Annotated in this window: 60 protein-coding genes and 1 pseudogene (1 of these 61 running past the window's edge); 10 read left to right on the forward strand and 51 right to left on the reverse strand. The window is 64.4% G+C overall.

Annotation, left to right across the window (positions count from 1 at the left end):
- Nucleotides 1–48: 48 nt before the first annotated feature.
- A pseudogene (locus tag QU595_RS24665) lies at nt 49–399 on the reverse strand (IS630 family transposase); the annotation flags it as partial.
- 1,012 nt (nt 400–1,411) lie between these two features.
- On the opposite strand from QU595_RS24665, the gene QU595_RS24670 reads away from it, so the two are divergent.
- Nucleotides 1,412–1,768 carry a hypothetical protein gene (locus QU595_RS24670; RefSeq protein WP_315926920.1) on the forward strand — a complete coding sequence of 119 codons (357 nt, stop codon included), beginning with the start codon at nt 1,412–1,414 and terminating at the stop codon, nt 1,766–1,768.
- A 169-nt stretch (nt 1,769–1,937) separates the two neighbouring features.
- Here QU595_RS24670 and QU595_RS24675 read toward each other — a convergent pair whose 3' ends face one another.
- The 10 genes from QU595_RS24675 to hutI form a co-directional block, all read right to left on the reverse strand.
- Nucleotides 1,938–2,714 (reverse strand): amino acid ABC transporter ATP-binding protein, encoded by a 777-nt coding sequence (locus QU595_RS24675; protein WP_315926922.1) that lies wholly within the window; start codon nt 2,712–2,714, stop codon nt 1,938–1,940.
- 1 nt (nt 2,715) lies between these two features.
- The gene (locus QU595_RS24680; protein WP_315926924.1) at nt 2,716–3,378 is read right to left on the reverse strand and encodes an amino acid ABC transporter permease; all 663 of its coding nucleotides are present in this window, start codon (nt 3,376–3,378) and stop codon (nt 2,716–2,718) included.
- Nucleotides 3,378–4,025, reverse strand: coding sequence for an amino acid ABC transporter permease (locus tag QU595_RS24685; RefSeq protein WP_315926926.1), 648 nt, complete (start codon nt 4,023–4,025; stop codon nt 3,378–3,380). Before QU595_RS24685 ends, QU595_RS24680 begins: the two co-directional genes overlap by 1 nt.
- A gap of 57 nt (nt 4,026–4,082) precedes the next feature.
- On the reverse strand, nt 4,083–4,901 hold the full coding sequence (locus QU595_RS24690; RefSeq protein WP_315926928.1) for a transporter substrate-binding domain-containing protein: 819 nt from the start codon (nt 4,899–4,901) through the stop codon (nt 4,083–4,085).
- A gap of 102 nt (nt 4,902–5,003) precedes the next feature.
- Nucleotides 5,004–6,671, reverse strand: coding sequence for a urocanate hydratase (gene hutU / locus QU595_RS24695; protein ID WP_315926930.1), 1,668 nt, complete (start codon nt 6,669–6,671; stop codon nt 5,004–5,006).
- Between the two features lie 15 nt (nt 6,672–6,686).
- A complete protein-coding gene (locus QU595_RS24700; RefSeq protein ID WP_315926932.1) occupies nt 6,687–7,850 on the reverse strand; it encodes an acyl-CoA dehydrogenase family protein in 1,164 nt (387 codons plus the stop codon).
- Nucleotides 7,847–9,013, reverse strand: coding sequence for a CoA transferase (locus QU595_RS24705; RefSeq protein ID WP_315926934.1), 1,167 nt, complete (start codon nt 9,011–9,013; stop codon nt 7,847–7,849). The genes QU595_RS24700 and QU595_RS24705 overlap by 4 nt, the downstream gene beginning before the upstream one ends.
- The gene (gene hutG / locus QU595_RS24710; protein ID WP_315926936.1) at nt 9,010–9,801 is read right to left on the reverse strand and encodes an N-formylglutamate deformylase; all 792 of its coding nucleotides are present in this window, start codon (nt 9,799–9,801) and stop codon (nt 9,010–9,012) included. Before hutG ends, QU595_RS24705 begins: the two co-directional genes overlap by 4 nt.
- The gene (gene hutH, locus QU595_RS24715; protein ID WP_315926938.1) at nt 9,798–11,339 is read right to left on the reverse strand and encodes a histidine ammonia-lyase; all 1,542 of its coding nucleotides are present in this window, start codon (nt 11,337–11,339) and stop codon (nt 9,798–9,800) included. Before hutH ends, hutG begins: the two co-directional genes overlap by 4 nt.
- On the reverse strand, nt 11,332–12,534 hold the full coding sequence (gene hutI, locus QU595_RS24720; RefSeq protein WP_410000564.1) for an imidazolonepropionase: 1,203 nt from the start codon (nt 12,532–12,534) through the stop codon (nt 11,332–11,334). Before hutI ends, hutH begins: the two co-directional genes overlap by 8 nt.
- Nucleotides 12,535–12,675: 141 nt before the next feature.
- On the opposite strand from hutI, the gene QU595_RS24725 reads away from it, so the two are divergent.
- The 3 genes from QU595_RS24725 to QU595_RS24735 all read left to right on the forward strand — a co-directional run bounded on the left by QU595_RS24725 (nt 12,676) and on the right by QU595_RS24735 (nt 15,485).
- Nucleotides 12,676–14,040 carry a formimidoylglutamate deiminase gene (locus QU595_RS24725; protein WP_315926940.1) on the forward strand — a complete coding sequence of 455 codons (1,365 nt, stop codon included), beginning with the start codon at nt 12,676–12,678 and terminating at the stop codon, nt 14,038–14,040.
- Nucleotides 14,037–14,795 (forward strand): GntR family transcriptional regulator, encoded by a 759-nt coding sequence (locus tag QU595_RS24730; RefSeq protein WP_315926942.1) that lies wholly within the window; start codon nt 14,037–14,039, stop codon nt 14,793–14,795. The genes QU595_RS24725 and QU595_RS24730 overlap by 4 nt, the downstream gene beginning before the upstream one ends.
- A 144-nt stretch (nt 14,796–14,939) precedes the next feature.
- On the forward strand, nt 14,940–15,485 hold the full coding sequence (locus tag QU595_RS24735) for a HutD family protein (protein ID WP_315926944.1): 546 nt from the start codon (nt 14,940–14,942) through the stop codon (nt 15,483–15,485).
- A 27-nt stretch (nt 15,486–15,512) separates the two neighbouring features.
- Here QU595_RS24735 and QU595_RS24740 read toward each other — a convergent pair whose 3' ends face one another.
- Together QU595_RS24740 and QU595_RS24745 are read right to left on the reverse strand one after the other, a co-directional pair.
- Nucleotides 15,513–16,199 carry an OmpW family protein gene (locus QU595_RS24740; protein ID WP_315927309.1) on the reverse strand — a complete coding sequence of 229 codons (687 nt, stop codon included), beginning with the start codon at nt 16,197–16,199 and terminating at the stop codon, nt 15,513–15,515.
- A gap of 323 nt (nt 16,200–16,522) precedes the next feature.
- Complete coding sequence (locus QU595_RS24745; protein ID WP_315926946.1) at nt 16,523–17,440, reverse strand: hypothetical protein; 918 nt, start codon at nt 17,438–17,440, stop codon at nt 16,523–16,525.
- 301 nt (nt 17,441–17,741) lie between these two features.
- Here QU595_RS24745 and QU595_RS24750 point away from each other — a divergent pair, with 301 nt between their 5' ends.
- On the forward strand, nt 17,742–18,737 hold the full coding sequence (locus QU595_RS24750; RefSeq protein WP_315926948.1) for an ATP-dependent DNA ligase: 996 nt from the start codon (nt 17,742–17,744) through the stop codon (nt 18,735–18,737).
- A 72-nt stretch (nt 18,738–18,809) separates the two neighbouring features.
- A complete protein-coding gene (locus tag QU595_RS24755; protein WP_315926950.1) occupies nt 18,810–19,451 on the forward strand; it encodes an alpha-ketoglutarate-dependent dioxygenase AlkB in 642 nt (213 codons plus the stop codon).
- Nucleotides 19,452–19,788: 337 nt separating this feature from the next.
- On the opposite strand, the gene QU595_RS24760 is transcribed toward QU595_RS24755, so the two are convergent.
- The 24 genes from QU595_RS24760 to QU595_RS24875 all read right to left on the reverse strand — a co-directional run bounded on the left by QU595_RS24760 (nt 19,789) and on the right by QU595_RS24875 (nt 39,291).
- Nucleotides 19,789–20,316: a DUF4142 domain-containing protein gene (locus QU595_RS24760; RefSeq protein ID WP_315926952.1), complete on the reverse strand. Its 528-nt coding sequence runs from the start codon at nt 20,314–20,316 to the stop codon at nt 19,789–19,791.
- Nucleotides 20,317–20,352: 36 nt separating this feature from the next.
- Complete coding sequence (locus QU595_RS24765) at nt 20,353–21,681, reverse strand: cation:proton antiporter (protein ID WP_315926954.1); 1,329 nt, start codon at nt 21,679–21,681, stop codon at nt 20,353–20,355.
- Nucleotides 21,682–21,711: 30 nt separating this feature from the next.
- Nucleotides 21,712–23,472, reverse strand: coding sequence for a complex I subunit 5 family protein (locus tag QU595_RS24770; protein ID WP_315926956.1), 1,761 nt, complete (start codon nt 23,470–23,472; stop codon nt 21,712–21,714).
- On the reverse strand, nt 23,469–23,819 hold the full coding sequence (locus QU595_RS24775; RefSeq protein WP_315926958.1) for a sodium:proton antiporter: 351 nt from the start codon (nt 23,817–23,819) through the stop codon (nt 23,469–23,471). Before QU595_RS24775 ends, QU595_RS24770 begins: the two co-directional genes overlap by 4 nt.
- Nucleotides 23,816–24,583: an MnhB domain-containing protein gene (locus tag QU595_RS24780; RefSeq protein ID WP_315926960.1), complete on the reverse strand. Its 768-nt coding sequence runs from the start codon at nt 24,581–24,583 to the stop codon at nt 23,816–23,818. The genes QU595_RS24775 and QU595_RS24780 overlap by 4 nt, the downstream gene beginning before the upstream one ends.
- The gene (locus tag QU595_RS24785; protein ID WP_315926962.1) at nt 24,580–24,825 is read right to left on the reverse strand and encodes a hydrogenase subunit MbhD domain-containing protein; all 246 of its coding nucleotides are present in this window, start codon (nt 24,823–24,825) and stop codon (nt 24,580–24,582) included. The genes QU595_RS24780 and QU595_RS24785 overlap by 4 nt, the downstream gene beginning before the upstream one ends.
- Nucleotides 24,822–25,106, reverse strand: coding sequence for a monovalent cation/H(+) antiporter subunit G (locus QU595_RS24790; protein ID WP_315926964.1), 285 nt, complete (start codon nt 25,104–25,106; stop codon nt 24,822–24,824). Before QU595_RS24790 ends, QU595_RS24785 begins: the two co-directional genes overlap by 4 nt.
- A complete protein-coding gene (locus QU595_RS24795; RefSeq protein ID WP_315926966.1) occupies nt 25,103–25,366 on the reverse strand; it encodes a monovalent cation/H+ antiporter complex subunit F in 264 nt (87 codons plus the stop codon). Before QU595_RS24795 ends, QU595_RS24790 begins: the two co-directional genes overlap by 4 nt.
- Nucleotides 25,354–25,824, reverse strand: a complete 471-nt coding sequence (locus tag QU595_RS24800) for a hypothetical protein (protein ID WP_315926968.1) — start codon at nt 25,822–25,824, stop codon at nt 25,354–25,356. The genes QU595_RS24795 and QU595_RS24800 overlap by 13 nt, the downstream gene beginning before the upstream one ends.
- A gap of 145 nt (nt 25,825–25,969) precedes the next feature.
- Nucleotides 25,970–26,311, reverse strand: coding sequence for a hypothetical protein (locus tag QU595_RS24805; RefSeq protein WP_315926970.1), 342 nt, complete (start codon nt 26,309–26,311; stop codon nt 25,970–25,972).
- Between the two features lie 47 nt (nt 26,312–26,358).
- The gene (locus QU595_RS24810; protein ID WP_315926972.1) at nt 26,359–26,559 is read right to left on the reverse strand and encodes a hypothetical protein; all 201 of its coding nucleotides are present in this window, start codon (nt 26,557–26,559) and stop codon (nt 26,359–26,361) included.
- A 319-nt stretch (nt 26,560–26,878) separates the two neighbouring features.
- On the reverse strand, nt 26,879–27,130 hold the full coding sequence (locus QU595_RS24815; protein ID WP_315926974.1) for a hypothetical protein: 252 nt from the start codon (nt 27,128–27,130) through the stop codon (nt 26,879–26,881).
- Nucleotides 27,127–27,777: a cytochrome c oxidase subunit 3 gene (locus QU595_RS24820; protein WP_315926976.1), complete on the reverse strand. Its 651-nt coding sequence runs from the start codon at nt 27,775–27,777 to the stop codon at nt 27,127–27,129. Before QU595_RS24820 ends, QU595_RS24815 begins: the two co-directional genes overlap by 4 nt.
- On the reverse strand, nt 27,774–29,417 hold the full coding sequence (gene ctaD / locus QU595_RS24825) for a cytochrome c oxidase subunit I (RefSeq protein WP_315926978.1): 1,644 nt from the start codon (nt 29,415–29,417) through the stop codon (nt 27,774–27,776). The genes QU595_RS24820 and ctaD overlap by 4 nt, the downstream gene beginning before the upstream one ends.
- The gene (coxB, locus tag QU595_RS24830) at nt 29,414–30,388 is read right to left on the reverse strand and encodes a cytochrome c oxidase subunit II (RefSeq protein ID WP_315926980.1); all 975 of its coding nucleotides are present in this window, start codon (nt 30,386–30,388) and stop codon (nt 29,414–29,416) included. The genes ctaD and coxB overlap by 4 nt, the downstream gene beginning before the upstream one ends.
- Nucleotides 30,385–31,140 carry an SCO family protein gene (locus QU595_RS24835; protein WP_315926982.1) on the reverse strand — a complete coding sequence of 252 codons (756 nt, stop codon included), beginning with the start codon at nt 31,138–31,140 and terminating at the stop codon, nt 30,385–30,387. The genes coxB and QU595_RS24835 overlap by 4 nt, the downstream gene beginning before the upstream one ends.
- Nucleotides 31,137–31,592: a hypothetical protein gene (locus QU595_RS24840; protein ID WP_315926984.1), complete on the reverse strand. Its 456-nt coding sequence runs from the start codon at nt 31,590–31,592 to the stop codon at nt 31,137–31,139. Before QU595_RS24840 ends, QU595_RS24835 begins: the two co-directional genes overlap by 4 nt.
- Nucleotides 31,585–32,703, reverse strand: coding sequence for a hypothetical protein (locus QU595_RS24845; protein ID WP_315926986.1), 1,119 nt, complete (start codon nt 32,701–32,703; stop codon nt 31,585–31,587). Before QU595_RS24845 ends, QU595_RS24840 begins: the two co-directional genes overlap by 8 nt.
- Nucleotides 32,700–33,236 (reverse strand): cytochrome c, encoded by a 537-nt coding sequence (locus QU595_RS24850; protein WP_315926988.1) that lies wholly within the window; start codon nt 33,234–33,236, stop codon nt 32,700–32,702. Before QU595_RS24850 ends, QU595_RS24845 begins: the two co-directional genes overlap by 4 nt.
- Nucleotides 33,233–33,760 (reverse strand): DUF3341 domain-containing protein, encoded by a 528-nt coding sequence (locus QU595_RS24855; RefSeq protein WP_315926990.1) that lies wholly within the window; start codon nt 33,758–33,760, stop codon nt 33,233–33,235. Before QU595_RS24855 ends, QU595_RS24850 begins: the two co-directional genes overlap by 4 nt.
- Nucleotides 33,757–35,127 carry an NrfD/PsrC family molybdoenzyme membrane anchor subunit gene (gene nrfD, locus QU595_RS24860; RefSeq protein WP_315926992.1) on the reverse strand — a complete coding sequence of 457 codons (1,371 nt, stop codon included), beginning with the start codon at nt 35,125–35,127 and terminating at the stop codon, nt 33,757–33,759. The genes QU595_RS24855 and nrfD overlap by 4 nt, the downstream gene beginning before the upstream one ends.
- The gene (locus QU595_RS24865; protein WP_315926994.1) at nt 35,120–37,960 is read right to left on the reverse strand and encodes a 4Fe-4S dicluster domain-containing protein; all 2,841 of its coding nucleotides are present in this window, start codon (nt 37,958–37,960) and stop codon (nt 35,120–35,122) included. The genes nrfD and QU595_RS24865 overlap by 8 nt, the downstream gene beginning before the upstream one ends.
- Nucleotides 37,944–38,600, reverse strand: a complete 657-nt coding sequence (locus QU595_RS24870; RefSeq protein WP_315926996.1) for a cytochrome c3 family protein — start codon at nt 38,598–38,600, stop codon at nt 37,944–37,946. Before QU595_RS24870 ends, QU595_RS24865 begins: the two co-directional genes overlap by 17 nt.
- A gap of 184 nt (nt 38,601–38,784) precedes the next feature.
- Nucleotides 38,785–39,291, reverse strand: coding sequence for a ferritin-like domain-containing protein (locus QU595_RS24875; protein ID WP_315926998.1), 507 nt, complete (start codon nt 39,289–39,291; stop codon nt 38,785–38,787).
- On the opposite strand from QU595_RS24875, the gene QU595_RS24880 reads away from it, so the two are divergent.
- Nucleotides 39,290–39,421, forward strand: a complete 132-nt coding sequence (locus QU595_RS24880; protein ID WP_315927000.1) for a hypothetical protein — start codon at nt 39,290–39,292, stop codon at nt 39,419–39,421. The genes QU595_RS24875 and QU595_RS24880 overlap by 2 nt on opposite strands.
- Before the next feature lie 31 nt (nt 39,422–39,452).
- On the opposite strand, the gene QU595_RS24885 is transcribed toward QU595_RS24880, so the two are convergent.
- The 6 genes from QU595_RS24885 to QU595_RS24910 form a co-directional block, all read right to left on the reverse strand.
- On the reverse strand, nt 39,453–39,629 hold the full coding sequence (locus QU595_RS24885) for a peptide ABC transporter permease (protein ID WP_315927002.1): 177 nt from the start codon (nt 39,627–39,629) through the stop codon (nt 39,453–39,455).
- A 137-nt stretch (nt 39,630–39,766) separates the two neighbouring features.
- On the reverse strand, nt 39,767–41,260 hold the full coding sequence (locus tag QU595_RS24890) for a PAS domain S-box protein (RefSeq protein ID WP_315927004.1): 1,494 nt from the start codon (nt 41,258–41,260) through the stop codon (nt 39,767–39,769).
- 103 nt (nt 41,261–41,363) lie between these two features.
- On the reverse strand, nt 41,364–42,428 hold the full coding sequence (locus QU595_RS24895; RefSeq protein ID WP_315927006.1) for a DNA topoisomerase IB: 1,065 nt from the start codon (nt 42,426–42,428) through the stop codon (nt 41,364–41,366).
- 19 nt (nt 42,429–42,447) lie between these two features.
- On the reverse strand, nt 42,448–42,774 hold the full coding sequence (locus QU595_RS24900) for a hypothetical protein (protein WP_315927008.1): 327 nt from the start codon (nt 42,772–42,774) through the stop codon (nt 42,448–42,450).
- A 285-nt stretch (nt 42,775–43,059) separates the two neighbouring features.
- On the reverse strand, nt 43,060–43,365 hold the full coding sequence (locus QU595_RS24905) for a DUF1236 domain-containing protein (RefSeq protein WP_315927010.1): 306 nt from the start codon (nt 43,363–43,365) through the stop codon (nt 43,060–43,062).
- Nucleotides 43,366–43,467: 102 nt separating this feature from the next.
- Entirely contained in the window at nt 43,468–44,439 is a 972-nt protein-coding gene (locus tag QU595_RS24910; RefSeq protein ID WP_410000566.1) for an SDR family oxidoreductase, read from the reverse strand.
- Nucleotides 44,440–44,580: 141 nt separating this feature from the next.
- On the opposite strand from QU595_RS24910, the gene QU595_RS24915 reads away from it, so the two are divergent.
- From QU595_RS24915 to QU595_RS24925, 3 genes are all read left to right on the forward strand, one after another.
- Entirely contained in the window at nt 44,581–44,955 is a 375-nt protein-coding gene (locus QU595_RS24915; RefSeq protein ID WP_315927014.1) for a DUF427 domain-containing protein, read from the forward strand.
- Between the two features lie 35 nt (nt 44,956–44,990).
- Nucleotides 44,991–45,176: a hypothetical protein gene (locus QU595_RS24920; protein WP_315927015.1), complete on the forward strand. Its 186-nt coding sequence runs from the start codon at nt 44,991–44,993 to the stop codon at nt 45,174–45,176.
- Nucleotides 45,177–45,353: 177 nt separating this feature from the next.
- The gene (locus QU595_RS24925) at nt 45,354–45,545 is read left to right on the forward strand and encodes a hypothetical protein (protein WP_315927017.1); all 192 of its coding nucleotides are present in this window, start codon (nt 45,354–45,356) and stop codon (nt 45,543–45,545) included.
- 451 nt (nt 45,546–45,996) lie between these two features.
- On the opposite strand, the gene QU595_RS24930 is transcribed toward QU595_RS24925, so the two are convergent.
- From QU595_RS24930 to QU595_RS24965, 8 genes are all read right to left on the reverse strand, one after another.
- Nucleotides 45,997–46,179 (reverse strand): KGG domain-containing protein, encoded by a 183-nt coding sequence (locus QU595_RS24930; RefSeq protein WP_315927019.1) that lies wholly within the window; start codon nt 46,177–46,179, stop codon nt 45,997–45,999.
- A 181-nt stretch (nt 46,180–46,360) separates the two neighbouring features.
- Nucleotides 46,361–48,118 carry a thiamine pyrophosphate-dependent enzyme gene (locus QU595_RS24935; RefSeq protein WP_315927021.1) on the reverse strand — a complete coding sequence of 586 codons (1,758 nt, stop codon included), beginning with the start codon at nt 48,116–48,118 and terminating at the stop codon, nt 46,361–46,363.
- Nucleotides 48,119–48,451: 333 nt separating this feature from the next.
- Entirely contained in the window at nt 48,452–49,858 is a 1,407-nt protein-coding gene (locus QU595_RS24940) for a Coenzyme F420 hydrogenase/dehydrogenase, beta subunit C-terminal domain (RefSeq protein WP_315927023.1), read from the reverse strand.
- Nucleotides 49,858–50,931: a polysaccharide pyruvyl transferase family protein gene (locus tag QU595_RS24945; protein ID WP_315927025.1), complete on the reverse strand. Its 1,074-nt coding sequence runs from the start codon at nt 50,929–50,931 to the stop codon at nt 49,858–49,860. The genes QU595_RS24940 and QU595_RS24945 overlap by 1 nt, the downstream gene beginning before the upstream one ends.
- A 25-nt stretch (nt 50,932–50,956) precedes the next feature.
- Nucleotides 50,957–51,880, reverse strand: coding sequence for a glycosyl hydrolase (locus QU595_RS24950; RefSeq protein WP_315927027.1), 924 nt, complete (start codon nt 51,878–51,880; stop codon nt 50,957–50,959).
- The gene (locus QU595_RS24955) at nt 51,877–52,626 is read right to left on the reverse strand and encodes a TIGR04290 family methyltransferase (RefSeq protein WP_315927029.1); all 750 of its coding nucleotides are present in this window, start codon (nt 52,624–52,626) and stop codon (nt 51,877–51,879) included. The genes QU595_RS24950 and QU595_RS24955 overlap by 4 nt, the downstream gene beginning before the upstream one ends.
- A gap of 72 nt (nt 52,627–52,698) precedes the next feature.
- Nucleotides 52,699–53,295 (reverse strand): histidine phosphatase family protein, encoded by a 597-nt coding sequence (locus QU595_RS24960; RefSeq protein WP_315927030.1) that lies wholly within the window; start codon nt 53,293–53,295, stop codon nt 52,699–52,701.
- Nucleotides 53,292–54,326: the 3' portion of an inositol-3-phosphate synthase gene (locus tag QU595_RS24965; protein ID WP_315927032.1), read on the reverse strand. 75 nt of this gene lie beyond the right edge of the window; only the last 1,035 of its 1,110 coding nucleotides appear in the window; its start codon lies off the right edge, out of view; the stop codon is at nt 53,292–53,294. The genes QU595_RS24960 and QU595_RS24965 overlap by 4 nt, the downstream gene beginning before the upstream one ends.

The following is a 54,326-nucleotide window of genomic DNA, read 5'->3' on the forward strand; positions in this document are numbered from 1 at the left end:
GCAGACCTCTCACGCCGCCTTCAAAACCCTCTTGCAGACGGGGCGGGCCATACGTTTTTTGAACCGCAGACCTTCGCAGCGCAGGAACCGCCACACCGCGTCATGCGACACCTTCACCCCGCGAGCGGCCAACTCATCCTTCAGACCATACAGCGTCAGATGCGGTGTTTCACGCAGACGGCCCTCGATGAAAGCACGATGCGGCTCCAGCACCCTCTTGCGATGTCCACCCATCTTGCCGGGCGCAACCGAGCCAGTCGCCCGATGACGCTGCAACAACTTCACCGCCGCCGAAACCGAAATGCCGAACCGTTTGGCGGCCGACCGGCGACTCTCACCACTCAATACCGCTGCCACAACCCGTTCGCGAAGATCGTCCGAAAGAGGTCGCGCCATCAGATGCTGGCCTCCATTCCAGCCAGCATCTTGAATCACAAATCCGACAAATCGGGAATCCCATCCGATTCCGTCAAATCTTGAACCGCTCTAGCCGACAACGCTGAACGCAACCGATGTTCGGCACGATTCCGGATTTCCAGTGGGCTGGTCGCGCCAAAGCCTGGCGGCGCCGTGCCATGCGGTTTCTCATACGAGCTGATGCAGACGCAGATGCTCGCACCGGCTCTGCGACGGGCTGTCCTGCTAAGAGATTCGGTTTGGGCGGAGAATCCGTCCGATGCGGCGATCCTGGGTGGGTTGAAGCGGTCGGAGTCTGCATCCCCGCTATTTTCCGCCTAAGTCACGGCCTAGAGATGAAACGGAGGAACTCACTCGACTTTCAGCGCGGCGAGGGCAGGTGTCGGAGGCCCTGCGCCGACCTTGATGTCCCGCGCCGTCTGTTCTGCCACGGACTGTTGTCGGCGACACTTATTGTAGGGTCGATCTGTTCGTGCGTCCGTGGTCCAGTCTCTCTCTCTCTCTCTCTCTCTCTCTCTCTCTGCGCCGAGCCTCTCAATCTTAGCGCGCGACGCCAACGAAAGCGACGAGCAGCATCGTGATCGCGCTGGCCGCAGCTGTCTGCTTCCGGCGTCTCCAGCACAGTCGCAGGGCTCGGGCCGGATCGGGTCGTTCCAAAACGGGGCAGGGTATACCGCTTGCAGATGTTGCCTCCGGTAGCGATGTGCCGTTTTTTTCCGCCGAGCACCTGGCCGTACCGCGCACAGTTCAACGCTGGTGCCGACGATCGCCGGTCTATCGAGCGGAACGGATCTGAACCTTGCATCTGGTGCTGCTTTTCTGACGCCTGGACAATGATGTGGCGCCTGGCCGGCCGAGGTCGGGCGGGCTGCCAAGGTGCTGTTTCTGCTCAAGTGCGGACAGGTTTTCCGGTCCACATCATAGCCGCGTCGGCTACCGGCGGAGCGTGTTGCTCCACCAAAAAACGGCAGACGCATTCGGCCGATTACGGCCCTTGTGTATCGGCAAGGCCGTTCTGCCGTTGCTGCTTGCTCTTTCAGAACCGATGTTTTCCCCGCAGCAGGGGAGGGGGTATGCCGCGCGCCGTCAACTCGAACCCATGGCGTATGATATCGGGCAGATCGTCGCTGGGATCATCCGTGCGCCGCGTTCTGCTGCCGTTTTTCAAACCAGTTGGCGGAAGCGCCACGAAAGTCCCAGTGCCGAGCAAAACATGGAGGATGCCCGTCTGTGCCTTGACGAACGCGGGGTCTCGCCGGCAATCTCGGCGACCTGCCGGGCCGGACCGCTGCTTTCTCCGCCGGCGCTCGCAAAAAAACGATTATTCCACTGTATCGGCTATTTCTCATAATCCGACAGCATGTGCGGTTTCAGGGGTCCTGAAACATAATTAGCGCACCCGAAGGTCTACCGAATGCGTCCTGTCCTCGAAGAGGCGAACGGAAATGAGCGCTCGCTAAGCCGGAGAATGTTCTCCGGCGGCAGGGCAGGGGAGGCTGGCGCCTGCGTCCTTATGGCGATCAGAAGCTGTTGCGTTCGTGATAGGTCCGCAAAAAGGCCTGGATGCGGGCGTCTTCCGGATGGTGCAGGATCCTGGAAGGCGCGTCCACTCCGACCAGAACGCCCCTTTCCATGAAGGCCACCTGGTCCGCGACATGCGCGGCGAAGCCCATTTCATGAGTGACCACCACCATGGTCATGCCTTCGGCGGCGAGGGTCTTCATCACGCTCAGCACCTCGCCGACCAGTTCTGGATCCAGCGCCGAGGTCGGTTCGTCGAAGAGCATCAGACGCGGCTCCATGGCGATGGCACGCGCAATGGCAACGCGCTGCTGCTGGCCGCCCGACAGGCGCGAGGGATGATTGGCCATCTTGTCGCTGAGCCCGACCTTCTTCAACGCCTCGGCGGCGCGGGCCTCGGCCTCGGCTTTCGGCATGCCGCGCACGCGCATCAGCCCTTCGGCCACGTTCTGCAAGGCGGTCATGTGCGGCCAGAGGTTGAACTGCTGGAACACCATGCCGATGGACCGGCGCATCTCGCGCAGCTTGCGGCCCGGCATTTTGCGGCCACCGGGGCTGACATAGCCGATCAGTTTTCCGTCGATGGTGATCTCGCCGGAATCGTATTCTTCCAGGAAGTTGATGCAGCGCAGCAGCGTGGACTTGCCCGAGCCCGATGGTCCGATCAGGCAGGTCACCTTGCCGGGCAGGATCGACAGATCCACGTCCTTCAGGGCCTGGAAAGGGCCGTAATATTTGTTGACCTTGCGGATCTCGACGGATGACGCGGCAAGCATCCTACGTCCTTTCGACCAGGTGTTTCGTGATGCGCGCTTCCAGCCGGCGGCCGATACGCGAAATGGTTTCGACCAGCGCCCAGAAAAACAGCGCCAGCACCAGGTTTGCCTCGAGGTAGCGGAACGTCTCGGTGGACATGCGCTGCACCGAATACATCAGCTCCGGCACGGTGATGATCGACAGGATCACCGTCTCCTTGGTCAGAATGATGGAGAAATTGACCAGCGCCGGCAGCGCGGAGACGAGGCCGAGAGGCAGAAGAATCCGGCGTACGATGGCGAATTCCGACATGCCGATGGCGCGAGCCGCCTCGAGCTGGCCCACCGGCACCGCGAGGAATCCCGATCGGAAGATCTCGGCGAAATAGGGGCTGCCATAGATGGTGAGGCCGACGAGCCCCGCAGGCAGCGCTTCCAGCCGCAGGCCGAGCAGCGGGCCGCCGTAATAGAGGACGAAGAGCTGCACGAGGAAGGGCGTGCCCCGGATGATCTCGATATACGCCTGGATCAGCCAGCCGAGGGGTCGAGGCCCGTAGCGCTGCGCCAGCGCGATGAACAGCCCCAGCACCATGCCGAAAATCGTTCCCAGCACCCAGCACAGGATCGTGAGCCCGAAGCCGCTCAGCAGGATCGGCCAATATTGCTGGAGGATAGACAGGCTCATCAGACGCTCATCCTGTGCTCGAGATAGCGCCCCAGTGCGGCGAGGCAGAGATTGATGAGCAGGTAGATGCAGGCGGCCGCGAGGTAGACCTCCAGCGGGCGGAAGGTGGTGGCGGCCTGCGCCTGGCTGGCGCGCGTGACCTCCAATATGCCTACCACCGACACCAGCGACGAGGCCTTGACCAGCAGGATCATCTCATTGACCAGCGCCGGCAGCGAGATCTTGACCGCCTGGGGCAGGATGATCCGGGTCCAGATGTCGCACGGCCCCATGCCGATGGCGGTCGCCGCTTCGGTCTGCCCCCGGGGCAGGGCCATGATGGCGCCGCGCCAGATTTCGGAAACATAGGCGCTGGAGCAGATGCCGACGGTGACCACGGCGGCGACCATCGCCGGTACGTTGATGCCGATGACGGGCAAAAGGTAATAGCAAAGCAGAAGCTGCACGAGCAGCGGAACGCCGCGCAGGAAGCTGACCCAGAGCGCCGCGACGCGGCGCAGCCAGGCCGCGCGGGACAGGGCGGCAGCGCACACTAGCGCGCCGATCACCAGCCCGAGCCCGATGCCGAGGACGGAGATCAGCAGCGTGAAGCGCGCTGCCCAGAAGAGCGGTTCGAAGCTGCCCAGAAAGATCGAGATCGAAAACATCGCTGCTGCGCCTGGCGGGGAAACGCGGGCGGGATCACTCCCGCCCACGGCGTCTCATCACTTGGTCGGGACTTCGCGGGGCAGCTCGGTGTAGCTGCCCAGCCACTTCTCCTGGATGGCCTTGATCCGGCCGTCATCCGTCATCTTGAGCAGCGCGTCGTTGACCACCTTGACGAAGCTTTCGCTGTCCTTGTCCTTGCGCGCCACCCAAGCGAAATAGGTCGGCTGGCCGAAGGTGGCCTTATCGAACATCGCGAAGGTCTCCGGCCGGGTCTTGACCAGATAGGCGAGGTTCGGCAGTGAGCCGGCGACCGCGTCCAGACGGCCGGCCGCGAGGTCCGCATAGGCCTCGTCGGTGGTGCCGTATTCCTTGACGTTCACGCCGCCCAGCTTGTCGCCGAAGGCCTGCAACTGCTTGAACTGCGCGGTGCCCTGCTGGACGCCGACGGTCTTGCCCTTGATGTCTTCGGGCTTTTTCATCTCGGTGTTGGACGCGGCACGCACCAGCGCGACGGTGGCGTCGGCGATCGGGAGGCTGAAGGCGTAGCGTTCGAGGCGCTCGGGCGTGATGGTCACGGGGGCGATCACGATGTCGAACTTCTTGACCTCGAGGCCGGGCAGCTCGGCGGTCCAGGGAATGTCCTGGTAGACCGGCTCGACGCCGATCTCCTTGGCGACGCCGTCGAAGAGATCCTTCGTCATGCCTTCATAGGTGCCGTTGTTGAGCATGTCGAACGGCGCGTAATGCATGTCGGTGGCCGTCTCGATCTTGCCCTTGGCCTTGATGTCGGAAAGCTGGTCGGCCATGGCCGGAACGGTCAGGCCGAGCACGGCCAGGCCGAACAGCGCCGATTTCAGAGTTCTGGAAAAAGTCATCTGGTGGTTTCTCCCTGGTGCCTGTTTAGCGACGATCGCTGGACAGGATTAGCTATTGAGCATTTTCATGCGCGCCGCCAGAGGCCGGCGGCGCGAAGATTGTCAAAGAATTGCAGGCAGGTTCAGCCCGTGTTCGCGGGCGCAATCGACCGCGATCTGGTAGCCGGCATCGGCATGGCGCATGACGCCGGTGGCCGGGTCGTTCCACAGCACGCGAGCCAGACGCGCATCGGCATCCTCGGAGCCGTCGCAGCAGATCACCATGCCGGAATGCTGCGAAAAGCCCATGCCGACCCCGCCGCCATGGTGCAGCGACACCCACGTCGCGCCCGAGGCGGTGTTGAGCAGCGCGTTGAGCAGCGGCCAGTCGGAGACCGCGTCCGAACCGTCCTTCATCGCTTCTGTCTCGCGGTTGGGCGAGGCGACCGAACCCGAATCCAGATGGTCGCGGCCGATGACGATCGGCGCCTTCAGTTCACCCTTGCGCACCATTTCGTTGAAGGCGAGGCCGAGACGGTGACGGTCGCCGAGACCGACCCAGCAGATGCGCGCCGGCAGGCCCTGGAAGGAAATGCGCTCGCGCGCCATGTCCAGCCAATTGTGCAGGTGCTTGTTGTCGGGCAGCAGCTCCTTCACCTTGGCGTCGGTCTTGTAGATGTCCTCCGGATCGCCCGACAGCGCCGCCCAGCGGAACGGGCCGACGCCGCGGCAGAACAGCGGGCGGATATAGGCCGGCACGAAGCCCGGGAAGGCGAAGGCGTTTTCCAGGCCCTCCTCGAGCGCCACCTGGCGGATGTTGTTGCCGTAGTCGAGCGTCGGCACGCCCATGTTCCAGAAGTCCACCATGGCGGCGACATGCTGCTTCATGGAGGCGCGGGCCGCCTTTTCCACGGCCTTGGGGTCGCTCTCCTGCTTGGCGCGCCATTCGGCGACAGACCAGCCGAGCGGCAGATAGCCGTGCACCGGATCGTGTGCGGACGTCTGGTCGGTGACGATGTCGGGGCGGACGCCGCGCCGGACCAGTTCGGGGAACACCTCGGCGGCATTGCCGATCAGCGCCACCGACTTCGCCTCGCCGGCCTTGGTCCAGCGATCGATCAGCGCCAGCGCCTCGTCGAGCGAATGCGTCTTTTCATCGACATAGCGGGTGCGCAGGCGGAAATCGGCGCGGGTCTCGTCGCATTCCACCGCCAGGCAGCAGGCGCCGGCCATCACCGCAGCGAGCGGCTGGGCGCCGCCCATGCCGCCGAGGCCGCCGGTCAATATCCATTTGCCCTTGAGGCTGCCGCCATAATGCTGGCGACCGGCCTCGACAAAGGTCTCGTAGGTGCCCTGAACGATGCCTTGCGAGCCGATATAGATCCAGGAGCCCGCGGTCATCTGGCCGTACATGGCCAGGCCCTTCTTATCGAGTTCGTTGAAATGATCCCATGTCGCCCAGTGCGGCACGAGGTTCGAGTTGGCGATCAGCACGCGCGGCGCGTCCTTGTGGGTCTTGAAGACGCCGACCGGCTTGCCCGACTGCACCAGCAGGGTCTCGTCGGCCTCCAGCTTCTTCAGGCTGTCGACGATCAGGTCGAAATCCTTCCAGGTGCGGGCGGCGCGGCCGATGCCGCCATAGACCACCAGTTCGTGCGGGTTCTCGGCGACGTCGGGATGCAGATTGTTCATCAGCATCCGCATGGGCGCCTCGGTCAGCCAGCTTTTGGCTGTGATCTCGGAACCCGTCGGTGGGAAGACGTCGCGTGTGTTGTGTCTGGGATTGTTCACGGTTCTACTCCCTGGTCAGGCCAGCATATTGCCGGAAATGATGATGCGCTGGATTTCGCTGGATCCCTCGTAGATGCGCATGATGCGCAGGTCCCGGTTGATCCGTTCGATGGGAAAGTCACGCGTATAGCCATAGCCCCCATGCAATTGCAGGGCGGTGTCGGCGATCTTTCCCGCCGCCTCCGACGCGCCGAGCTTGGCCATGGACGAGGCCAGCGAAAAACGTCCGCCATGATGATGCGCCAGGTCGCGCTGGCGCGCGGCTTCCTGCGACAAGAGCAGCGCCGAATGATACGCAAGACCCATGTCGGCGATCATCCAGCGGATGCCCTGCCGCTCCGACAGCGCAATGCCGCCGATAATGCGGTCCTTGGCATAGGCAACCGCCGCATTCATCGCGGCGCCGGCGAGGCCGAGACACTGCGCGGCGACCTCGATGCGTCCGTTGTCGAGAACCTGCATGGCGGTGCGGAAGCCCTTGCCTTCTTCGCCGAGCAGCGCGCTTTCGGGCAGCTCGCAGTCCAGGCTCAGCGTGAACACATGGCCGCCCTTGAGACCCATGGTCTTTTCGGCCGGCCCGGCCTCGAAGCCGGGCGTACCCTTGGGCAGGATGAAGGCCGAGATGCCGCGATGCGCCTTTTCGGGATCGGTCACTGCGTAGACCACGATAAAGTCAGCGACGCCGCCGTTGGAGATGAAGCACTTCGTGCCCTTGAGGTGCCAGCCCTTTTCGGTGCGCCGCGCCCGCGTCTTCATGTCGGCGGGGTCGGAACCGGCGGTGGGCTCGGTCAGGGCGAACGCGCCGAGCGCCTCGCCGGTAGCTGCCCTGGGCAGCCATTCCTGCTTCTGCGCCTCGGTGCCGCCGATCAGAATGGAATCGGTTGCCAGATAATGCGCCGTCAGCGCCGAGGCGGTGGAGCCGCAGGCTCCGGCAACGATGGCAACCGCACGCAGCAGGGCGGGGGCGGAAATGCCGCTGCCGCCATAGGCCTCCGGCAGGTTGGCGCCCATCATGCCCGCTTCGCCCAGGGTCGCGAGCTGTTCGTGCACGAAGCGCGAGGTCTCGTCGGTCTCGGCCGCGAGCGGGGCGATCTTGTCCGCGCACAGCCGCTCAAGCACCTCGCAGAACATGCGTTCCTCGTCGGAAAGCATGTGCCAGGGATCTTCAATCTGCGTCATGCCCGACCTTCCAACTCAAATTCCTCCAGTCCGAATTCTCTCAGCACCGCCTTGATGTCGCCGCCAAGGCGTGGCGCCGCCGTGGAGGCCACCGGCTTGGCGCCGTCGAAGCGCACCGGCTGGCCGACGACCGGCGCATGGCCCAGAACGGGGTGTGCAAGCGTGCTGACCAGCCCGCGTGCGGCGGCGTGGTCGTTGTCGGCCGCCCGGGCGATGTCCCAGATCGGCGCGGTCGGAAGACCCTGCGCGGCGAGTGCCGCGACGGCTGCCTCGGTCGTCAGCGCGCCCGACCATTCCTCGATCAATGCGCGCAGAGCCGGCTCATGTTCGGTACGGCTGCTGTCGCTGGCAAAGCGCGGATCGTTCACGATCTCCGGCTTGCCGATGAGGCCGGCCAGACGCTCGAACTGGCTGCCGTTGAGCACGGCGATCACCACCTGTCCGTCGCTCGTCCTGAAGCAGCCGAAGGGGGTGGATAGCGGATGGCGATTGCCGACGCGGCCGGGCAGCACGCCGTCGTAGAAATGCTGGGCATGGCTGGTGGTCAGCATGGAAAACAGCGCGTCATACATGGCCACGTCGAGCGTTGCGCCTTGTCCGGTCGCATTGCGCTGGACGAGGGCGGCCATGATCGACCAGCTCGCAAACAGGCCGGCGATCAGATCGGCGATGCTTTCGCCGGTCTTCAGCGGCGCGCCGCCATCCTCGCCGGTCGCGGCCATCAGGCCGGACATGGCCTGCACCACCAGATCGTATGCCGGCAGGTCCTTGAAGGGGCCTTCCTGCCCGAAGCCGGAGATGGAGCAGTAGATCAGCCGGGGATTGGCCTTGCGCAGCGCCTCGGTGCCAAGACCCAGCCGGGCTGCGACGCCGGGGCGGAAATTTTCCACCACCACGTCCACACGGGCGGCAAGCGCCTGCGCCAGTTGCAGGTCGTCCGGCTTCTTGAGATCGAGCGCGATGCTCTTCTTGCCACGATTGTTGAGCGTGAACAGCGCGCTTTCGCCGTCCTTGAACGGACCGACATGCCGGTAGTCGTCACCGGCCGGCGGCTCCAGCTTGATGATCTCGGCGCCCAGATCGGCCAGCAGCGCTGTGCAATACGGCCCCGCCAGAACGCGCGACAGGTCGAGCACCTTGACGCCGGAAAGCGGCCCGCTCATGCCTTCAGCTCCGGTGCGAGCGCGGCGAGCCGTTCGAGGATCGCCGCCAGGGTCGTGCGCAGTGCGGCGGCCCTGGCTTCGTCATAGGCGAAGGGCGGGGTTTCGCTCTGCAGATGCGTGGACTGGGCCAGTTCCATCTGGATCGCATGGACGCCGTCCTGCGGCCGGCCGTAGTGACGCGTGGTCCAGCCGCCCTTGAAGCGGCCGTTCAGCACATGCGTGCGGCCGCTCCCGGCGCAGATGTCGAAAGTCGCGGCCTCGATGCGCCGATCGCAGGTCGTGCCATTGTTCGTGCCGATATTGAAGTCGGGCAGGACACCCTCGAACAGGAACGGAATGACGGAACGGATCGAATGGCAATCATAAAGGATCGCCACGCCGTGCCTGGCCTTGACCCGCTCGATCTCGGCGGCGAGCGCTTCATGATAAGGCGCGTGGAAGTTTGCCTTGCGCTCGGCGATTTCGGCCGGCGTCGGTTCCTCGGTCCAGATCGGCTCGCCGTCGAAATCGGTGACGGGCACGAGGCCGGTCGTGTTCTGGCCGGGATAGAGGCTGGCATCGTCGGGACCGCGATTGGCGTCAATCACATAGCGATGGAACGTCGCCCGCACCGTCGTCACGCCGGGCAGCAGCCCGTCATAAAGGCGCTCGATGTGCCAGTCGGTGTCGGCAAGGATGCGGCCACGCGCGTTGAGCCTGGCCAGGATCGCCTCCGGCAGATGGGTCCCGGTATGCGGCAGGCCCAGGATCAGAGGGCTGTCGCCGCGAACGATCTCGACCGGGTTCACGGCTGGACCTCGGCCAACAGGTTGTCCGGCAGGGCTTCGAGCAGGGCGCCGGTACGGACAAGCTCGGCGACTTCGGCAAGGTCAGGCGCCATATAGCGGTCCTGATCCAGCGCCGTGACCGACTTGCGCAAGCGCGCGATCACCGCCTGAAGCGGAGTAGAGGTCTTCAGCGGTCCGCGGAACTCGACGCCGGCGGCAGCGCACAACACTTCGATGCCGATGATATGGGCAAGGTTGGCGTTCATCCGCTTCAGGCGGCGCGCGCCATGGGCAGCCATGGAGACGTGGTCTTCCTGGTTCGCCGAAGTCGGCGTGGAATCGGTCGAGCAGGGCGTGGCAAGATGCTTGTTCTCGCTCATCAGCGCGGCCGAAGTGACCTCGGCGATCATCAGGCCGCTGTTGAGGCCGGGATCGGGCGTCAGGAAGGGCGGCAGGTCGTGGCTCAGCGCCGGGTCGACCATCAGCGCGATACGGCGCTGCGAGATGGCGCCGATCTCGGCGATGGCGAGCGCGATCTGGTCGGCGGCGAAGGCCACCGGCTCGGCATGGAAATTGCCGCCCGAGACGATCTGGCCGCTTTCGATCAGCACCAACGGGTTGTCGGTGGCGGCATTGGCCTCGATTTCCAGCGTGCGGCCGGCCTGGGTCAGGAGATCGATGCAGGCGCCCGTGACCTGCGGCTGGCAGCGGATGCAATAGGGGTCCTGGACGCGGGCGTCGCCGACGCGATGGCTCTCGCGAATTTCAGAGCCGTCCATCAACTCGCGGATGACGCGGGCGGCGAGGATCTGGCCGCGATGGCCGCGCAACTGATGAATTTCGTCGAGGAAGGGCGCGGTCGATCCCATGATGGCGTCGGTCGAGAGCGACGACGACACCAGCGCGTTGCGCGCCGAACGAAACGCATCGAACAGGCCCGCCAGTGCAAAGGCGGTCGAGACCTGCGTGCCGTTGATCAAGGCCAAGCCTTCCTTGGCGGCAAGCACCACCGGCTTCAGGCCAGCCGCGGCCAGCGCCTCGGCGCTGGCCATTTCGCGGCCCTGATAGGTGGCGCGGCCTTCGCCCAGCATCGCGGCGGCCATATGCGCCAGCGGGGCAAGGTCGCCCGACGCGCCGACCGAACCCTGCGAGGGGATCACCGGCAGCACGCCCCTGGCCAGCATGTCCTCGATCAGCTTGACGACTTCGGGACGCGTGCCGGAGGCGCCTCGGCCGAGCGACAGAAGCTTCAGCGCCAGGATGAGGCGCACGGTGCCTTCCTCGACATTTTCGCCTACGCCGCAGCAATGCGACAGGATGAGGTTGCGCTGAAGGGTGGCCGTATCTTCGGCCTTGATCTTGATGGAGGCGAGTTTGCCGAAGCCCGTGTTCACTCCATAGACCGGCACATCGCCATTTGCGGCAGCGTCGATCGCGGCAGCGGAGTTGGCGATGCCGGCGCGGGCGCTTTCGGCCAGCCGGACGGCCAATCCCTCGCGCCAGACGCGCTCCAAATCGGCCAGGGTGACCTGGCCGGGTGTCAGGACAAGCTCAGACATTCTTTCCTCCGAAGATGCGGGCGCGCAGCGGGTTGAAGCCGATGCGATAAGAAAGCTCGGCCGGGTGTTTGATGTCCCAGATCGCCAGATCGGCGCGGGCGCCGGGCGCGATCACACCGCGGTCGGCAAGGCCCAGCGCGCGGGCGGCATTGAGCGTCACGCCGCGCAGGCATTCGGCCGGCGTCATGCGAAACAGGGTCGCGCCCATGTTCATTGTTAGCAGGATCGACGTGAGCGGCGAGGTGCCGGGGTTGGAATCGGTCGCCAGCGCGATCGGCACGCCGGCGTCCCGCAATGCCTGGAGCGGCGGATATTTCGTTTCTCTCAGCGTATAGAAGGCACCGGGCAAAAGGACGGCGACGGTCCCGGCCTTCGCCATGGCGGCGATGCCGTCCGCGCCCAGATATTCGAGATGGTCGGCCGAAAGCGCGCCGTGCTCGGCCGCCATCGCAGCACCATGCAGGTCTGAAAGCTGCTCGGCATGCAACTTGACCGGCAGGCCGAGCGCCTTGGCATGATCGAAGACGCGCGCCATCTCCTTGGCCGAGAAGGCGATGCCCTCGCAGAACCCGTCCACCGCGTCGATCAGCCCTTCGGCATGGCCCTGATCCATGCCGGCGATCACGACCCGATCGATATAGCCGGCGCGGTCGTCCTTGAATTCCGGGGGCAGGGCGTGCGCGGCGAGCCAGGTTGTGACGACATGCACCGGACGCAGCTCGCCGATGCGGCGCGCGACTCGCAGCATCTTCAGTTCGGAATCGATGTCGAGCCCGTAGCCGGACTTGATCTCCAGCGTGGTGACGCCTTCGGCAAGCAGGGTGTCCACGCGCGGCAGCGCCGTCGCCAAAAGTTCGTCCTCGCTTGCCTCGCGGGTGTTGCGGACGCTTGAGAGGATACCGCCTCCGGCCCGCGCGATCTCCTCGTAGCCCGCGCCTTCCAGGCGCATCTCGAACTCGCGCGCGCGGTCGCCGCCATAGACGATGTGGGTGTGACAGTCGATCAGGCCGGGCGTGACCAGCCGCCCCGCCAGGTCGCGGGAAAGTGCATTGCCGTAGGGCTCAGGCAGATCAACATGGGCGCCGACCCAGACGATCCTGTCGCCCTCGATCACAATCGAGGCGCTTTCGACGACCCGATAGCCCGACGCTTCATCATCCATGATCGCTACGACGGCGTTGCTGAGAACCTGCATCTGGCGCGCACTCCGGAATGACCCGCTGATTTCTGGGTCTAAACATAATCTGGCGTCTATGTCTAAACTTATTTTGATGCTATGTCTAAACTTATGTGGGCAAGGCGGCCCGACGCCAGACCGGCAAAAATGGAGAACGCAATGACAATGTTATGGGCCCAGCACGCACTGCTGCCGGAGGGTTGGGCACAAGACGTACTCGTCGACCTGGGCGCGGACGGCCGAATCGCCAAAGTCGAAACCGGCGCTGCAGCGGCAGGGCAACGGGTCGGCCTGCTGTTGCCGGCCATGGCGAACCTCCATTCCCATGCCTTCCAGCGCGCCATGGCGGGCCTGTCGGAAGCGCGGGGGCCACAGCCGCGCGACACGTTCTGGACCTGGCGCCAGATCATGTATCGGTTCCTGGACCACGTGACGCCCGAGGACGTCGAGGCCATCGCCGCGCTGGTGCAGATGGAAATGCTGGAAGCCGGCTACGCCACTAACGTCGAGTTCCATTATCTGCATCACAGGCCCGGCGGGGCATTCTACGACAATATCGCCGAAATGTCGGAACGGATCGCGGCGGCGGCCGCTCGCACCGGTATCGGGCTGACGCTGCTGCCGGTGCATTACCAGTTCGGCGGCGTGGACCGTCGCCCGCTCGGCCCCGGCCAGCAGCGCTTCGGCACCACGCCGGACGAGTTCGCGACGCTGCTTGATGCTGCCGAGGCGGCGCTCAGCCATCTGCCGGCCGATGCCGGCATCGGCGTCGCGCCGCATTCGCTGCGTGCAGTCGGTTCCGAGGCGTTGACGTTCTGCGAGAATCTCCGTCCCGGCCGGCCGCTGCATATGCATCTGGCCGAGCAGATCCCGGAAATCGAGGAGGTGCAGGCCGCGCGCGGCCGCCGCCCGGTCGAATGGCTGCTGGACAACCACCAGCCCGACCGGCGCTGGACGCTGATCCATCTCACCCACATGACCGAGGACGAGACCCGCCGCCTGGCCGCTACCGGGGCTGTCGCAGGCTTGTGCCCGATCACGGAATCGAGCTTGGGCGACGGTATCTTCAACGGCACGATCTGGAAGGACGCGGGCGGGCGGCTCGGCTTCGGTTCCGACAGCAACATCCGCATCTCGCTGGTCGAGGAACTGCGCACGCTGGAATACAGCCAGCGGCTGCGCGACACAGCGCGCGCCGTTCTGGCCGAACCGGGCCGCTCCACCGGCCGGGTGATCTACGAAGCCGGGCTCGACGGCGGCGCGACGGCGGCGGGCCGCCAAACCGGCGCCATCGCCGCCGGCCTGTGGGCCGATCTGTGCGCGGTTTCACTGGACAATCCGGTGCTGTTCGGCCGTAAAGGCGACGAACTTCTCGACAGCCTGATCTTCGCCGGCGGCGAGGGGCTGGTGCGCGACGTCTGGGCGGCGGGCCGCCACGTCGTGCGCGCCGGCCGGCATCTGGAACACGACCGGATCACGGCCGATTATCTGGCCTGTATCGGCGGACTGCAGGAGCGGATGTGACCGACAAGCCAAGCGGCCCGACTTCCTCCAAGGCGCAGAACATCGCCAATGAGGTGCGCCGCCGCATCGTCGAGCGCGTGTGGCGCCAGGGCGACCGCATACCCGACGAAGCCGATCTGGCGGTCGAGTTCGTCGCGGCGCGCGCCACCGTCAACAAGGCGTTGCAGCTTCTCGCCGACGAAGGGCTGCTGGATCGCCGCCGCCGAGCCGGCACGCGCGTGGCGGTCGATCCGGTGCGCAAGGCGACCTTCACCATCTCCATCGTGCGCGAACAGGTCGAACAGGCCGGCATGGTCTACGGCTATCGCGTGGTGGCGCAGCGGCGCAGCCCGATTCCCCCCGAGATCGCCGCGCGGCTCGACCTTCCCGAAGGCGAGGTCATGGTTCACATGCGCGCCGTGCATTATGGCGACGGGCAGCCCTTCCAGCTTGAGGACCGCTGGATCAATCCGCGTGCCGCGCCAAGCTTAGAAAAAGCCGATTTCCGGCAACTGAACGCCAATGAGTGGCTGGTGCGAAATGCGCCCTACTTGCGCGCCGAGCTCGCCTTTTCGGCCGAGAACGCCAACCGGCGCGATGCCAGATTGTTGCAGACACAACCGGGACGGGCGCTCCTGATCATGCATCGCACCACCTGGAACGACCTCGGCCCGATCACCACGGTCAGGGTGGCGTTTCAGCCGGGCCATCTCGTCGGTACCGAAAACAGCCAGAGCCGGCTTCATTGGCCGGTGCAACGGGGTGTGGGTACGTAGGACGAAGATTGGGGCCGAGGGTGCGGATCATGAAGCAGCGCAGATCGCTCATGCGCTACAAATCCTACGCGCCGTCCTCTTGGAGCTGCAAGATGGCCGCATCGACAAGAGCAGGCGCTTGCCCATTTCGGGGATCTTGAAGACATGACCGAAACAGGAATTTTCCGGCTTTCGAACCGGGTGTTCCGCCCCTGGAAAAATGGCGGCGGTCAAACGGCCGAGATCGCGGTCTCGCCGCTCGGCGCGGATTTCGAGAATTTCGGCTGGCGCATCAGCACGGCCATCGTCGCCGCCTCCGGCCCGTTCTCCGTTTTTCCGGGCGTGGACCGTGTGCTGACGGTGCTGGAGGGCGGCGCGATGGTCCTGTCCGTCGGAGGCCAGGAACGGCTGCTCGATGCGGCCAGCGGGCCCTTTTCCTTCTCCGGCGATATCCCTGCCGCGGCGCGGCTTGAGAATGAGGCGCTGCTCGATTTCAACGTGATGGTGCGCCGCCCGCTCAAGGCGGAGGTGGTGCGCGGCCCGCTCGATCTCGGGTGCAATCTCGCGAACGCGCGGGTGCGTTTTGCCCTGCTGCTGGAGGATCGGGCCGCGCTTGCGCGGCTCGATCTTGTCGATCTTCAAGCCGCTGCGCCGTCGCTCGTCGCCGCCCTTGCCGGAGCGCTGGTGCTGGACGTGCGCATATCCGGCTGAACGCGGCGACGAAGTCAGCGGTGTCGGTCAGAAGCGATAGGTGACGCCGGTGCCGATCAGCCACGGATTGAGCTTGGCCTTGCCGTTCAGTTCCTGACCGCCCACCGTGACGTCGAATTTCGGCTCAAGGAATAGCTTCTTGACATCGACGTTGAAGCCCCAATGCTGGTCGATCATGTAGTCGAAGCCGACCTGCAAGGCGCCGCCAAAGGTGTTCTTGACCTTTAGATAATCGGCGCTTCCTTCGCGCTGGTTATAGAAGATCGAATAATTGACGCCGGCACCGACGTAAGGCTTGAACGCGCCGAAATTGGTGAAGTGATATTGCAGGGTCAGGGTCGGCGGCAGGATCCAGGTCTTGCCGATCTTTCCCAGGCCTTCGATGGAGCCTTCGCCGTTGATGTTGGCGTAGGTGGTGCCGAGGATCAATTCGGCCGCGATGTTGTCGGTGAAATAGTAGGAGATATCGAGTTCCGGCACCACCGTCCTGGAATAGCTCAGGTCGGAGCCGGGGACCCCGTTCACATAGCCGGAATCATCGGCGATCACGCCGAGCGCGCGCAGGCGGACCTGCCATGGCGACGCCGCTATATAGGCCGGCTCCATGACCGGAGCCTGCTCGGCCACGACCACATCGGCCGCGAGAACGGGTTGCGTCGCGATCAAGGCCAGGGCCGCCGAACCAAGAACGGTTCTGGTGAAATATTGTCCCATCATGGTGATTACCTTCGAAATCGGTGCTGCAATGAAGGCAATCTGTGCCACGCCGCGCGAATGATGTTTGACCTGGATCAACAAGGATCGCAGGAGTTGCACCCTGTTTGACTATGCAATTAAATGTTGCAAAAAATGTCGCAAACCGACAGTTGAAGGCAACCGCATGTGCTTCCGCCGGAAAACCTTGCCGGCGCGTACCGGTTGGCGTCGAAGAAAGCCGGCGTCAGAGGCGAGGGCGCGCCGGCCCCGCAGGGCGATGTCGCGATCATGCGCTGAACGGATTGCGTCCCCGGCCTTACGATAGCCGGAGACGCATGATTTCAATTTCGCGTGGTGAGAAAAAGTGCCTCCTGGTCGTCGCGTTGCCTGCCGCCCAAAGCTGCCGCCGCGGCAGCGATGAACGCCCCGATGACCAGGGACAGCGTGCCGACCAGCGCAAACGTCGCGCTTGCTTTCCGCGCGGTGTCGGCGGCCTGCTGCACCTTGGCCTTGGCCTCCTGCGCCTGGGCGAGCACGGCGTCGACGCGGGCTTTCGCGTCGGCCTCGGACAAGCCGGTGCGGGCGGCCACGAGCTGGCCGAGATAGGTCTTGTCGCTGTCCGATACCTGGCCCGAGGCAGCGCTCGCCGCCAGGATGCGCGTTGCCTGCGCGGCTGCAGCCGCGTCGCCTTCCGCGCCGGGCGCGGCCAGGCGGGCGGGATCAGCCGGGCGGAACAGCGTGTCCACGAAGTAGGAAGTGGCGTTACTCCCGTTGGAGCCGCTATTCGCGGTCGTGCCTGCCGAAGCGCCCATGACCGCACCGGAAGCGACGTTCGAGGCTGCCTGCACGCCGGTGCCGATCGCCGATGACAAGGCGGAGCCCAGAACGAACACGACCAGGAGCGTGGCAAGCGCCCAGGTGATGAAGCCGTGCGCGGTGTCCCGGAAGAAGGTTTCGTCGGTGTGGATGCCGACCCATTTGGTCCGCAGGCGGCCGGTCAGATAACCGCCGACCCCCGACGAAAGCCATTGGACGACGACCAGCCAGATCGCGGTGGATGCCGCGAAGGTCGTCACGCTGGCGCTTTCGTTCGACCACGGGGAAACCATGGTGAGCCCAAGCCCGGAGCCGAGCAGCATCAGGATGAAGGTCAGCGCCGAAGCGGCGAAGGCGCCGGCGATGATGGGGCCCCAGCTGACTGCGGATGAGGCGGATTCGACCGACGCTTCCATGTCGTCGGCCATGTAGGTCCTTGCCATGATGCCCTCCTACCGCATGAACAGCATGATGAGGATGATGATCGGAATGGGAATTCCGAGAAGCCAGAGCAGAATACCGCGGCCCATGATTGCCTCCTGTTGAAATCGTGATTCACGGAATCGTTAGACACATGTTCACAGCGCGCAGGGCGTCGAAAAGTTCCAGCCGGACAGGCAACGCCACCGATATTGCGGCCGGTCTGCCGTTCATGGGCCAGCCACCGATGCCCCGCTCCGTCCAGGGACGGAGGGGGACCTGGCGGCGCTGGAACAAGGCCCGCCCGCCTGAGTTTCGGACGTCATGACTGATTTCCTCTTGCCTCTCTCGACCCCGCCCATGGAGGCAAGGACCGCGAGCGAAATTCCCGTTGAGGGCGGCCCCTGGCAATACGAGCCGAAATGGGACGGGTTCCGCTGCCTGATCTTCAAGGAAGGCGCCGCGGTCGAGCTTCGCGCCAAATCGGGTAAGTCGCTCAGCCGGTTTTTTCCGGAGGTGCTCGATGTCTTCCGCCGGGCGAAGCCATCCCGCTTCGTGGTTGACAGCGAACTCGTCATCGAGGTGGGCGGACGAAATTCCTTCGATGCCCTACAGATGCGGTTGCATCCGGCGGAAAGCCGCATACGCAGGCTTGCGGTAGAAACCCCGGCCACCGCGATCCTTTTCGATGCGCTGGCCCTGCCCGACGATCGGGATCTCCTGCGAAAGCCGCTGTCCAGGAGACGACCGGCTCTGGAGGCGCTGCTGCCAGGCGCGGGCATCGAAGGCATGCGCCTTTCGCCGCAGACCCGCGATCGCGATGTCGCGGCCCGCTGGCTGGCCGATCGTTCCGGCGAGACGGACGGTATCGTCGCAAAACCGCTCGACGAACCCTATCGCCCCGGCGAAAGAGCGATGGTGAAGGTCAAGCGGTCGCGCAGCGCCGACTGCGTCGTCGCCGGTTTCCGCTATCTGACCGAAAGGCCGGAAGTCGGTTCACTGCTGCTCGGGCTCTATGACGATCGAGGACTGCTCCACCATGTCGGTTTCACCTCCACCATCGCCAACACGGAGCGGGCCGCACTGACACGCAAGCTGGAAGCGCTGAAAGCTCCGTCCAGCTTCACCGGGCGCACTCCCGGCGGCCGCAGCCGCTGGAGCACCGAGCGCTCGGGCGACTGGCAGCCCGTCAGGCCTGATCTGGTGGTGGAGGTGAGTTACAATCATGTCACCGGCGACCGCTTCAGGCATGGCACAAGGCTGTTGCGCTGGCGCCCCGACAAGTCGCCCAGGCAGTGCACGTTCGATCAGCTTTCGTAACGGCCGTCGGCGCTCCGCTGCATCTGCCCATGCCGTCTTGCCAGCCGCGCCGCCATTTCCATGTTTAGGGGCATGACACGTTTCTCGGGAACCAGGAGCGCCGTACCGGTCGAGCAGGCCGACCTTTTTGGACGGCGCGACGACCTGCCGGAAGGGTTCCTTTATCAGCCGGACCTGATTACGGCCGGGGAGGAAGCAGAACTCGTCCGCCAGCTTGGAACCTTGCCGTTCCAGCCCTTTGACTTCCACGGCCATCTCGCAAACCGCCGTGTGGTGGCGTTCGGTCTCCGCTACGACTATGACCGGCGGGCAGTCGTCGAGGCAGCGTCCATTCCCGATTTTCTCATGCCGCTGAGGAACAAAGTGGCGGCGTTTGCCGGTCGCCCTGCAACCGCTTTCGTACAGGTGCTGATCAACGAATATCGCGAGGGCGCCGGGATAGGCTGGCACCGGGACAAGCCGCAGTTCGAAGAAGTGGCAGGCGTCTCCCTGCTTGCACCATGCAGCTTTCGGCTGCGGCGCAAGAACGGCCAGAAATGGGAACGCAAGACGATCGTCGTCGAGCCGAGGTCGGCTTATCTCATGGCAGGGCCGGCGCGCAGCGAATGGGAGCACAGCATTCCTCCTGTGGCCGGGCATCGCTATTCGATCACGTTGCGAACGTTGCGCACGCAGGCGCATGGGCGCGTGGCGGAGGCGGGTGAGACCGACTGAGCTATTGGAAAGATATTCGCGCACCGGGTCCATGGAACATCGTTGCGCCGGCAGAGTTCGAAAGGTTCATGCAGCCGCTCCTCGGCAACCCCGCCACCGTTCTCCTCCTCCCCGACAGAACGGTGGCGGGGTTCGAGTGCCAGCAGACCGCTACCTGCCGCCTCTGGGAGGTCATCCGAGAGAATTTTCCGAAAACATCAAACCCGCAGGCAAGGCCGGCTTCGCCACGGCGGTCGCGGACAGGAAGGGCGGACGCCTTCCTCATGAGGTGCTCGGCTGCGGGACCGTCTAACGCCGGATCGCTTGGCAAACTTTGCGCCTTACTTAACTTTGCGCCTCACTTGTTGAGTTGCTGAGCCATTTCGAGATGATGCTGCAAGGCGGGCAAAGTGTTCGAGGCCCAGGTCTTGAGCGCAGCCTGGTCGCCTTTCCCGCCATAGCGCTTGAAGAGATCCACCGCATCCTTGTGCGCGGTTACCTGATCGGCATGGTAGCGGTCGTTGAATTCCTTTCCCTGAAGGCCCTTCAACGTTTCCAGCATGCTTTGCTGACTTTCCGTCATGCTCGTGGGCAGGGCGGGCTTGTTTCCATTGCCCTGCACGATGCCTTTCAACTCGCTGGTCGTCTTTTCATGATCCTTGACCATCTGCTCGGCGAACGTCTCGGTAGCGGGATCGCCCTTTTCCGCCGCAAGCTTGCTGGACGCGATTTCGAACATGTCGCTGGTCGCGGCCTCCTTCACAAAGTCCTCCGTGGAAGGAGCCGCCCCGACCAGCGAGTTCAGCCCCGTGCTCTCGGTGGCGGACTGGGCGAACGCCGCAGTGGTCGTAAGCGCCGCGACGACGGCAATGGCGAGCGTTTTCATGATTTTCTCCTTTTTGCGGCCCGAACTGGAGCAGGCTCAAATCGTTCCATCGCGACGCCCCGATGCGCCGGATATCGGAGCCGAAGTGTCGGGGCTGCGAGGTTGCTGCGAAGGCGAAATCGCTTTCGCTCGCCGCCTGCGATCCGCCCATCCCATGAGAGGTGTCGACGTTGCTCCGTGGATCAGCACGGAAACGAGAACGACGAAACATGCGATCGCCCACAGCCGCTCGCCTTGGGGAAGGTCGATGCGGCCCGCCGCATAAGCCATGTAATAGAAGGTGCCCAGGCCGCGAATCCCGAAAAAGGAGATTAGGCCGCGCGCGCCGAGCGGAAGCGGCAACCGGGACAGGCTGAGCCAGCAGATCAGCGGCCGGAATATTAGCAGCACGATCAGCCCGAGTAACGCATCGCTCCAACTCAGCGGCTTCAGCACGCCGGCAGCCAGTGCGGCGCCGAAGGCGGCCATCAACATAACCATCAATATGCGTTCTATCTGTTCCGACAGGTCGGCCATCGCAGAGTGGAATTCGTTGTCCCGGTCCTCGGCGCGAAGGGTCACCGCGGCGACAAACACGGCGATGTAGCCGTAGCCATGGGCGAAATCGGCAAGCGCATAGGAGATCAGCGTCACGCCGACGGCCACCAGCCCGTCATCGGTCTTGGACAGCGGCAGTCTCGGCAGGCGGAACGTCAGCCAGCCGAAGATACGCCCGGCGGCAAAACCGACGGCCAGGCCACAGCCGACGCTCCACAGAAGATCCATGGTCAGCCACCGCAGCCATGTCGCTTGCCACGAAAACGTAAGCAGGGTCATCGACAGGACCACGAAGGGAAAGGCCAGGCCGTCGTTCAATCCTGCCTCGGAGGTAAGGGCGAAGCGGACCTCCCCGCCTTCCTCCTCGTTCGGGGCTCCTGCCTGCACCTCGGCGGCCAGAACCGGGTCGGTGGGCGCAAGCACGGCACCGAGCAGCAGGGCCGCCGGCCAGGCCAGACCGATCATTGCGTATCCAAGCAGCGCGATGGCGCCGATGGTGAGGGGCATCGCGAGCAGGATGAGGCGTGCGGTCGTGCGCCAACGATGCCAGGAAAGCGGGCGCTGTATCCGGAGCCCGGCACCCATCAGCGAGATCAGGATGACGAACTCGGTGACGTGCTCGATCAGCGAATAGCTGATCGGCGTCTGCCTTGCGATCTCCAGCCATCGGCCGGGCGGGAACAAATAGCCGGCTGCCACCGCGACTATGGGGAGCGAGAGAGGCAAAATGCGCAAGACGATAGGCAGCCATGCCGTCAGCAGCACAACCGCTCCGATCGCGAGCGCGGTCCCTGCGGAAGAGGCGACCATATTCGGCATGTCTTGCATGAAGCGGGCTGTCCTTCGTGCTTGAGATCTCTATCCCGCGCCGGCAAGCAGGGCCGCGATAAGCGCCAGGCCCACCGCCATCCAGGCCACATAGTCACCGACGATGCCGCTATGAAGCGACTGTGCAAAGCGGAGCGGGCGTTCGAGCGTTCGGCAGATCGTCCTGCCGGGCGATGTCGTCGGTCTTCGCAACAGCAGCGCAGCCAGTGCCAGAGCGGGGGCGATCAGGCATTGCGCAGCCGAAGACGGAGAGACGTGCGGGGATTGCAGGAATACCGCCCCTGGCATCGGGGAGTTTCCCAACTGGGCCGCAGCCCCGGCGGCGAACGGTTCGACGAGCCGGGCGGGAACGAACGCAAGGACGATAAGCGCAAAGCAGGGGAAAAGCATCAGCAGCAGAGGCCGGTCAGGCTTTTCCTGTTCGCGTTCCGTTGGAGCCGCCCGCTCGACGCCTGGCACCCCGCTCCAGCCGAGGAAGATGCGCCCGGCCGCGCGCAGCAGCGCTGCCCCGGTGAGCGCTGCTGAAACGGCGGCGACGACCTGCGCGGCGGGCGGTTGCGCCGAAGCGACGATCATGTCGCTTCCCCTGCCCAGGAGCCCGGCCGGAAGGCCGCCGAGCGCCAGTCCTGCGACGAGCATCGCCAGCCCGGCAGGCCACAGATCCCGGCCCTTGCCGTAGAGGAAGATTTCGTCGCAGGAATTGCGGCGGGCGAGCAGCAAGCCCGCGATCATGAAAAGCGCGCCCTTGATCAGTCCATGCCCGACCAGGAAGAGGAGCAGCCCGGTCAGGGCGGCCGACGACAACGAACTGACGCACATCAGCGCGACACCCATATGGGCGATCGTGGAAAAGGCGAGCAGCCGTTTCAAATGCCTCTGGAGCCAGGTCATGAAGCCGGCGATGAGCGCCGTCGCGAGGCCCAGGCTGCCAAGGACATGCTGGGCGAAACTCAGGAGAGCCGGATCGCCCGCGAAGACCTGGCCAAGCAGCTTGACGAGGCCGAACAGGCCCACGCCGACCATCGCGCCGGAGAAGATGACCGACACCGGGCTCGGCGCAACAGCATGAGCGTCGGCCAGCCAGAAATGGAACGGAACGATGGCTGCCTTGACGAGCAGCGCGGTCGCCACCAGGCAGAAGCCGCCGGCAATCACCGGATCGTGCTGCAACCGCCCGATCGCTGTTCTCATGGCGGCGAAATCGAGCGTGCCCGTCTTGGCGTAGAGCAGCCCCACGCCGAGCAGCAGCAGAAAACTGGCAAGAGAATTGGTGACGATGAAATTCAGCGCGCCCTCGAGCGAGCTTTCGCGCAAAGGATAGGCGGTCAGCGCGAATGCGGAGATGCTCATCAACTCGAACCAGACAAACAGGTTGAACAGGTCCCGCGTCAGGCAGAACCCGGTCATGGCGGCCAGAAAGAGCAGCATCAGGACGTGGAAATGCGCGTGGGCCTTGTCGAAATATCCCCATGAGAAGATGAAGGATGCGGCGAACAGCAAGGCGTTGAAGCCGGCAAGGGCCGCGCTCGCCGGATCGGCGAGGAAGCTGATGCCGAGCACGACGTCGCGGTTGCCGGGAACCACGCGCCAGCCGCCGAACCAATGGTCGGCCGGCTCGTCCATGCCGTGAAGCGCAAGGACGAGGCACGCGGCCGCGATCGCCAGCGACACGAGAGCTGCCGTTGCGTCCGCGAGGCGTGGCGGTGTCCAATGCGCCAGCATGGTCAGGAGTGCGGCGGCTCCCAGCGGCACCACCACCGTTAGCGGGAGAAGCACGAAATCGGCGGTCATCGGTTGGGCCGCATCGGCCGCAGCCGCTGAGGATCGAGCGTGCCGCTGCGCCTGTTCATCTGGATGATGATGGCCAGCAGCAACGCCGTTACCGTCGCCCCGATGACGATGTCGGTCAGCACGAGAGCGTGTACGACCGGATCTACCGCCGGCGTCCCGGGCGGTACGTCATGGAAGATCGGCGCCACGGCGTTCCAGCGAAAACCGACGGAAAGGAGCAGCACGTAAGTGGCCGATTGGCACACCGAAAGGCAGCCCACGAGATGGATGTAATTGCGTGACGTGACGATGCCGTAGACGCCCGCGCAGAACAGCCAGGCCGCGACGCACCATGGAAGCACGCTCATCCGGCGTCCCCGTCAGCGTCGTCTTCCGCTCGCGTCTCTTCCATGAACTCCAAAATCAGAAGCGCGAAGCCGCCCGAGACGGCGCAGAAGACGGCCAGATTTATCGCCAGCATCAGTCCGCCGGAAAACAGCTGGCCGTAGCTGCCGAGCGGCAGGATGTTTTCCAATGCTGCGCGACCGGCAAGCAGCGGCAGGCCGGCCGCTGCCGCATAAACCAGCACGCCGGTTCCTTCCAGCAGGCTCGCGGCACGGCCGCGAACGAACGAACGCCAGGCGCCATAGCCCTCGCCAAGATAGAGCAGCACCAGCCCGGATGCGGCGATGACGCCTCCTTGAAAGCCGCCGCCGGGCGTCAGGAGTCCGTGCAGCGCGATGTAGATGCCGAACAGCACGAGGAAGGGACTGCCCCACCGGCAGACGACGACCGCGGCATCGCTGCGCGGTTCTAGAGCACGACCCGCGAGCCGGTTTGCGCGGTCGCACCGCGATTCCCCACGATCACCGCGCAGCAGCACCACGGCGCCGGTCACTGCGCATAAAAGCATGCTTTCCTCGCCCAGCGTGTCGAGCGCGCGCATGTCGAAATTCACCAGCGCGACCATGTTGGGGATATGGCGCAGCCCCGGGCCGAGCGCGTTGATGGCGGCGCCGTAGGCGGTGATGCCGTCGCCGAACCGGGGCAATCCGACGATCACAGCCGCGGCCGGCAGCGCGAGGGCCAGAAGAGCTGCTGTCATCAGGCCGAGGCGCCAGCGGTCGCTCATTTCTGGCCTCCGGTCCTGACGGAAGCGAGCGCGATCAGGAAGAGCATCGGCACCACAACGGTGCCGACGGCGATCTCCGACAGCGCCACGTCCGCAGCCTGGAGCAGGAAGAACAGCAACGAGAATGTGAGCCCGTTGACGCAAAGGGCGAAGACCTGTCGCACCGGCTCCCGGGAGAGTGCGACAAGCGTGCCCGACGCGGCAGCCAGCAACAGGCAGATGCCGACCAGCCAAGCCGTCATCGCGTTTCTCCGCCGCGCAGGTGCAGCGCGCGGCCGGAGGCATGCGAAAGCAATGCCCCGCACACGACCATGAGGCCCCAGATGAAGCCGCATTTCAGGCTGCGGTTCGTCGCTCCGTCGGCAAGGAAAACGGCTACCGTGACGGCGCTGCCGCTCGCCACATTCAGCACGCTGACCGCATGCAGCCGTTCCAGCGGTGTCCCGAGCCGGATGAAGGCAGCCGTCGCCAGCCAGGCAGCCAGCACCGCAACGAAGAGGGGAACGGCGATCACGGCCGTCACAGCCACCGCTCCAGGAACAGGGCCAGCACAAGCGCACCCGGTACGTTGAGCAAGGCGAGTGCCAGCGGCAGGTCGATGAAGGACGGCTGGCCGAGGCCGAAATCGAGGATGACGAAAAGCAAAACCGCGAGGCCCGCGCAGAACTGCAGCGCGACGAAGCGGTTGGCGGGATTGCCTTTTCCGCAAAGGACCAGCATCAGGCCGAAAGGCGGCAGCAAAGCTGCCGCGGCGCAAAGCCAGACGATGTTCACGGGCGCCATTCCTTCTCCAGCAGCGGCGAGTGCAGGATGGTGTGGACCAATGCGCGGCCCTCACAAGCGATTGTCCTCACGACAAAACTGTCGGGTGCGAGCGATGCCGTCAGGATCGCCGTCGCGGCGTTCCAGCGACCTGCGTCGACCTGGAATGGAAGCTTGCAGGATTCGCCCGGCGATCCGCCGCGAAGAGCTACCCTGAGCAGTATGGTTGCCGCCGCGGCGGTCCTTTGGGGAAGATGCGCCAGCGACCAGGACCATTTCGACAGCAACCGTCGTGCATCGGGAGGCGGGTTCGGCGCGAGCGCGGGGGAAAAGACGCCGAGCAGGAAAGCGGTTGCGGCCGCCGCAGCGATCTCCTCGCCGCCGATCTGGCCGACGAGAAGCAGGTAGCTGGCAAAGCCGGCGAGCAGCCTTGCGACCATATCTGTCTTGGAGGTATGCGGAACGATGGGCGAGGGCATCGGGCTGCACTCCATCCGATGTTCCAGCCGAACCTCGACACCGAAGGATTGTTCCGCACGGCAACGCATTCAGCGAGCGGGCTTATTCCCGCGTGTTGCTTCGGCTGATGGCGGCCCCGGGTTCAGCACCTGGCAGGCCAGTCCGCTAGTCCGGTTCGTAGCGGATGCCGGAACCGCCGAGATCATGACGCATCGCTCTTTCTTCATCGTCGTCCGGCAAGGCTTCGTCGCTTGCCTGATCAGGATTGTCGTCGTTTTCTTCCGGCAGCTCGTCAGCCGTGTCATCCGGCGATTTGCCGTCCTCGATGCTCTCTGCAGGCAAAATCGGAGCGCCGCGAAGTTCGTCCCAGTTCTGGTTGCTGATTTCGGGACCATCCGGTCCGACATCCATCTTGCCGCGCCGGTCAGGCGGGACCGATGTCTCGGCCGCCGCGCCCTGGCGATCGGCGGCCGGTTTGTCTTGCAGGGGTTTCTTGGCGTCCGCCATGGTTCTCTCCCAATATCTGTGAGGGGTCTTTCGGATCGTGCGGGAACTCAGTCGACCTTCGTGGGATCGGACCCCGTGCCTATGTCGGGACCCGGCTGAACCTGGCTTCGGTCGGCTTCCGACGTTCCGGCCTCATATTCCTGTACGGCCTTGTCCCAGCAGGCCTGCTCCCGGTCGGGCCGATGCTCTTCGGCCTGCCAGAGCTGCTCAGCCCTCCGCTTGATCCATTCTTCCTTGGACACGCGCATCTTCCGTCTCCCGTTTTGTCGGGTAACGTTGCGAACCGCGGCACGACCGGTTTGTTCCGCGCGCATCCCGGACGGCATTCAATTCGCGCTGGTAACCGCCTTCACCTTGTCGCGCAGGTCGCTCACCTGGCTGGCGGTCACGGTCCCGGCGGAATTTCCCCAAGCGTTGCGTATATACGTGGTCAAGGCCGTGATCTGGGCGTCCGAGAGTTTCCACCCGAAGGACGGCATGGAAAGCGCGTTGGGGTCGTTCCGATTGGCGGCGCCGTGGCCGCCGTTGAGGATCAGCCTTATCGCGGTGGTGGGCTCGCGCGCCTGGTCAGGAAATGAGCGTCAACCCCGCCAGGATGAGAAGCCATGTCGCCACGGCGATGGCGACGAGATGCACCAGCGCTTCCGCGCGCACGATGTGCATGAACGCGACGGCGATCACGGCGGCCTTGGCCATGCCGACCGCCATGTTGACGGAGGCGTTCAGCCCGCCAAGCGGAATGAAGGACGAGCCCACGGTCAGGGCAAGCAAGACAAGCAACCCGACATAGGCCAGGGCAAGTTTGCGAAACTCGCTCATGCTCCCACCGTCCTGTCGATGAGATAGAGGGCGGGGAACAGGAACACCCACACGATATCGACGAAGTGCCAATAGAGCCCGAGCGCCTGCACGCGCCGTATCCTGCTGGCGGGCGATGTATGACGCCAAAGCGCCAGCAGCGCGGCGACGGCGACGGTGCCGCAGATCAGGTGCAGGGCGTGGAGCCCCGTCATGGCAAAATAGAGTCCGAAGAAGAACTGCGCATGGGTTGGATCCGGACCGGCATAGGTGAACGGGGCGCCAAGCACCGGTGCGATGCCTTCGGCAAATTCCTTGGCGTATTCGATACCCTTGATGATCAGGAAGACCACGCCGAGCAATCCTGTCGCGGCCAGCGACCATGCCGCGGCGCGCCATCGCCCGGCGGCGGAGCAGAAATGCGCCAGCGCCATGGCGAAGCTCGACGTCAGGAGCACGGCGGTGTTCAGCGTGCCGAGCGGCAGCGACAGGTGCTTGGAGGCTGCGGCAAACGCCTCGCCGTGATCCAGACGGGCCATGAAGAAGACGAGCAGTACCGCGCCGAACAGCATCGCTTCGGAGCCGATGAAAATCCACATGCCGAAGGTGTCGGCCCGCTCTTCCCGTTCGGGCGTGTCGAAGGCGACGCTTTCGGTGGCCGTGCTCATGAGGCGCCGTCCCTGTGCGGACTGTAGCGCTCATGCAGCAGGCCCTTCATCGGATAGTCGTAGGCGGGCCGGCTGACCACCGGCATGCGCTCGAAATTATGCGGCGGCGGCGGTGAACGCGTCTGCCATTCGAGACCGGTCGCGTTCCACGGATTGTCTGGGGCCGGCTCTCCCCGGAACAGCGAGCGCCCGAGATAAAGGAGCGGCAGCAGGTAACCCACGGCAAGCACCACCGCGCCGGCCGACGACAGCACGTTCCAGAACTGGAATTCCGGCGGATAGGTGTGATAGCGGCGCGGCATGCCGTCGAAACCCAGCACATATTGCGGGAAGAAGGTCAGGTTGAAGCCGACGAACATGGTGGTCGCCGCCACGCGCCCCCAGTTTTCCGAATACATGCGGCCGGTGATCTTGGGCCACCAGAAATGCAGGCCCGCCATGTAGGCCGTCACCATGCCTCCCACCATGATGTAGTGGAAATGCGCGATGACGAAATAGGTGTCGTGGACATGGACGTCCACGGCCAGCGCTGCAAGGAACAGGCCGGCCAGCCCGCCGAAGGTGAACAGCGCGAGGAAGAACAGCGCATAGAGCATGGGCGTCTCGAAGCTGATCTCGCCCTTGCGCAGCGTGAGGCTCCAGTTGAACACTTTTATCGCCGAGGGAATGGCGACGCAGAACGATAGGAACGAGAACACCAGGCCCGCATAGGTGGATTGGCCCGAGACGAACATGTGATGGCCCCAGACCAGGAAGCCGAAGACGGCGATCGCCATCGAGGACAGGGCCACGGCCGTGTAGCCGAACAGGGGACGGCGGCTGAAGCAGGGCAGCACTTCCGACACCACGCCCATGCCGGGCAGGATCATGATGTAGACGGCCGGGTGCGAATAGAACCAGAACAGGTGCTGGAACAACAGCGGATCGCCGCCGAGATCGGGATTGAAGATGCCGATGCCGAACACCCTCTCCAGCACGATCAGGATCAGCGAGGCGGCCAGCACCGGCGTGGCCAGCACCATGACGAGGCTGGTGGCGTAGAGCGTCCAAACGAAGATCGGCAGGCGAAACCAGGTCAGGCCGGGCGCGCGCAGCTTGTGCACGGTGACGATGAAGTTGATGCCGGTCATGATGGTGGAGAAGCCGACGACAAAGACGCCGAACGCCGCTGTCGAGACGTAACCGTTGGCATAAAGCGTGGAGAGCGGCGTGTAGAAGGTCCAGCCCGTATCGACGCCGCCGCCCACCACCGCCACCAGCGCGAACAGGCTGCCGAAGATGAACACGTACCAGCTCGCCAGATTGAGGCGCGGGAAGGCGAGGTCGCGCGCGCCGATCATCAGCGGCAACAGGAAGTTGCCAAGCGTAGCCGGGATCGACGGCACCAGGAAGAACCACACCATGATGATGCCGTGCAGCGTGAACAGGCGATTGTAGACGTCGTCGGAGACGAGGTCGCCCGCCGGCGTGGCAAGTTCGATGCGCATCATCACCGCGAATGCGCCGCCGACAAAGAAGAAGGTGGTAAGGGAGATGAAATAGAGCCAGGCGATGCGCTTGTGGTCGGTGGTCAGTAACCACGCGCGCGGGCCGGCGCCTTCCTGAAGATAAGTGGTCGCACTTATGGCCTCGCTGCTCATCTCGTCGTCTCCGGTTGTGCCGCCCCGGTCTGGTCCGCGCCTGCCGGCGAGAGCGATTTCAGATAGGCCAGCAGCATCTGCAGTTCGCCTTCGTCGATCAGGCCTTCGAAGCTCGGCATGATCGGCGCGTAGCCGCCGACGACCTCCTTGTCAGGCTGGAGGATGGAGTCGCGCAAGTAGCGCTCGTCGGCCATCACGGTGCGCTTGTCGGTCAGTGCCACCGGACGGCCGTAGACGCCCTCCAGGCTGGGGGCTCGAGCGGTGCTGGAATTGCCGTGGCAGCCGGAGCAGCCGAGCGCGCGGAACAGCTTCTCGCCCTCGGCCGCGAGCGTTTCGCCTGCGCCCTGTCGGCCGAGCCACACGGCATAGTCCTGCGGCTCCATCACCGTCACCCAGCCGCCCATTTCGGAATGCTGGGTGCCGCAATATTGCGCGCAAAACAGATGGTAGCGGCCGGGTTTCGTGGCCGTGAACCAGACATGGGTGGTGCGGCCGGGCACCGCGTCCTGCTTCAGGCGGAAGGCCGGCACGAAGAAGGAATGGATGACGTCCTGCGAAGCCAGCGACACTAGAACCGGCTTGCCGACAGGCACATGCAGTTCGTTGATCTCGCGTTGTCCTCCCGGATGGCGGAAAGACCACATCCATTGCTTGCCGAGACCGGCGATCTCCAGCGCGCCGACCGGCGGGCGGTCGCGGTTCACGAAAAGCGTCGCGCCCCAGCCGAAAAAGGCAAAGGCGACGAGTAGGCTTGCCGTGGTCCATCCGATTTCCAACGGCGGGCTGCGGCTGCGCTTGCCGGTGCGGTCGGCCGGCGAGCCGGCGCGGTATCTCACGGCGTAGAACACGACAAGGCAGGTGAGGAACAGCCCAAGTGCGCCGGCGAAGGCAAGCAGGGCGTAGAACAGCGTATCGACCTTGCCCGAAAGCGTCGAGGCTTCCGGTGGGGCAAAGGGGACGCCGAAGCTCATGCCCCCCTCCCGCGCCGCAGCGCCAACAACAGCGCGCCCAGCGCCAGCGTCGTCATGACGGCGCCGATCTTCACCGCCGCCCAGATCGCCGGCGTGTATTGACCTTTGGTCGCATCGAAGCCGGCGCATAACAGGAAAACGTGGTCGGCGATGGAGCCGAGCCGGCCGGCCGAAGCCTCGACCAAAGCGAGCCTCAGGTCGCGAGGCTCGAAGCTCAGCGCCGGCAGCACCTGCGCGATGCGCCCGTCCGGCGTCAGCGCCAGCACGGCGATCGGATGGACGTACTGGTCGATGCGAGGACGGCGGTCGAAGCCGATGCCGGCCTGCGCGGCAAGCGCGCCGGCGTTGCCGTCGGCGCTGGTAAGAAAGCGCCAGGCGGACAGGCCCGCCGCATCGGTGACGCTGGCGACCTGTGCGCGGGCGCCTGCCGCGTCGTTCGCCGTCTCGGTAGCGTCGATGGAAATGAACAGGGCCCTGTAAGTGGAAGGATCGAGGCCGGTCTTTCTCAGATCCGCCGCGACCGCCTGCTGGGTGACGCCGCATAGGTTCGGGCACTTGTCGTAGCCGAACACGACCAATGCGGGCCGGCCTGCGAGAATGCCCGACAAGGTGGATTGCGCGCCGGATTCGTCGCGGAAGGTCCGGCCAAGATCGAGCCGCGCACCGATTTGCGGATCGAAGGCGGGTCGCTCGACGGCTCCTGCATCGGCCGCGAAGACAAGCGCCAGCAACAGGAGGTAAACCCGCGTCATGGCCGCGGTTCCTTGCCGGGCGGGTTTGCCGAAAGACATTTTTGCGATTGCGGCGCGCGTGGCGAAGCTTGCGCGGCTGGGCCGCAATCGCTGGCCTGCTGTGCGGTCACGGCCCAGTTGGGCAGGCCGTGTTCGGCGATCATTCGCATCGCATCCTCAATCGGTATGCGCGCGATGCCCCTGCTTCGATCCACCCAGCCGAGCGTCGCAAGTTCGCTGGTCTCCTTCTTGCGGAAGGCGGCGAGGTCGGCCTCGGGAAAGCGCTGCAGGGCCGGGCTCGCGGCGTTGCCGGTGTCGGCCGCGCCGGGCAATTCGGGATATGGCGCACTGCCGAAGATCAGTTTCAGCACGACGAGAGCTAGTCCGATGAAGACCAGCAGCCCGCCCGCAAACAGCAGCAGCGCACGCGGCCAGACGTCGCGTGTTTCGGGGGTGCGTGTCGTCTCAACCATCGGCTGCCCTCCGTCGGAACAGAAGCAAGCTCTGCGGGTGGGCACGGGCGAACAGGAAACCGGCCAGCCACAGTCCTCCCACGGCTGCCAAGGTTGCGAGGTCGGGCCACGCCGCCGCGTCGGCGGCAAGCGGCGGCCGGATGCGCCACAGGACATCCGCAAAATGACCGGCAAAAGTCACCGCGGACAGCCAGAGCAAGCCACGATGGCTGCGCTTCACGCTGCGGTTGATGGAACCGGCAAAAGGGATCACGAACTGAAGCAGGATCAAAAGCAGCAGGGCGTATTGCCAGCCTTTCTCGCTGCGCAGGATGTACCAGCCTATGTCGTCCGGCAGGTCGCCGGCCCATACGATCACCCATTGCATGAAGGCGAGATAGGCCCAGACCAGCATGAAGCCGAACAGCATGTTGGCTACGTCCTCGCCGAGCGCTGTCCGCTCGTCGCCGCCAGGCATCGTTTCGATCGAGCGCGTGGCTGCCAGCACAAGCAGGGTGAGCGCGGAGGCGCCGACGATCTCAGCGGCGGCTTCCTGAAGCGCGTATATGGTCGAGGTGAATTGCGGCTCCAGCGACAGCATCCAGTCGGTGGAGAAGACGGCAATAGCGAATCCATGGACGACCAGTCCGAGCGCCGACATGCGGCCGTCGAGCCTGGTTGTTTCTTCCGTCCCTTTCAGGATGAACCGGGCAAGGACAAGCCAGATGGCCGCATAGATCGCGAACCGGACTACGAAGAAGGGTATGTTGAGATAAGCAAGTTTCAGCCGCACCGTCTCCGGCAGGCCGGCGGTATCCGGAACGGCCCATGGGAAGATGAAATCCGGCCGCGCCAGCAATGGCAGCAGGAGGATAAGCGCCAGCGGCAGGGTAGTAATCATGGCGCGCAGGGGAGGGCGCATCGCCTCGCCCCAGCGCCCGCCGGTCAGGCCGTGGATCATCAGGATGGACATGGCGCCGAGCGGCAGGCCGAGGGTGAACAGCGCTGCCGTCAGCCAGCCGGCGAACACGGCGCGCGCGTCGAGAAAAAGCGCGGCCACGCAAAGCAGCAAGCCTGCCGCCGCAACACTAAGCGGCGCCAGCAGAGGACGATCCGTGGCGAGGCGCATCATCGCATCGCCTCCAGCTTCGTACGTTGCGGCTGGGGCAGGTCCGCTTCCGGCGCATGCCGTGAATATTGCAGCGCGCGGATGTAGGCGACGATGGCCCAGCGGTCGGCAGGCGGCACCCGCGCGCCGTAGGAGTACATGGCGCCGTAGCCGTTGGTGATGACATCGTAGAAATGCCGGTCAGGCGCCCTACGCAAAGCGTCCTGGTGGTAGCTTGGCGGGGCAGGAAAGCCGCGCTGCACGATCATGCCGTTGCCGTCGCCGGCGCGCCCGTGGCATGGGGAACAGAAGATGTCGAAGCGTTGTTGCCCACGTTGCAGCAATTTCATCGTGACGGGATAGGGAAACACCTGTGGTGCCGGCGACAGGTCGGCGTCGCGCGCCACTGCGCCCTCCACCGGCGCACGGGCCGACTTGCCGTCCGCGAATTGCCGGGACGGCTCGAGAGGATCGTAGCGCGGCTGGTCGGCCATATCCTGCTCGCAGCCCGCAAGGGCGAAGAGCGCGAACAGAACCAAAGCGCAAGCTCGCGTCATTCTTCCACCTCCTCGACCGTTTCGGCGCCGAGGCGGGTCAGTTGACCCTTGGTTACGGCCTTGCGGAATTTCGGGTCGGTGGCTTCGACGAGCAGGTAGAATTTGCCGCCCTGCGCATAGGTGAAGCTCTTCGCGTTGAAGACGGGGTGGTAGTAGCGGGGCAGGCCGTTGGCGATCAGCATGCCGAAGAAGCCGGCGAGGGCTGCCCCCAATATGGCCGCCTCGAAAGCGATGACGACGAAAGCCGGCCAGGAATGCAACGGCCGGCCGCCGACATTGACCGGATAGTCCAGCTCGACCGAGTAGAGGATCAGCCCATAGGCAAAAACGGCGCCCGCGACCGCGCCGCCCAGCACCACCCAGGGCAGCCGCGATTTCCTGGCGCCGAGCAATTCTGCAAGGCCCTGCACCTGGAACGGCGAGAAGCCGTCCATGCGGCTATAACCTTGTGCGCGCATGGTGCGGGTGGCCGCCGTCAGGGTTTCGGGATCGGCGAACGAAGCGATGACGCCGTAGAGGCTCATGCCGCGCCGCCTTTCTCCTCGGCCAGTTCCTCCACCTCGAAGATGGTTATGGCCGGCAGGATGCGCACGAACAGGAAGACGAGAGCGAAGAAGGTACCGAGCGAGCCGAACAATATGCCGTAGTCCAGCCACTTCAGCGATTGTTCGCCCCAGGAGGACGGCAGGAAGTCGCGGCTCGGGCCGGTCACGACGATGACATAGCGCTCGATCCACATGCCGATGTTGATGATGAGCGCGATCGCGAAGAGCAGCTTCATGTTCAGCCGCACGCGGCGGAACCACAGGAGCTGCAGCACGCCGACATTGCAGGCGAGCATCGCCCAGAACAGCGTCGCATAGGGGCCGATGGCGCGCTCGACCATCATGGTGCGGTCGTAGGCCTGGCCGGAATACCAGGCGAAGAAGGCTTCCGAGACATAGCCGTAGGTCACGACCATGCCGGCCGCGATCATCAGCTTGCCGGCATTGTCCATGTGGCGCAGCGTGATGAGATCTTCGACCGAAAACGCCCAGCGCAGCGGGATCGCGATGGTCAGCACCATGGCGAAGCCGGACAACAATGCGCCGGCGACGAAATAGGGCGGGAAGATCGTCGAATGGTAACCGGGTATGATGGCGAAGGTGAAATCCAGCGCCACGATGGAATGCACCGAAACCACCAGCGGCGTGGCGAGCGCGGCGAGCAGATAGTAGCTGGTGTCGTAGCGCGCCCAGTGGAAGGCCGAGCCGCGCCAGCCGAGCGCAAGGATGCCGTAGAAGATCTGGCCCGCCCGCGACCTGGCGCGGTCGCGCAGCACGGCGAGATCGGGCAGCAGGCCCATATACCAGAACAGCAGCGAGACGGTGGCGTAGGTGGCGATCGCCGCGAAATCCCAGACCAGAGGACTGCGCCATTGCGGCCAGTGCATGTGGGTGTTGGGCAACGGCAGCAGCCAGTAGAAGAACCACGGTCGGCCGAGATGCAGGATCGGATACATGCCGGCCATGGCCACGGCGAACAGCGTCATCGCTTCGGCGAAGCGATTGATGGAGGCGCGCCATGGCTGGCGCAGCAGGAGCAGAACGGCGGAAATCAGCGTGCCGGCATGGCCGATGCCGATCCACCACACGAAGGAGGAGATCATCGTGCCCCAGGCGACCGGGATGTCGACCCCGATCGTGCCGATGCCGACCGAGATGAGGTAGGTGATGGAGTAGAGGAACAGCAGCGCCAGCAGGAAGCACAGGAAGAAGGCCGTCCAGAAGAAGCGCGGCAGCCGCCCCTGAAGCACGATCGACGCGATGCGGCCGCTGATCTCCGGAAAATCATGGCGGCCGCTGATGACCGGGGGCTGCGGCGCTGCTCTTGCCTGGACCGTTTCAGCCATCGCCGGTCTCTTCCGCCTTGTGCAGGGCCAGGGCATCGTCGGTATTGCTGATCTTGCCGAGATAGGTGGTGCGCGGACGCGTGTTCAGTTCTTCGAGAAGCGCGTAGCTGTGCGGCGCGGCCTTTTCCTGCGCCACCTTCGACCCCTTCCTGTTGATGTCGCCGAAGGTGATCGCGTGGGTGGGACAGACCTGCTGGCAGGCGGTCAACACCTCGCCGTCGGCGATATCGCGGTTCTCGACCTGTGCCCTGATGCGCTTTTCGCTGATGCGCTGGACGCAATAGGTGCATTTTTCCATGACCCCGCGCGAGCGCACCGAAACGTCGGGGTTGCGTGCCGCCTGCTCCGGCCCGGCTTCTTCCTTGTCGAAGGAACGGTATTGCAGGAAATTGAACCGCCGCACCTTGTAGGGGCAGTTCTGCGAGCAATAGCGCGTGCCGATGCAGCGGTTGTAGACCTGCGCGTTCAGCCCGTCATGGGTATGCACGGTGGCGTTGACCGGGCAGACGATCTCGCAGGGCGCTTTCTCGCAATGCATGCAGGGTACCGGCTGGAAAAAGGTTTCCGGGTCTTCGGCGGGACCTTCGGAGTAGCGGTCGACGCGCAGCCAGTGCATTTCGTGGCCGAGTTCGCACTGTTCCGGCCCCACCGTGGCGATATTGTTTTCCGCCTGGCACGCGGCCACGCAGGCCATGCAGCCGATGCAGGCGGAAAGGTCGATCGACATGCCCCAGGCTTCTTGAGGATAGGTCCAGCCCGGATAAAGCGAGTCCGTCGGGGCGGGAGGCAGGCCGGAACGGACGAAATGCGGATCGTTTCGGAATCCGTCCAGCGAAGTGCGACGCACGACATGGCGACCTTCCATCCCATGGTGGTGCTGCGTGGTGATCGGCGGATCGGTTCGGTCGCGTGCGGCAAGAACCGCATCGGCCGCGAACCACGGCGTCTCGGCAGTGCGCAGCCGGAAGGCGTCGTAGCCTTTCGACATCCGGGCGACGGAACCGGACTTCCCGCCGAACCCTAAGGAAAGCGTCACGGTTCCGTCCGGATGGCCGGGCAGGGTCCAGACCGGTGCATCGACGTCGAAACCGTTGCGCGCGATGTTGACGACATGCCCGTTGCCCAACGCTCTGCGCGCTGCCTCGGCGGGCGACATCAGCGCCGCGTTTCCCCAAACGATCTTGGTCAGGGGGCGCGGCAACTCCTGCAGCCAGGACGAGTTCGCATGACGGCCGTCGCGCAGGAAAGGATCGGCGACGAACCGGATTTCCAGCCCCTTGCCGGCAGGTTTCGGCTTCAGTCCGCCGAAGCCGGGAACAAGGTTGCCGACCGCGACTGGCGCTGGCGTGCTCGCACCGATGACACCGTCCCGCAGCACTTTTTTCCAGGCCGGCTCGTCAAGCTTGTCTGCCCATGCGCCACGCAGCAGCGCCAGCGCATTCTGGTCGAAGACGCCGCTGATCGCGGCGAGAAGCTCGTGGATGGTGCGGCCGCCGAACAAGGGCGATATCAGCGGCTGCACGATGGAAACCGTGCCGTTGAATGCGCTCAGATCGCTCCAGCTTTCGAGATCGTGCGCGGCCGGAATGTGCCAGTGGGCAAGCGTCGCGGTCTCGTCCTGGTAAAGACCCCAATGCACGAGGAATTTCAGCCGGGTAAAGGCGGCATGGACGTCCAGACCGGCTGGTGCGGTGCGTAGCGGATTGGCCGCGAGCACGATCACCCTGTCCGTTTCGCCTGAAACGATTGCCTGGCAGAGCATGGGCAGATCGCCATCGACGGGCAGGTCATGCGGAGGTTCGATCAGGTGGAGCGTGTTGCCGAGCGCGCCAAGCCGGATGTTGGCCGCAAATGCCGCAGCATGGACGAAGGGGCTCTGCTGCGAACCAGGCACGACGAGCGCGTTGCGGCCGCCCGCCTTCAGGTCGCGAACGGCGGCATTCAGCCATGAGGGATCGAGGGGCGAGGACGGCGGGCTTGTCCCGCCGAAGGTTGCGTCCAGTGCGGCGGCCACCCCGTCCAACTCGCTCGGCCGGACCGCCTTGTGATGGTCGGCCGCAGCGCCGGTGAGCGTCGGCGTCGATTCCACGGCGTAGAGCCGGCTCATGCCGTCGCCGATATTGCGCACCCGTCGCCGAGCGGCAAAGTCGCGGGCGTAGGCCAGCCGGCCCGGTCCCTCGCCGAGGAAATCGGCGTCGAGCGAAAGGATCGTATCGGCGCGGTCGAAGTGATAGACGGGCATCAGCGCCTTGCCGAACAGGGCATGCGTCGCGTCCTCGCCGGAAGTCGTGGCAAGCGGATCATGCCGGTAGATGCGCAGCGCCGGAAACCGTGTCCGCAGCGCTTGGAGCTGCGCCTTCACGGTCGGCGAGGTCGTCGCTTCGATCAGAAGTGCCGCGCCTTTGCCTTGGGTGGCGGCGAGCGTAGCGGCAAGACCGGCCATGTCCTTGAGGAAATCGCCATAGCCTGCCGGTTCGCCGTTCTTCAGCGGCGTGCGCGAGCGCTCGGGATCGAACAGCGAGTGGGCGGCAGCCTGCATGATCGCGTCGGTTGCGCCGCGCGATGCCGGATGATCCGGATTGCCCTCGATCTTGGTCGGGCGTCCCTCATGGCTTTCGACGATTGCGCCGATGCCGTAGCCGTCGTCCGAGAGGGTGGTGGCATAAAAGAGAGGCCGGCCGGGAATGACGTTTTCGGGCTGGCTGACATAGGGCACGATCTCCTGCGCCTTCGTGCAGGCGGCGAGGCCGCCCAGCGCAAGCGAGGCGCCCATCAGCTTCAGCAGCGTGCGCCGGTCCGGCGCGGAAGGCGCACGGTCATCGATGGCAGACATAGCAATCCGTCATGGTTTCAGGATGGATGTCGAGCACGCTGATGAGCCGCCTGCGGATCTCGGCGATGTCGGATGGCGGCTTCCAGTGCAGCAGGAAGACATCCTGCGGTGGGCGCAGGTTCGGCGTCGGGTTGCGATGGCAGCCGAGGCACCATTCCATCGACAGCGGTTCGCTGCGCGCCGTCAGGGGCATGTCGTCGACATTGCCATGGCAGGTCTCGCAGGCCACGCCCTTCGCAATGTGGATCGAGTGATTGAAGTAGACGAAATCCGGCACGGAATTGACGCGCTGCCAGTGCAGCGGCTTCCCGCTTGCGAGGCTGGCGCGCACGGGTGCCAGCATTTCCGCGTTCGTATAGAGCTGGGAATGGCAGGTCATGCAGACTTCCGTGGCCGGCAGGCCCGCCGACGAGGACGTCTCCACCCCATCATGGCAATAGCGGCAATCCAGCCCGAGCTGGCCGACATGGTGCTTGTGGCTGAACGGGACCGGTTGCGCGATCGCCTGTCCCACGCCTGTCAGGAAACCGGAACGGAGAACGGCGGTGCCCAGCACGACGGCCGATATGAAGGCCCCCAGCACGGCCCAGAGCACGAAGCGGGCAATGCCATCGGCGCTCCTTGGAAAGACTTGCGGCATGGCTCGCCGGATCAGTCGTTATGTCGGTTATTTAAGACGGATCGAAAGTTGGTTTCCTAACGCGGGTTTTTCGTGAAGGTTCCATGCCGCTCCTCCCTGGCTCGTCCTGGAAGCCAACGGTTTCGTGGCGGATCGCAGGCCGATGGAGCTCGGCCTGCGACATGGAAACGGCGCCGGGGCGAGGTTACTCGGCGGCGCGGAGATTGATTTTCGATTCCGCCATTTCGGTGAGCTTGCGGTCGGTCTCGACCTCTTCCTTCAGGTTCTCGGCAAGCACCCTTGCGCAATCGTCGCGTCCCAGCTGCTTTGCCCATGCGATGAGGGTGCCGTAGCGTGTCATCTCATAGTGCTCCACCGCCTGCGCGGACGCGATCAGAGCCGCATCGAGGACCTGCTTGTCGTCGACGTCGCCGCTCACGTCGTCGGCCTCCTCGAGGATGCCGTCGATGGCGGGGCAGTCCACCTCCTCGGCCTCCGCACCATGCATTTCGAATACCTGCTCGACCCGCCTTATGTGACCCCTGGTCTGCTCCAGATGCTTCTCGAAACCTGCCTTCAGCTCCGGAGCGGTGGCCTTGTCGATCATCTGTGGCAGCGCTTTCTCGATCTGCTGCTCGGCATAGTAAATGTCCCGCAGCGTGTGGACGAACAGGTCGTTCAGCGTTTCAATGTCCTTCGAGAAAAAGCCCATGGCTTTGCCTTTCTTGTTCTTCTGGTGGTTGGATGGCGGCGCCGTGCTGGCCGGCACCGGGCCGGCAGCTACCGGCGTGGGCACCGAACTGCATGAGGTGGCTCAGGTTCCCCGGTGGGGGAAGATGTGATGAAGTTCGCCGATCGCGCTTGAGGGCCGGTTCAGCGCATGGCGAAACGGATCAGCACCGCAAGCAGGACAACTCCCACCAGACCGGCGATAAAGATGATGCGGCGCGCGCGGGTGCGCAGGATGATCTCACCTTGCCGTGCGTCCTCGCCGGAAAGCGTCACGCGTTCCCTTTTCCGTTCCTTCCGGTCGGGCTCGTGGTCGCTCATATCTGCTTTCCTCGCGAGTTAGCCGGACCGGGCCGATGGAGCGCTGCCGTGTTCAAGCCTTTGTCCCTGAAGCATGATCTTGCCCAGAAAGTTCGCGACTTTCGGGGTCATGCTCAAGCCACCACCGCGATCGGATCTTATCCGGCGGGGGCGTTGTCGTGCGGATCGGGCCGCGAGAACTCGAAGGTGCAGGCCACCCCTCGCGGCCGGAACTCCAGCGCGACGGCATCGAACTCAGCCGCCAGCCCGCGTTCGATGAGGCGCGACCCGAAGCCCTTGTGCTTCGGTTCGCCGACGGCCGGGCCGCCACGCTCCAGCCAGCGAAACCGTATCGAGCGAGCCTTGGCGTCCAGCGCCTTCCATTCGATCTTGACCGTTCCCGCCGTCCCTGAAAGCGCGCCGTATTTGGCGGCGTTGGTGGCAAGCTCATGCAAGGCCAGCGCGATGGCGACGGCCTTGCCGGCGTCGACGGTGACGTCGGGGCCGGAAATATGGATCCTTCCCTGCCCGGTGCGATGCGGGGCCATGGTCTTGGTCACCACCTCGGTCAGGCAAGCGCCTTCCCAATCCTGTTTCGACAGGGAGTCATGCGCGTTCCCGAGCGCCTGCAGACGCTGGATGAAGGTCTCACGCTCCCCATCGGTGGCGGAGCCGAATGTCTGGTTGCTGATCGAGGCCGCGAGCGCAAGCGTGTTCTTGATGCGGTGCTTCATCTCCCGGAACAGAAGGTCCCGATATTTATCCGCCGCTTTTCGCCCCGAAATGTCGCGCGCGATCTTGGAGGCGCCGATGATCCTGCCGTTCTGGCCAGTAATCGGGGAAATGCAGAGCGAAACGTCGACGAAGCTGCCGTCCTTGCGCCGCCGGACGGTTTCGTAGTGGTCGATCCGTTCGCCGCGTCTCAGGCGCGCGAGGATCCGCGGCTCCTCATCCTGACGGTCCGCCGGGATCAGCATGGTGACGGATTTGCCGACGACCTCTTCCTCGCGATAGCCGAACAGGTTCTGGGCACCTCTGTTCCAGCTCATGATGGTACCGTTCAGGTCCTTGGACAGGATGGCGTCGTCGGAGGATTCCACGATAGCGGCCAGCCGTTGCATCGCCAGTTCGGCCACCTTGCGCTCGGCGATGTCCACCAGCATGTTGACCGCGCCGATGACCTCGCCTGACGGGCCGAAGAACGGCGTCGGAAAGGCCAGGAACGGAACGCGCGTCCCGTCCGGGCGCTCGGCCGCCGCCTCCACGCCATGAATGGCGCGCCCTTCCTTCAGCGCCATCGCCATCGGGCATTCGTCATGCGGCAATGCGGTTCCGTCGGGCCAGCACAGCTTCCACGAACCGCACCACTCGTCGGTGCCCAAGACGGGCCGGTGCCCCCAAAGGGCCGCCGCCGCGTCGTTGTAGAAGGTGATCCGCCCCTTTGCATCCGTGGTGTAGATTGCTGCCGGAAGGGCCTGGAGCAGGAGGTGGTATGAAGCCATCTGATCGAGATTGATCGGGCTCGATTGCTCCGGCAGGGAAAACGCAGGCGTGGTCTGTTCGCCGAACAGGTCCTGGAAGTTGCGAACCGCTTCTATCTGCGAAATGGCTTCACAAGCCTCGTTGGCATGAGCATTGCGGCCTTCCGACATGACGGTCGATCCTCGAGATTATTCATGCTGCAGCTAATCTATGTGGCGTTTGCCGCTTGGCAACCGCTGGTGGGGGAATCGTCGTCTCCGATCCAAGTCCGGGCTAGCCGCCTTTCGTCGAGAGCCACCGAAGAACGCGTGCCTCATATCGGTCTAGTCCCGCGATCCTGCGGGAGAGCCGGCGCGGGTCGTGCAACTCGGCCGCGAGCCTGCCTTCGCTCCAGCTCTCGATCACGAGGGGATGCACGTAGCACTTGCGGCAGACCGAGCGGGTGTTGCCGAGGCGATTGGCAACCTGGTCGATGACGCGGTTCAGGACTTTTCTCGCCGCCGCCTTGGTCTCCGGCACAGGTTCGTCCGCCAGAAGCATCGCCGCGCACACCGTTCCGCCCCAGGTGCGGAAATGCTTGGACGAGAAGTCCGCTCCGGTCGCTTCGCGAATGTAGTCGTTGACGTCTTGCGAATGGATCGGGCGGCGTTCGCCGTTCTCGTCGAGATATTGGAACAGGTGCTGTCCGGGCAGGTCCTGCGCGCCGCGCACGATCCTGGCGATACGGCGATCCATGAGTTTCAGCCGCCACTCCTTTCCGGATTTTCCCTTGAAGGCGAAGCGCAGCGTCGATCCTTTGACCTTGACATGCCGGTCGCGCAGCGTGGTCAGCCCGAAGCTTTTGTTGTCGCGCGCATAGGCGGCGTTGCCGACCCGGATCATTGTGTTGTCGAGCAGCCAGGCCACGGATGCGACCACCCGCTCGCGCGGCAGGCCGCGGCGGCGCAGGTCGGCGGCGATCCGCCGGCGCAACCGGGGCAGGGCTTCGGCGAAGGCGAGCAGGCTGGAATATTTGACTTCGTCGCGGCAGGCCGACCAGCGCGCATGATAGCGATATTGCTTGCGGCCCCGCTGGTCGCGGCCGGTGGCCTGCAGATGGCCGTCCGGATCGGGAGAAATCCAGACGTCGGTCCATGCCGGCGGGATTGCCAGGGCGCGGATGCGGGCAAGCGTTTCGCCTTCGCCGAGCTTGCGGCCATCGGGGGCGGTATAGAAGAACCTGCCCTTGCCGCCCTTGCGGCGGATGCCCGGCTCCTCGTCGCTGACATAGACCAGCGACGCTTGTTTTGCCGATTTTCGCGTCAGGATCGGCGCTGGGGGCTTGGCTCCATCCCGCACGCGGAGGCTCCGAGGAGGTTCAGTTCTTGGCAGGTGGCTGTTGCGGCACCTCGCCCGGCCGGATAATCGGCGTGTTGCCCTTTGCCGGCGGCGGCGCAGCCATCGTATCGCCTGTCGGGGGCGGTTTCAGGACGCCGCTGCAATCGCTAAGCTGATCGCCCGGATCACTTGGCTGCGCCTTGCTCGCATCGCCGTTTTTACTTTTCCCGGTCTGGTCTTGCGGCTTCGCCTGACAGCGAGCGGACGGCTGTTGCGATCGGTCAGGGGCCGGAGACGGCTCTTGCGCCGAAGCGGGCGTGCCGAGGCTGATGACAGCCGCGCCGCACAGCAGGATGAGAAACTTCATGGCAGATCCTTTCGCCATCTGTTCAAGATCTCAAAGGCGTTTCGGCCTGAATTGTTCCGGTCAGCCATGGTTGCCGGAGCGAAGCGGAGATTGCGGAGTTCAGAGGAGGGATACCGGAAGCTCGGAAGAGCTACTGGCGGACATGTCTGCTGGGACCGCTTGGCGGGTCGAAACCGAACCGCCGGACGTGCTTCTAGGGCCGGTCGCGCGGCCTCCCGCATCACGCGCCGGTCTGCCGGTTGGGGTTGCTATCCTGCCGCATGGCAGGATGGGTCGCCCTCTGGCCTACTCCAGGACCTCGACCACCCTGCGGGTTTCGGGATCGACGATCAGCGTGCGGCCCTCGACCACGACATAGCGGTATCTGACGTCCGGAGCCTCGATCTGGTGGAGTTCGACGGTGTCGGGCAGCACCGAGCCGATATTGAGCTGCACTCCGAGCAGATCGATCGAGGCCAGCGGTTTCCTGTGCACATATTCCCTGATGACTGTCTGTTGCTGCGGTTCGATGACCACGTCCTGCGCAGCAGCGGCTCCCGTCGCTGCCAGCAGCGCCGCCGCCACGATCGCGGTGCGGATTTCGGGTCGCATGTCTCGCTCCTTATGGCGGACCACCCGCCGGCGCCCGAACTTTTACGGCGCCCTTTGGTTCCGTGAGCCTTGGATCTCCGAAGTCCGTGGCCACGCCGTGGCCTAATATCCGCCCACGATCGGCAGGATCTCGCCTGTGATGTAGCTCGAACACTGCGGCGAGGCGAGAAAGACATAGGCCGGTGCGATCTCTTCCGGCTGTGCCGGCCGCTTCATGGGCGTCTTGGCGCCGAACTGTGAAACCTCCTCCGCCTCCTTTTCCGAAGGATTGAGTGGGGTCCACACCGGCCCCGGTGCAACGGCGTTGACGCGGATGCCCTTGTCGATGAGGCTGGCGGACAACGCCCGGGTAAAGGCATGGATGCCGCCCTTGGTCATCGAATAGTCGATCAGTTCCTTGGAGCCCTCGATGCCGGTGACCGAACCGGTATTGACGATCGCGGAACCTTGCCGCATGTGCGGCACCGCTTCCTGGGCCATGTGGAAATATCCATAGAGATTGGTCTTCAAGGTGGTGTCGAAATGCTCCTCGGTCAGATCCTCGAATGCCGTCGAATGCACCTGGAACGCCGCATTGTTGACCAGCACGTCGAGCCTGCCGAATTCGGCCATGGCCCTCTTCACCGCCTGCCGGCAGAATTCGCGTTTGGAGACGTCGCCGCTTAGCGTCAGGCAACGCTTTCCTTCCTTTTCCACGGCCTGCCGCGTAATCGCGGCGTCCTTGTCTTCGGCCAGATAGACGATGGCTATGTCGGCTCCTTCGCGGGCGAACAGCACCGCAACCGCGCGGCCTATTCCGGAATCGCCGCCGGTGATCAGAGCGACTTTGCCTTCCAGCTTGCCGGACCCGGTCCAATAGGGCGCATCGTAGAGCGGAGGCGGTTCAATCTTCGTCTCTTCGCCCGGTTTGGGATGATGTTGCTTGGGGAAGGGCGGGACGGGATAGTCGCGCGCGCCAGCCTGCATGGGCTGCTTGCGCCGCGGCTTCTGACCGGAGCGATCGTCGGCCTCCACCTTTTTCTGAACGGCTCTTTGCTTTTTTACTGCAGCTTTGGCCGGTTTAGCCTGGTCCATCATTGCACCTTTTCCTTGAACGCCGGGCATGCGGCTGGGTCAGGCTGCCCAACCGGGGCACGGCGCGATTGTTCCCGGAAGCGGAGCGGCCATGGAACTTAGGCCGGAAGGAAAAGTTCTGACCATGAAGGGAGAGCAGCCATGCAACCTGCATCCGAAACGCCGGCCGACACCCGCATTTCGATCGAGCCGTTTTCCGGCGTCGTCACCGTCAGGTTCTCGGACGCAATCATCGCGCCGAGCAAGAGGGCCTGGATCATGCGGCAAGCCGGAAGCGAGCCTGTGCTCTACGTGCCGTTCGAGGACATATATTTCGAGTTTCTGAAAAAGACCGACAAGGTCACCCGCAGCGCGATCGGAACGGCCAGCTACTGGCGTGTCCAGGCGGTCAATGCATCGAGCGACGATTTCATGATGGCATACGAAACCCCGGAACCCTGGGCCGCCGCCATCGCACGTCACGGCTGCTTCGATCCCGCCGCGGCCCAGATCGATGTCGATCCCGAGGCCGCGTGACGTTCACGCCGATGAAAGAGAAACCGGAGATCCATATGGCCAAGGATAGAAAGACCAAAGAGCTTGCCGACCCGACCCGCCTGTCGTCGGACGCCGACATGCGCTACCTGGCCGAGAACACCGATCTTTCGCCGCGCCAGGCCAGGGAGCTTGTCCGCAGACATGGCCGTGACCGCGCCAAGCTGTTGGAAATCGCCAGAAGCATGAAGGCCGAAGGCTGACAGACGCGCCGTTCAAGCCGCAAATACGGATTCGGTGAGCCGTGAAGCATGTCCGCGGTTCATTTCAATCGATTTTGGCGCAGATTACCCTCGCAATGTGATTTGCGCCTTCCTCACCGTCGTCCTAGCCTATCCTTTCGGCACCGGGCTGGGGCGTTTTCGCGAAAGGAGTTGGAAATGAATCCGGCCGTGGAAATTCCTTCTCGTCAGAGGGCGATCTTGACGAAAGCAACGAACGAGTTTTGCCGAAAATACGAAATCAAGGATTTGGCTGGACGTGCCGCGGCTGCGCGGCTGGCGATGATTTATTTCAGGTCCGGGAAACGGACGACCCTTGAACTCAAGCACGCCTTGGAGTCGGACGAGTAGACGCAGGTATTTTTGATCCCGCGTTCGCCGACTGATCAAAGGCCACGTTTAGACCCATCGCGATCGCATGGCTGGCAACTATGGTTGCCAGCTCGGCGTCCGTGTGTTCGCAGTCCGGGAACCGGGAGCGAATTTCCGCCGCCATCTGTGCTGTCGAGACCGGTGCGGCCATACCGCATCGGCTAAGCATTGCCTGTTCTACAAATCTCGCAAGACTGGGTGGACGTCTTGTGTCGGGCATAGATGCACGTCTCCATGCCGAGCGCCGCTGCCAGAACCGTGACGTTTTCTGCATCATCGCGATAGCTTCGCTCTGGGTGAAACGAGGCGCCGCAAAGCGGGCGGCCTCTTTGGCTCGTTCAATCAGATTGCGCTTTTTGGCGCTTTCGTTTGCTCTTGAAGGGCGTCCATGAGGAGACGGACCACGCCGTCTCCTTCATGTTCCGTATCGCTAGTGCTTGCCGCCCTTGCGGCCAGCCTCCGATGCGCGTTCGCGGTCTTCGGCGAAATTGCCGCTGCCGCCGCGATGCTCGCTCTTGTCCCGACTCGACTGTTGACGCTTGCTGTCGTCGTTCTTGTGGCTCTGCTGGCCAGCCTTGACATGTTGCTCGTGCGTACCGCCTTGATTTGCCATTTGCTTCTCCATTCACGGTCAGAGGCGCCCTTCGCCTCACCGTCCCGAACCACGGCAGAACGCCGTAGTTCCGGACGAAAATATTTTGTGAACGCGAACGAGCCATCGTAGCGAAATGGAAGACGGATCGGACGGAAATACCTGCACATCGGCGTCGCCGTTCCTTGCCGTGCTTGCGCTGTCATGCTTCGTTCAGCATGGACCGTAGCGGTTCCTGGCTGACGTTTTCTTCGATCTGCTCATGCCCGGGCGTTTCCGGCAGGGCCTTGCGGAAATTCCTAGCGTAATCGGAAGGCATGATCGGCGGCATCATCGGTTCGTAGGCATCCACCACCGCCTCGATGATCACCGGTCCTTGCGCCGATAGCGCCTGCTCCAGCACGCCTTCGGTCTGGTCCGGCCGCGAGACGCTAAAGCCCACCCCGCCCATCGCCTCTGCCGCCATGGCGAAGTCGATCGGCTGCAACTCGCAGCCAAACTGGGGATTGCCGAGAAACATCATCTGCTCCCAGGCGATCTGGTTGAGCATATTGTTCTTGAGCACGAGCAACTTCAGATTGATGCCGTAGCGTACGGCGGTCGAGAATTCACCCAGCTGCATGGCCAGCCCGCCGTCGCCAACGACGGCGAAGATCGGCCGGCCCGGAAAGGCGATGCCGGCCGCTATGGCGTAGGGCAGGCCGCAGGCCATGGAGGCCAGCGCTCCCGAAACGCCGAAGGCCTGTTCTTTCCCGATGCTGATGTGGCGCGCTGCCATCTCAGTATTCTGGCCGGAATCGGTGGTGAGAACGGCATTTACCGGCATGCGCCGTCCGAACGCGGCGACGATGCCCTCCGGCTTCATCGGCATATCGGTCTTGCCTTCCGCCTCCGCCATCATACCGCGCCAGCGGGCCATGTCCTGCCGGACTTTTTCAAGGAAGCCGCGGTCGCTCTTGCGCTCGAGCTTTTCGTTCAGAAGCCGCAGCGTCTCGGCGGCATCGCCGACGAGACCGGCCTCGACCGGATAGCGAAGGCCGATCCGCTGCGCGTTGAGATCGACCTGCACGCCACGGGCGCGGCCGGGCTTCGGATAGTATTCGATATAGGGAAAGGTCGAACCGACGATCAGCAATGCATCGCATTCCGCGAGCGCCTTCTGCGAAGGTTGAGTTCCCAAAATGCCGATGCCGCCGGTGGTGTGCGGGTGATCGTCCGGAAGCACGGCTTTGCCCAACAGGGCCTTGGCGACGGGCGCGGCCAGCAGGTCGGCCGTCCGCTCGAGTTCCTCGCGCGCCCCGAGCGCGCCGCGTCCTGCTAGAATGGCGACTTTTGGCGCATCGTTGAGGATCCTGGCCGCGCGCTCCAACTGGGCCGGATCAGGGAGCTTGCTGCTTTCGAACCATTCGTCGGGCGTGTGCGCGGGCCTGTTGCGCTTCGAGCGCCTGGCCTGCGACAGATCCGCTTCCTGCACGTCGCTGGCGATGGACAGATGCGCCACGCCGCGCTTGGCCAGCGCCGAACGGCAAGCCAGACCGGCGAGGTTCTCCATATGGGCGGCATCGGAAACCTGGGCGTTGAAGATCGCGACGTCGGAAAAGGCGCGCGTCAGGTCTACATCCTGCTGCGTGAAGGTTTCGATGAGATCGTGGAACTGCATGCCGGTGATGGCCAGAACCGGCGCCTGGTCCAGTTTCGCATCGTAGAGACCAGTGAGCAGATGCGTGCCGCCCGGCCCCGAGGTGGCGAGGCAGACACCGAGCCTGCCGGTCCACTTGGCATAGGCGGTAGCCATGAAAGCGGCGGACTCCTCGTGCCTGACCTGGATGAAGCGGATACGGTCCTGACGCGTGCGCAGCGCCTCCATGACGCCGTTGATGCCGTCGCCCGGCAACCCGAACACCACGTCCACCTTCCAGGCGATCAACGTGTCCACGAGAATGTCGGCTGCGTTGGGCATCGTCTGTTCCTTCCGTTCAGTGCTTTGTGCCTGGGGCACGAGGACGGGCGCTTTGCGCGGCGCGCGCCGGCTTCAGGACGATACCCAACGACAATGCCTTCGATTTCACGCCGATTACGGTGCGCCCGAGCAGTTGCGCCACTTCCGCCGAAGTTCTTCCGGCCGCAGCCATTTCGCGAAGGCTGCACGTCTCGTCCGGGAGCCAAGGCAGTCCGTTTCTCGTTGCGGGGGACGTCGGCACCTCGGGCATCCTCATGAACTCGCCGCCCGAACCAGCGCTGGGATTGATTGTTCCCTGCGATGTCGATCCGTGTCGCGGGCCGATGGCCCACCCTAGCGGCGCGATCCGCCTTTCAGCAGCGTGTCGCAAATCCGCCCTATCGCGCCGCGCGAATAGGCCAGCCCTTGATAGAGCGAAAGCGCTGTTCCGGCCCACCACACATAGACGGCCGGTAGCCTTGCGCGTCGGGCAAAAGCGAAGATGCGATGGCTCCACATCGAGATCCGATAGCGCGTGCGGTAGATCAGCGCGCGGCGGCGGCCGAGCGCTATCGGCCGGTCCGAGACGCGTTTGCGCAGGGCAAGCGCGGGCGACCGCCATTCGAGACGGTAGGCGAGGCCCTCGCGGCGTTGCCGCAATCCTGCCGCCTGGGTCTCGCGCACGAAATGCGCGTCCGTTTCATGAAGAGCCAGGCGATGGCTGCCGATGGCGTCGCGGACGATGCCTTCCAGTTCCGGATTGCGGACCACGACGACGTTGGTCCCTTGCGGATCCGACGAATAGGGCTCGACCCATGCGTCGCCGAAGGAGATGTCGGCGGTCTCCGCCACGACGTCGTCGCAGAAGTTGCAGGCGGAGTTCTGGAAGAAGCCGGCGCCCCAGTCTCCGTCCGCAAGATGCCACCAATCCTTTTCCCGGGTGCTTCCGTCGCCGAGGGTGAGCCGCGCGCGATACCAGCTCGCGGGCCGTCCCGGCGCCTTGATGCGGTAGTCCACCCTCACCACGTCGTCGGGATCGACGCCCATCTGCAATGCCAGGCTGTCGGCAAACCGGGCGCTCTTCATGTGGCCGCAGAAAAGGCCGAGCGTATAGGCGATGCGCTCGCGCATCATCTCGTCCTCCGCCCGCTGCAGATTGATTGCCTTGACGAAGCACGGCACGCCGACGACCGCGTACCGGCCCGGCCTCGCGCGGATGGTCCGCAGAACGGACGACAGCTCGGTCGGATAATAGCGCGAGCAGGCACCGGCCCGAACCTCTTCTATGGTCCGGGAAATTGTGTAGCGGAAAAACAGCCCTTCGCGGCGGGGATCGGGCGAGGCAATCACATGGGCGACGCCGTCGACAAGACCGCGCCGAAGCAGTTCGCTCGCCGTCCAACTCACCATGCCGCCCGAACTGCCCAGGGCGCGGAAACCGTCTTCGCACACGTGGCCGATATAGGCTCTGGAGAAGCGGCCTATATCCGGATCGACATATGCGGCCGCCGGAAACAGGGCGGATGCCAGCGCATCTTCGTCGCGCGCGCCGGGCGCAAAAGGACAGGTGCGGTTGAAACGCGGCGACGAGTCGTCCAGCCAGTCCCCGCCGGCCGGCTTGAGTTGGCCACGCTTGTCCCAGATCATGCGCGCATCGGGCGCTGAGCTCTGCGCCACGCAACAGCCGCAGCCGATGCAAAGACCGCCCCTCATGATCCCGCGCGGACTGGTCGCCTGGTCCGGATGCGGGGTGTCTCCCATCAAGCCACTGCTTTCTCGAGGAAGTCATGAGATCGCTGGCGTAACTCGGCTATGCGGGCGGCGATGCCGTCTTCGGGCAAGCCTTCCAGCAATCTGCGCATGAGAGCGGGTTTGACATCCTCGGCCACGAGATGGTTTTCGGCTGAGACCAGTTGCATCAGGCCGGCAAGTTTGTTGGCACGATAGGGCGACGAGACACAGACGAACGGTTTGGCGTTGAGCAGCGCGAAGATGCAGCCGTGGAAGAAATTCGTGGCCACGGCCGCGGAGCCGGCCACCAGTTGCGCAAAGCGGCGAGGCCCGACGGCGATGAGCTGCTCGTCGGCCCAGTCGTTGCGATAGCCGACGCTTAGAAGGCGATGGCCGGTGGCGGTGGCCCAGCTTCGCACCGCGTCGGCAAACCAGCGGGGAAAAGTATGGCCGTAGACGACGGCATAAGGGCATCCGGCGGTTGCCGTCTCGATCCGTTCGATCGGAGACGGAAACTGCAGGCAGGGATCCAGAACCAGTTCGGGTTCGCGTCCGGTGGCGTCGCGCACGAGCCTTGCGCTGTTGTCGTCGCGCACGGAAACCAGGAAGAAATTCGAAAGGGAATCCGCCCAAAGGGCCGGCAAACCGTCCGAGAACCGCTGGTTGCCGAAGCTTGCGGCGTAGGAAACCAGCCGGCCCGCCTTGAGGCCCGAACCGTAGAAGATGGCGTGGCGTCCGTACCAGGGGTGGCACAAATTCCACACCTCGTCGCTGCCCACGACGATGATGTCCAGATCCCCCAGCGAACACGGATCTTCGAGCTCGAACTGGATGGATCGTGGCAACTCCTGCAGGGCAGCGAAGAAACGGCGCGTCTTTTTCGCATATCGGGCCCTGTCCCCGGCGGGGGCTTTCGCCGGGCGTTGCGGATCGAGCGCGCATCGCCATTCAAGCCGGTTCACGGACGCGGAATCATGGTCGAGCAGCACGGCGTCGTGGCCCATGGCGCGAAGACCTTCGACCAGGCAGCGCGCCTGCCAGTACGACCCGTAGTTGATGCAGCGGTGAAAGGTCAGGATTCCGATTTTCCAGGAGGTCGTCATGTCTCGACACCTCGGACCACCGGCTTCACGCCGCCGAACGCCGCGCCATATCGCTCGCATCCGCTGGCGCATAGCGCAGCGTCATGTCGGCGCAAAACCGGGCGAACTCGTCCGGTACGAGCGGCGGGCTGGTGTGGTGCGGCATCAGTCCCCTGTGCTCGGGCGTGAAGCAGAACGTCAGCGTCACGTCGAAGTCCGCGAGCGCTTCCATCTGCCGGTCGAACCAGCCCAGTGCATCCGGTCGGAAGCTGTCGGCCCAGGAAAGACCGGTGCGCAGGCGGGTGACGCCCAGCCGTTTCATCCAGGAAACCGCGGCATCAAGGCGCGGATCCTCGAAATGGAACCATTGCACCAGCCCCATCTGCGGCGTCAGCCGGGCGAATTCCTCGAGCGCCGGCTTGGGCGAGCCGTCCTCGCGCAGCAGCCCCATGTAGAAATGGCGATAATAGGATGAGCCCTCTGCCTCACGATGCCTCGTCGTGGCTTCCCAGGCCATCGGCAGGTCATAAAGGCTGTACCATTGCACGCGCTGTGCCTGCCCGAGCAGCAGTTCGGCCGTTCTCTTCAGCCCCCAGACCTGGATCTGCTCGGCACCGAAGGTCGAAACGCCCACCTCGGTCACCCATATCGGCAGATCGGTGACGGCGCCGATCTCCGCCAGCCTGGCTGGCCACTCGTCGATCTGCCAGAGGTTCCAGTCCAGGGGAAAGCCATGGACGGCGACGGCATCGACATGATCGAGGACGCCGAAACTCTTCATGCGCTTCATGAACGCGGGGTCGACCGGCGAAATGCCGCCGAGCACTTTCGTCAATCGCGGATTCACGCGCGCGATCGCATCCGCGGCCAGCGTCGCCATCTCCGCATAACGGCTCCAGTCGGGGTCGAGTTCAGGGTCCCAATGGGACTTGTTGTTCGGCTCGTTCCAGATCATTGCGGCTTCGATCATCGCGGGCTTTCCCTGGCAGGATAGACGGCGCCGGAATTGCCGGCGGGACGACAGATGTAGACTTCCGTTTCGGGATGGCCCGTAATCTCGAAGCCTGCGCTGCGCAGCATGGCCTCCACGCAGGCACGATTGGGAATCCACCAGTTTGTAGGGTCGTTCGCGTAGCGGTGTTCGATGAAATGGAGCTTGGGGAAGGCCGGCTCGTCGAACAGGTCCTCGCGCCAGAAATGATAGTTTTCTTCGGTCGGCATCACGTCGGCGCTGCCCCGCTGCATCGACTGGAAGACAAGCAGATCGCCGGCGACATGTTCGCGGATGAGGTCGAGCGCGAGCAGCGGATGACGCAGATGGTAGAGCACGCCCATGAACAGGACGATGTCGAAGCGCTCGCCGAGAGCGCCCACGTCGTAGACGGAAAGCTTCCGCAATTCGATGTCGACGTCCGCCACTTCGGCGGCGAAGCGCGCCTGCGCCAGATAGGCCTCGTCGAAGTCGATGCCGAGCACCCGCGCCGCGCCGCGGCGCTTCATTTCGATGGAGTAGAAGCCGGCGTTGCAGCCGATGTCGAGCACGGTCTTGCCGCTCAGATCGGCGGGGAGTGCATGCGCGAACTTGCGCCATTTCACATAAGGGTAGTTGCCGAGAAAATGGTTGGGCGCCGTGGGCACGCCGTCCAGCTCGATGTTGTGGAACCACGGTCCGAGCTCCTTGATGCGCTGCTGCACGGCATTGCGGGACATACTCATCAGAAGCACGTCCCGTCGAAGTCGCGGCAGCAAGGTTCCACTGCGCTTGAAGGGTAATGAAGCCGCGTCATGTCACGCACTTTCGTTGAGCCGCAGCACTTTGGCGCCCCAGTCGCCCGCCGCCACGACGCTGATCGAGGCGGGATCGATGTCGAACCGGAAGCAACCGTCCGGCGACAGACCCAGTGTCTGGCAGATCGCGCATTTGATCACGTCTGCGTGGCTTACCAGGACGATCGCACCGCCTGAAAAGAGGCTGGAGAGTTCCTGCATGCATTCGCGGATTCTGCCGCCCACATTGGCCATGTTCTCGCCGGCGGGCGTTGAAGCAACGTTGCGGTCCCGGTTCCAATGCCGCCATGCGGGATCGGTGTCGAGTTCGACGAATGTCTTTCCGGACCAAGAACCGAAGTCGATCTCGTCCAGGTCTTCATGTGCGGTGACGGGCTGCACCTCGCACGCGCGGGAGACCGCCTGCGCCGTCTCCCAGGCCCGTTTGCGCGGGCTGGAGAAAATGGCGTCGAAGCTTTCCTTGCGCATCCGATTCCCCAGCCGGGCCGCCTGCGCGCGTCCGGCGGGGCCGAGGAACACATCCCGGCTGCGGCCGGCGAGATAGCTGCCGAGATCGTCATGGGCGGCGTGCCGCAGCAGGAAGAAAGTGGTCGTCATTCCGCCGCTTTCAGGGTCTCGGGCTCGATGCCCGCGATGAAATCCTGGGTGAGGTGGCGCGCCTCGGCGTCGGTGAACTGGCGTGGCGGAGACTTCATGAAATAGCTGGACGGACCCACCAGCGCGCCTGCAAGGCCGCGGTCGAGCCCCAGCTTCGCACAGCGGATGGCGTCGATGACGACCCCGGCCGAATTCGGTGAATCCCACACCTCTAGCTTCAGCTCCGCGTTGAGCGGCACGCCGCCGAAGGTGGTGCCCTCGAGCCGGATATAGGCCCATTTGCGATCGGCCAGCCAGGGAACGTGATCGCTCGGGCCGACATGCACGTTGTCGGGCTCCAGGGGGATGTCCAGCTGGCTCATGACGGACTGGGTTTTCGAGATCTTCTTCGATTCCAGTCTCTCGCGCTCCAACATGTTGAGGAAATCGGTGTTGCCACCGAAGTTGAGCTGATAGGTGCGGTCCACTCGAACGCCCCGTTCGCGGAAGAGATTGGTCAGCATGCGGTGGATGATCGTGGCACCGACCTGGCTTTTCACGTCGTCGCCTATGATCGGCAGCCCGGCCTCCTCGAAGCGCCGGCGCCATTCCGGCCGCGACGCGATGAAGGAGGGAATGCAGTTGACGAAGGCGCAGTTCGCCGCAAGCGCCTGTTCCGCATACCAGGCGGTGGCGCGGTCCGACCCGACGGGAAGATAGGACACCACGATCTCGGTGCGGGTGCCGCGCAGGACCTCCGCGACATCCACTTCCGGCTCCGGCGATTCCTCTATCGGGCCGCGCAGATATTTGCCGATGCCGTCCAGCGTCGGTCCCCGTTGCACCGTGACGCCGGTCGGGCCGACCTCGGCGAATTTCGCCGTGTTGTTCGGCGGTGCGAAGATCGCCTCCGCGACGTCCTTGCCGACCTTGCTGCGTGCCACATCGAAGGCGGAAGCAATTTCGATGTCTTCCGGCCGATAGCTGCCCAGCTCGACATTCATCAGGCCGGGCACCGGCTCGTTCGCTTTGACGCCGCTGTAATAGGTGAT

Source organism: Mesorhizobium sp. SP-1A, from assembly GCF_032460275.1.
Taxonomy (GTDB): Bacteria; Pseudomonadota; Alphaproteobacteria; order Rhizobiales; family Rhizobiaceae; genus Mesorhizobium.

Coding starts and splice junctions, on each gene's coding strand:
- QU595_RS24675 (WP_315926922.1), bottom strand. CDS start 2,714: ATGCTTGCCGCGTCATCCGTCGAGATCCGCAAGGTCAACAAATATTAC.
- QU595_RS24680 (WP_315926924.1), bottom strand. CDS start 3,378: ATGAGCCTGTCTATCCTCCAGCAATATTGGCCGATCCTGCTGAGCGGC.
- QU595_RS24685 (WP_315926926.1), bottom strand. CDS start 4,025: ATGTTTTCGATCTCGATCTTTCTGGGCAGCTTCGAACCGCTCTTCTGG.
- QU595_RS24690 (WP_315926928.1), bottom strand. CDS start 4,901: ATGACTTTTTCCAGAACTCTGAAATCGGCGCTGTTCGGCCTGGCCGTG.
- QU595_RS24700 (WP_315926932.1), bottom strand. CDS start 7,850: ATGACGCAGATTGAAGATCCCTGGCACATGCTTTCCGACGAGGAACGC.
- QU595_RS24705 (WP_315926934.1), bottom strand. CDS start 9,013: ATGAGCGGGCCGCTTTCCGGCGTCAAGGTGCTCGACCTGTCGCGCGTT.
- hutH (WP_315926938.1), bottom strand. CDS start 11,339: ATGTCTGAGCTTGTCCTGACACCCGGCCAGGTCACCCTGGCCGATTTG.
- hutI (WP_410000564.1), bottom strand. CDS start 12,534: ATGCAGGTTCTCAGCAACGCCGTCGTAGCGATCATGGATGATGAAGCG.
- QU595_RS24725 (WP_315926940.1), top strand. CDS start 12,676: ATGACAATGTTATGGGCCCAGCACGCACTGCTGCCGGAGGGTTGGGCA.
- QU595_RS24735 (WP_315926944.1), top strand. CDS start 14,940: ATGACCGAAACAGGAATTTTCCGGCTTTCGAACCGGGTGTTCCGCCCC.
- QU595_RS24740 (WP_315927309.1), bottom strand. CDS start 16,199: ATGGGACAATATTTCACCAGAACCGTTCTTGGTTCGGCGGCCCTGGCC.
- QU595_RS24745 (WP_315926946.1), bottom strand. CDS start 17,440: ATGGCAAGGACCTACATGGCCGACGACATGGAAGCGTCGGTCGAATCC.
- QU595_RS24750 (WP_315926948.1), top strand. CDS start 17,742: ATGACTGATTTCCTCTTGCCTCTCTCGACCCCGCCCATGGAGGCAAGG.
- QU595_RS24755 (WP_315926950.1), top strand. CDS start 18,810: ATGACACGTTTCTCGGGAACCAGGAGCGCCGTACCGGTCGAGCAGGCC.
- QU595_RS24760 (WP_315926952.1), bottom strand. CDS start 20,316: ATGAAAACGCTCGCCATTGCCGTCGTCGCGGCGCTTACGACCACTGCG.
- QU595_RS24765 (WP_315926954.1), bottom strand. CDS start 21,681: ATGCAAGACATGCCGAATATGGTCGCCTCTTCCGCAGGGACCGCGCTC.
- QU595_RS24770 (WP_315926956.1), bottom strand. CDS start 23,472: ATGACCGCCGATTTCGTGCTTCTCCCGCTAACGGTGGTGGTGCCGCTG.
- QU595_RS24775 (WP_315926958.1), bottom strand. CDS start 23,819: ATGAGCGTGCTTCCATGGTGCGTCGCGGCCTGGCTGTTCTGCGCGGGC.
- QU595_RS24780 (WP_315926960.1), bottom strand. CDS start 24,583: ATGAGCGACCGCTGGCGCCTCGGCCTGATGACAGCAGCTCTTCTGGCC.
- QU595_RS24785 (WP_315926962.1), bottom strand. CDS start 24,825: ATGACGGCTTGGCTGGTCGGCATCTGCCTGTTGCTGGCTGCCGCGTCG.
- QU595_RS24795 (WP_315926966.1), bottom strand. CDS start 25,366: ATGGCGCCCGTGAACATCGTCTGGCTTTGCGCCGCGGCAGCTTTGCTG.
- QU595_RS24800 (WP_315926968.1), bottom strand. CDS start 25,824: ATGCCCTCGCCCATCGTTCCGCATACCTCCAAGACAGATATGGTCGCA.
- QU595_RS24805 (WP_315926970.1), bottom strand. CDS start 26,311: ATGGCGGACGCCAAGAAACCCCTGCAAGACAAACCGGCCGCCGATCGC.
- QU595_RS24810 (WP_315926972.1), bottom strand. CDS start 26,559: ATGCGCGTGTCCAAGGAAGAATGGATCAAGCGGAGGGCTGAGCAGCTC.
- QU595_RS24815 (WP_315926974.1), bottom strand. CDS start 27,130: ATGAGCGAGTTTCGCAAACTTGCCCTGGCCTATGTCGGGTTGCTTGTC.
- QU595_RS24820 (WP_315926976.1), bottom strand. CDS start 27,777: ATGAGCACGGCCACCGAAAGCGTCGCCTTCGACACGCCCGAACGGGAA.
- ctaD (WP_315926978.1), bottom strand. CDS start 29,417: ATGAGCAGCGAGGCCATAAGTGCGACCACTTATCTTCAGGAAGGCGCC.
- coxB (WP_315926980.1), bottom strand. CDS start 30,388: ATGAGCTTCGGCGTCCCCTTTGCCCCACCGGAAGCCTCGACGCTTTCG.
- QU595_RS24835 (WP_315926982.1), bottom strand. CDS start 31,140: ATGACGCGGGTTTACCTCCTGTTGCTGGCGCTTGTCTTCGCGGCCGAT.
- QU595_RS24840 (WP_315926984.1), bottom strand. CDS start 31,592: ATGGTTGAGACGACACGCACCCCCGAAACACGCGACGTCTGGCCGCGT.
- QU595_RS24845 (WP_315926986.1), bottom strand. CDS start 32,703: ATGATGCGCCTCGCCACGGATCGTCCTCTGCTGGCGCCGCTTAGTGTT.
- QU595_RS24850 (WP_315926988.1), bottom strand. CDS start 33,236: ATGACGCGAGCTTGCGCTTTGGTTCTGTTCGCGCTCTTCGCCCTTGCG.
- QU595_RS24855 (WP_315926990.1), bottom strand. CDS start 33,760: ATGAGCCTCTACGGCGTCATCGCTTCGTTCGCCGATCCCGAAACCCTG.
- nrfD (WP_315926992.1), bottom strand. CDS start 35,127: ATGGCTGAAACGGTCCAGGCAAGAGCAGCGCCGCAGCCCCCGGTCATC.
- QU595_RS24865 (WP_315926994.1), bottom strand. CDS start 37,960: ATGTCTGCCATCGATGACCGTGCGCCTTCCGCGCCGGACCGGCGCACG.
- QU595_RS24870 (WP_315926996.1), bottom strand. CDS start 38,600: ATGCCGCAAGTCTTTCCAAGGAGCGCCGATGGCATTGCCCGCTTCGTG.
- QU595_RS24880 (WP_315927000.1), top strand. CDS start 39,290: ATGGCTTTGCCTTTCTTGTTCTTCTGGTGGTTGGATGGCGGCGCCGTG.
- QU595_RS24875 (WP_315926998.1), bottom strand. CDS start 39,291: ATGGGCTTTTTCTCGAAGGACATTGAAACGCTGAACGACCTGTTCGTC.
- QU595_RS24885 (WP_315927002.1), bottom strand. CDS start 39,629: ATGAGCGACCACGAGCCCGACCGGAAGGAACGGAAAAGGGAACGCGTG.
- QU595_RS24890 (WP_315927004.1), bottom strand. CDS start 41,260: ATGTCGGAAGGCCGCAATGCTCATGCCAACGAGGCTTGTGAAGCCATT.
- QU595_RS24900 (WP_315927008.1), bottom strand. CDS start 42,774: ATGAAGTTTCTCATCCTGCTGTGCGGCGCGGCTGTCATCAGCCTCGGC.
- QU595_RS24905 (WP_315927010.1), bottom strand. CDS start 43,365: ATGCGACCCGAAATCCGCACCGCGATCGTGGCGGCGGCGCTGCTGGCA.
- QU595_RS24910 (WP_410000566.1), bottom strand. CDS start 44,439: ATGGACCAGGCTAAACCGGCCAAAGCTGCAGTAAAAAAGCAAAGAGCC.
- QU595_RS24915 (WP_315927014.1), top strand. CDS start 44,581: ATGCAACCTGCATCCGAAACGCCGGCCGACACCCGCATTTCGATCGAG.
- QU595_RS24920 (WP_315927015.1), top strand. CDS start 44,991: ATGGCCAAGGATAGAAAGACCAAAGAGCTTGCCGACCCGACCCGCCTG.
- QU595_RS24925 (WP_315927017.1), top strand. CDS start 45,354: ATGAATCCGGCCGTGGAAATTCCTTCTCGTCAGAGGGCGATCTTGACG.
- QU595_RS24930 (WP_315927019.1), bottom strand. CDS start 46,179: ATGGCAAATCAAGGCGGTACGCACGAGCAACATGTCAAGGCTGGCCAG.
- QU595_RS24935 (WP_315927021.1), bottom strand. CDS start 48,118: ATGCCCAACGCAGCCGACATTCTCGTGGACACGTTGATCGCCTGGAAG.
- QU595_RS24940 (WP_315927023.1), bottom strand. CDS start 49,858: ATGGGAGACACCCCGCATCCGGACCAGGCGACCAGTCCGCGCGGGATC.
- QU595_RS24945 (WP_315927025.1), bottom strand. CDS start 50,931: ATGACGACCTCCTGGAAAATCGGAATCCTGACCTTTCACCGCTGCATC.
- QU595_RS24950 (WP_315927027.1), bottom strand. CDS start 51,880: ATGATCGAAGCCGCAATGATCTGGAACGAGCCGAACAACAAGTCCCAT.
- QU595_RS24955 (WP_315927029.1), bottom strand. CDS start 52,626: ATGAGTATGTCCCGCAATGCCGTGCAGCAGCGCATCAAGGAGCTCGGA.
- QU595_RS24960 (WP_315927030.1), bottom strand. CDS start 53,295: ATGACGACCACTTTCTTCCTGCTGCGGCACGCCGCCCATGACGATCTC.